General features: G+C 54.6%; 43 protein-coding genes and 1 other RNA gene (1 of these 44 running past the window's edge). 19 read left to right on the top strand and 25 right to left on the bottom strand.

Annotated features, from left to right (window positions below; translation table 11 throughout):
• Positions 1-165, top strand: a non-coding RNA gene (gene ssrS, locus ACKQAD_RS12425) — 6S RNA (it extends 19 nt beyond the left edge of the window).
• Positions 166-204: 39 nt separating this feature from the next.
• The gene (locus tag ACKQAD_RS12430) at positions 205-846 is read left to right on the top strand and encodes a 5-formyltetrahydrofolate cyclo-ligase (protein ID WP_409160437.1); all 642 of its coding nucleotides are present in this window, start codon (positions 205-207) and stop codon (positions 844-846) included.
• On the opposite strand, the gene nadR is transcribed toward ACKQAD_RS12430, so the two are convergent.
• Positions 843-2,096: a multifunctional transcriptional regulator/nicotinamide-nucleotide adenylyltransferase/ribosylnicotinamide kinase NadR gene (nadR, locus tag ACKQAD_RS12435; RefSeq protein WP_409160438.1), complete on the bottom strand. Its 1,254-nt coding sequence runs from the start codon at positions 2,094-2,096 to the stop codon at positions 843-845. The two genes, ACKQAD_RS12430 and nadR, sit on opposite strands and share 4 nt — an antisense overlap.
• Positions 2,097-2,197: 101 nt before the next feature.
• Entirely contained in the window at positions 2,198-3,097 is a 900-nt protein-coding gene (locus ACKQAD_RS12440) for a LysR substrate-binding domain-containing protein (protein WP_409160439.1), read from the bottom strand.
• A 118-nt stretch (positions 3,098-3,215) separates the two neighbouring features.
• Between ACKQAD_RS12440 and ACKQAD_RS12445 the strand changes: the two genes are divergently transcribed.
• Positions 3,216-3,611, top strand: coding sequence for a VOC family protein (locus tag ACKQAD_RS12445; protein ID WP_409160440.1), 396 nt, complete (start codon positions 3,216-3,218; stop codon positions 3,609-3,611).
• Between the two features lie 64 nt (positions 3,612-3,675).
• On the opposite strand, the gene radA is transcribed toward ACKQAD_RS12445, so the two are convergent.
• Both radA and serB read right to left on the bottom strand, forming a co-directional pair.
• Positions 3,676-5,058, bottom strand: coding sequence for a DNA repair protein RadA (gene radA / locus ACKQAD_RS12450; RefSeq protein ID WP_409160441.1), 1,383 nt, complete (start codon positions 5,056-5,058; stop codon positions 3,676-3,678).
• 17 nt (positions 5,059-5,075) lie between these two features.
• Entirely contained in the window at positions 5,076-6,053 is a 978-nt protein-coding gene (gene serB, locus ACKQAD_RS12455) for a phosphoserine phosphatase (RefSeq protein WP_409160442.1), read from the bottom strand.
• A 157-nt stretch (positions 6,054-6,210) separates the two neighbouring features.
• Between serB and ACKQAD_RS12460 the strand changes: the two genes are divergently transcribed.
• Positions 6,211-6,906, top strand: coding sequence for a YtjB family periplasmic protein (locus tag ACKQAD_RS12460; protein ID WP_409160443.1), 696 nt, complete (start codon positions 6,211-6,213; stop codon positions 6,904-6,906).
• 39 nt (positions 6,907-6,945) lie between these two features.
• On the opposite strand, the gene ACKQAD_RS12465 is transcribed toward ACKQAD_RS12460, so the two are convergent.
• Both ACKQAD_RS12465 and ACKQAD_RS12470 read right to left on the bottom strand, forming a co-directional pair.
• Positions 6,946-7,392 (bottom strand): hypothetical protein, encoded by a 447-nt coding sequence (locus ACKQAD_RS12465; protein ID WP_409160444.1) that lies wholly within the window; start codon positions 7,390-7,392, stop codon positions 6,946-6,948.
• A complete protein-coding gene (locus ACKQAD_RS12470) occupies positions 7,356-7,865 on the bottom strand; it encodes a hypothetical protein (protein ID WP_409160445.1) in 510 nt (169 codons plus the stop codon). The genes ACKQAD_RS12465 and ACKQAD_RS12470 overlap by 37 nt, the downstream gene beginning before the upstream one ends.
• Positions 7,866-8,157: 292 nt before the next feature.
• On the opposite strand from ACKQAD_RS12470, the gene prfC reads away from it, so the two are divergent.
• The 7 genes from prfC to ACKQAD_RS12505 all read left to right on the top strand — a co-directional run bounded on the left by prfC (position 8,158) and on the right by ACKQAD_RS12505 (position 14,999).
• Positions 8,158-9,747, top strand: a complete 1,590-nt coding sequence (gene prfC, locus ACKQAD_RS12475) for a peptide chain release factor 3 (protein WP_409160446.1) — start codon at positions 8,158-8,160, stop codon at positions 9,745-9,747.
• A 550-nt stretch (positions 9,748-10,297) separates the two neighbouring features.
• The gene (gene osmY, locus ACKQAD_RS12480; RefSeq protein WP_409160447.1) at positions 10,298-10,906 is read left to right on the top strand and encodes a molecular chaperone OsmY; all 609 of its coding nucleotides are present in this window, start codon (positions 10,298-10,300) and stop codon (positions 10,904-10,906) included.
• 184 nt (positions 10,907-11,090) lie between these two features.
• The gene (locus tag ACKQAD_RS12485; RefSeq protein ID WP_012773166.1) at positions 11,091-11,252 is read left to right on the top strand and encodes a DUF1328 domain-containing protein; all 162 of its coding nucleotides are present in this window, start codon (positions 11,091-11,093) and stop codon (positions 11,250-11,252) included.
• Positions 11,253-11,414: 162 nt separating this feature from the next.
• Complete coding sequence (locus ACKQAD_RS12490) at positions 11,415-11,603, top strand: CsbD family protein (RefSeq protein WP_409160478.1); 189 nt, start codon at positions 11,415-11,417, stop codon at positions 11,601-11,603.
• 99 nt (positions 11,604-11,702) lie between these two features.
• Entirely contained in the window at positions 11,703-12,500 is a 798-nt protein-coding gene (locus tag ACKQAD_RS12495) for a TatD family hydrolase (RefSeq protein ID WP_409160448.1), read from the top strand.
• A 322-nt stretch (positions 12,501-12,822) separates the two neighbouring features.
• On the top strand, positions 12,823-14,100 hold the full coding sequence (locus ACKQAD_RS12500) for a NupC/NupG family nucleoside CNT transporter (RefSeq protein WP_409160449.1): 1,278 nt from the start codon (positions 12,823-12,825) through the stop codon (positions 14,098-14,100).
• 182 nt (positions 14,101-14,282) lie between these two features.
• Positions 14,283-14,999: a 4'-phosphopantetheinyl transferase family protein gene (locus ACKQAD_RS12505; protein WP_409160450.1), complete on the top strand. Its 717-nt coding sequence runs from the start codon at positions 14,283-14,285 to the stop codon at positions 14,997-14,999.
• A gap of 52 nt (positions 15,000-15,051) precedes the next feature.
• Here ACKQAD_RS12505 and ACKQAD_RS12510 read toward each other — a convergent pair whose 3' ends face one another.
• Both ACKQAD_RS12510 and ACKQAD_RS12515 read right to left on the bottom strand, forming a co-directional pair.
• Positions 15,052-17,013, bottom strand: a complete 1,962-nt coding sequence (locus tag ACKQAD_RS12510) for a TonB-dependent receptor domain-containing protein (RefSeq protein WP_409160451.1) — start codon at positions 17,011-17,013, stop codon at positions 15,052-15,054.
• A gap of 98 nt (positions 17,014-17,111) precedes the next feature.
• Positions 17,112-18,353 carry an MFS transporter gene (locus tag ACKQAD_RS12515; RefSeq protein WP_409160452.1) on the bottom strand — a complete coding sequence of 414 codons (1,242 nt, stop codon included), beginning with the start codon at positions 18,351-18,353 and terminating at the stop codon, positions 17,112-17,114.
• Positions 18,354-18,684: 331 nt separating this feature from the next.
• On the opposite strand from ACKQAD_RS12515, the gene ACKQAD_RS12520 reads away from it, so the two are divergent.
• From ACKQAD_RS12520 to ACKQAD_RS12550, 7 genes are read left to right on the top strand one after another with little or no spacing between them, the layout of a single operon-like run.
• Positions 18,685-19,881 (top strand): isochorismate synthase, encoded by a 1,197-nt coding sequence (locus ACKQAD_RS12520; RefSeq protein ID WP_409160453.1) that lies wholly within the window; start codon positions 18,685-18,687, stop codon positions 19,879-19,881.
• Positions 19,878-21,503 carry a (2,3-dihydroxybenzoyl)adenylate synthase gene (locus ACKQAD_RS12525; RefSeq protein ID WP_409160454.1) on the top strand — a complete coding sequence of 542 codons (1,626 nt, stop codon included), beginning with the start codon at positions 19,878-19,880 and terminating at the stop codon, positions 21,501-21,503. Before ACKQAD_RS12520 ends, ACKQAD_RS12525 begins: the two co-directional genes overlap by 4 nt.
• A gap of 10 nt (positions 21,504-21,513) precedes the next feature.
• A complete protein-coding gene (locus ACKQAD_RS12530) occupies positions 21,514-22,389 on the top strand; it encodes an isochorismatase (protein ID WP_409160455.1) in 876 nt (291 codons plus the stop codon).
• A complete protein-coding gene (locus ACKQAD_RS12535; protein WP_409160456.1) occupies positions 22,386-25,529 on the top strand; it encodes a non-ribosomal peptide synthetase in 3,144 nt (1,047 codons plus the stop codon). The genes ACKQAD_RS12530 and ACKQAD_RS12535 overlap by 4 nt, the downstream gene beginning before the upstream one ends.
• Before the next feature lie 5 nt (positions 25,530-25,534).
• Positions 25,535-26,305: a 2,3-dihydro-2,3-dihydroxybenzoate dehydrogenase gene (gene dhbA, locus ACKQAD_RS12540; protein ID WP_039355131.1), complete on the top strand. Its 771-nt coding sequence runs from the start codon at positions 25,535-25,537 to the stop codon at positions 26,303-26,305.
• Positions 26,306-26,327: 22 nt separating this feature from the next.
• Entirely contained in the window at positions 26,328-32,657 is a 6,330-nt protein-coding gene (locus tag ACKQAD_RS12545) for a non-ribosomal peptide synthetase (protein WP_409160457.1), read from the top strand.
• The gene (locus ACKQAD_RS12550) at positions 32,654-34,768 is read left to right on the top strand and encodes an amino acid adenylation domain-containing protein (protein WP_409160458.1); all 2,115 of its coding nucleotides are present in this window, start codon (positions 32,654-32,656) and stop codon (positions 34,766-34,768) included. The genes ACKQAD_RS12545 and ACKQAD_RS12550 overlap by 4 nt, the downstream gene beginning before the upstream one ends.
• A gap of 240 nt (positions 34,769-35,008) precedes the next feature.
• On the opposite strand, the gene ACKQAD_RS12555 is transcribed toward ACKQAD_RS12550, so the two are convergent.
• From ACKQAD_RS12555 to ACKQAD_RS12635, 17 genes are all read right to left on the bottom strand, one after another.
• Positions 35,009-35,404, bottom strand: a complete 396-nt coding sequence (locus ACKQAD_RS12555) for a nitrile hydratase accessory protein (protein WP_409160459.1) — start codon at positions 35,402-35,404, stop codon at positions 35,009-35,011.
• 18 nt (positions 35,405-35,422) lie between these two features.
• A complete protein-coding gene (gene nthA, locus ACKQAD_RS12560; protein WP_409160460.1) occupies positions 35,423-36,034 on the bottom strand; it encodes a nitrile hydratase subunit alpha in 612 nt (203 codons plus the stop codon).
• 11 nt (positions 36,035-36,045) lie between these two features.
• Positions 36,046-36,729, bottom strand: a complete 684-nt coding sequence (gene nthB / locus ACKQAD_RS12565) for a nitrile hydratase subunit beta (RefSeq protein WP_409160461.1) — start codon at positions 36,727-36,729, stop codon at positions 36,046-36,048.
• A gap of 141 nt (positions 36,730-36,870) precedes the next feature.
• A complete protein-coding gene (locus tag ACKQAD_RS12570; RefSeq protein ID WP_409160462.1) occupies positions 36,871-37,773 on the bottom strand; it encodes a transporter in 903 nt (300 codons plus the stop codon).
• 34 nt (positions 37,774-37,807) lie between these two features.
• Positions 37,808-38,764, bottom strand: coding sequence for a phenylacetaldoxime dehydratase family protein (locus tag ACKQAD_RS12575; protein ID WP_409160463.1), 957 nt, complete (start codon positions 38,762-38,764; stop codon positions 37,808-37,810).
• A gap of 347 nt (positions 38,765-39,111) precedes the next feature.
• On the bottom strand, positions 39,112-39,876 hold the full coding sequence (locus ACKQAD_RS12580; protein WP_409160464.1) for an ABC transporter ATP-binding protein: 765 nt from the start codon (positions 39,874-39,876) through the stop codon (positions 39,112-39,114).
• The gene (locus ACKQAD_RS12585; protein WP_409160479.1) at positions 39,873-40,913 is read right to left on the bottom strand and encodes a FecCD family ABC transporter permease; all 1,041 of its coding nucleotides are present in this window, start codon (positions 40,911-40,913) and stop codon (positions 39,873-39,875) included. Before ACKQAD_RS12585 ends, ACKQAD_RS12580 begins: the two co-directional genes overlap by 4 nt.
• Positions 40,914-40,915: 2 nt before the next feature.
• Positions 40,916-41,932 (bottom strand): ABC transporter substrate-binding protein, encoded by a 1,017-nt coding sequence (locus ACKQAD_RS12590; protein ID WP_409160465.1) that lies wholly within the window; start codon positions 41,930-41,932, stop codon positions 40,916-40,918.
• Positions 41,933-42,176: 244 nt separating this feature from the next.
• A complete protein-coding gene (locus tag ACKQAD_RS12595; protein ID WP_409160466.1) occupies positions 42,177-43,127 on the bottom strand; it encodes a helix-turn-helix domain-containing protein in 951 nt (316 codons plus the stop codon).
• A 313-nt stretch (positions 43,128-43,440) separates the two neighbouring features.
• Positions 43,441-44,955 carry an amidase gene (locus tag ACKQAD_RS12600; protein WP_409160467.1) on the bottom strand — a complete coding sequence of 505 codons (1,515 nt, stop codon included), beginning with the start codon at positions 44,953-44,955 and terminating at the stop codon, positions 43,441-43,443.
• A 230-nt stretch (positions 44,956-45,185) separates the two neighbouring features.
• Positions 45,186-45,278, bottom strand: coding sequence for a hypothetical protein (locus tag ACKQAD_RS12605; protein WP_409160480.1), 93 nt, complete (start codon positions 45,276-45,278; stop codon positions 45,186-45,188).
• 151 nt (positions 45,279-45,429) lie between these two features.
• Positions 45,430-46,767 (bottom strand): purine-cytosine permease family protein, encoded by a 1,338-nt coding sequence (locus ACKQAD_RS12610; RefSeq protein WP_409160468.1) that lies wholly within the window; start codon positions 46,765-46,767, stop codon positions 45,430-45,432.
• Between the two features lie 63 nt (positions 46,768-46,830).
• Positions 46,831-47,811, bottom strand: a complete 981-nt coding sequence (locus tag ACKQAD_RS12615; protein ID WP_409160469.1) for a 5-oxoprolinase subunit C family protein — start codon at positions 47,809-47,811, stop codon at positions 46,831-46,833.
• Entirely contained in the window at positions 47,792-48,682 is an 891-nt protein-coding gene (locus ACKQAD_RS12620) for a 5-oxoprolinase subunit B family protein (RefSeq protein ID WP_409160470.1), read from the bottom strand. The genes ACKQAD_RS12615 and ACKQAD_RS12620 overlap by 20 nt, the downstream gene beginning before the upstream one ends.
• Positions 48,672-50,072, bottom strand: a complete 1,401-nt coding sequence (locus ACKQAD_RS12625; protein ID WP_409160471.1) for an acetyl-CoA carboxylase biotin carboxylase subunit — start codon at positions 50,070-50,072, stop codon at positions 48,672-48,674. The genes ACKQAD_RS12620 and ACKQAD_RS12625 overlap by 11 nt, the downstream gene beginning before the upstream one ends.
• 16 nt (positions 50,073-50,088) lie before the next feature.
• Positions 50,089-50,340 (bottom strand): acetyl-CoA carboxylase, encoded by a 252-nt coding sequence (locus tag ACKQAD_RS12630; RefSeq protein ID WP_409160472.1) that lies wholly within the window; start codon positions 50,338-50,340, stop codon positions 50,089-50,091.
• Positions 50,341-50,367: 27 nt separating this feature from the next.
• Positions 50,368-51,138 (bottom strand): 5-oxoprolinase subunit PxpA, encoded by a 771-nt coding sequence (locus ACKQAD_RS12635; RefSeq protein WP_409160473.1) that lies wholly within the window; start codon positions 51,136-51,138, stop codon positions 50,368-50,370.
• 149 nt (positions 51,139-51,287) lie between these two features.
• On the opposite strand from ACKQAD_RS12635, the gene ACKQAD_RS12640 reads away from it, so the two are divergent.
• Complete coding sequence (locus ACKQAD_RS12640; protein ID WP_409160474.1) at positions 51,288-52,205, top strand: LysR family transcriptional regulator; 918 nt, start codon at positions 51,288-51,290, stop codon at positions 52,203-52,205.
• Positions 52,206-52,390: the final 185 nt, after the last annotated feature.

Raw genomic sequence — 52,390 nt, forward strand, 5'->3', positions numbered from 1 at the left:
CAGCGGGCCAGTCCCCTGAGCCGATATTTCATACCAACAGAATATAATGCTCTGCGGTTGGTGAGCACGCTCGGTTCGTCCGAGAAGCCTTAAAACTGCGACGTTATGTTCACCTTGAACCAAGGGTTCAAGGGTTACAGCCTGCGGCGGCATCTCGGAGATTCCCTTTCTTTTATCATTCCTGACCCGTGGCGAATGCAGCCCATGTCATCTTCTGATTCATCGACACTTCCCGATACGACACCTTCTTCTACGGCATCATCACGTCAGCAGATTCGTCAGGCTGTGCGGCAAAATCGGCGTTTACTGACGTCAGAGCAGCAGGCGTTATTTGCACAACAAGCGTGTAAACGGGTCATCGCGCACCCAAAAATTATCGAAGCAGAGAGCGTAGCGGTATTTCTGTCGTTTGATGGCGAGCTGGATACACAGCCGTTGATTCAGCAGCTATGGCGGCAGGGGAAGCGCGTTTATTTGCCCGTTCTGCATCCGTTTTGCGTCGGGCATCTGCTGTTCCTGCGCTATGCGCCGGACACCGAGCTGGTACGTAATCGTCTGAAGATTATGGAACCGCGTCTCGACGTGCGCCAGGTGTTACCGTTACCGCAGTTGGATATTCTGCTGACGCCGCTGGTGGCGTTTGATCAGCAGGGGCAGCGGCTTGGCATGGGCGGTGGTTTTTACGATAGGACGTTGCAGTATCGCAACCAGATGTCTCGTGGGCCTTACCCAATTGGTCTGGCCCACGATTGTCAGCAGGTTGACGCTCTGCCGGTGGAAAGCTGGGATATTCCGCTGCCAGAAATGATTACTCCCTCCCGCCATTGGCAGTGGAACACGCGCTAGCTTTTTATCTGTTCAGGCGAACGATCGTGACCCAGCATCTGCTGCACCAGTTCCACACAGTGCAGGAAACGCGCATCGTAATCCGACTCTTTGATATAAACGTACGGGATATTATTGTCAGCCAGCATCGTTTTCAGCAGATTCTGGAACTCCGAACGTGCAGTGGTACTGCCTAAGCTGCGCAGTCCATCAGCCACCCATGGCGTATTATTTTCCAGCAAAATCACCAAATCGAAGCGGTATTCGTCAACTAACGCCTGAACGAACGGGTGTTCACGACCTTCATATTTCTTGCAGAACGCCTGCGTGGTGACGAAATCGGTGTCGATAAAGGCCACTTTATTGGCGTATTTGACGGCAAAATCGATGTACTGTGCCTGACCTAGTGCGATCTTGTCGTAGTCGGAATATTGCAGTGCCATCTCGTCGCCACCCAGATGGGAGAACACATAATCACGGCCATATTCCCAGGCGCTGGTGGTGTTGAAGATATTGGCCAGTTTATTCACCAGTGTGGATTTACCGCTGGATTCACCACCAAGAATGGCTACCGTGCGCACAAAGAACGGCTTAACCTCGGTCGGGATATAGTCCCAATAGCGGAAGGGATCGTGGCGAATCTGCGAACCGCTGATGTTCATAAAGGAGCGCTGCGGGTCGATCAGGACGGCCTCAATGCCCAGATGTTCGCGGTATTGCGGGGCATCCTGCTCTTCGCTGGTGTAGACAAAATTGGGTGTGATGCTTTTTTCCTGCATGAACGCCTTAATGCCTTTACTCCATACATCCCAGCCGTGCGGATACGGTTCCATTCCTTGCTCATTAAAAGCATGAATATGAATATTTTTCTGATACTTAAAGGTCTGCAAGAGCCAGCGCAAGCGGTCGCTGACGGTGGGCTGCTGCGACATCGAGCTGTTCTCAAACAGCAAACGATCACGTGGTTCGTCATAGCCCAAAATCACATGCAGTTCATCGACCTGACTACAAGCGCGTTGAATCAGATAAATATGGCCAGTGTGTAGCGGATAGAACTTGCCGAAGACGACGCCAATACTCTTTTCGTAACGCGGGAATTCCAGTTCAAGAAAGCGATGCAGCGCTTCCAGCTTCTGCGCGCTAGGGCTTTTGATCTTGGCATTAAGTAACTGACTGAGATAGCCTTTGGTCATATCGGTTGCGTCGGCAACCTGCTGTAGGGTGCAACCCTTCTGCCGGATGGCGGATTTCAGGTAATCAAATGATGACATGGTGCAGCACTCTTGTTTAGCTTACTAAACAAAATACCACAAGATAAGGCAATATCTGCTTTTTTTAGGACGGTTATTGGCGTCACTCAACCTCTACGCTGTCATTGTGTCCGTCTACTCTCTGCCATTTCTGCCGTTAACCAGTCGCGAAACTGTGCGATAAGCCGGTGTTTCTTACTGTGTGGGCTCTCAACGAAATAGTAGCAACCTCCATCAAGCGCTGTCGTAAACGGCGCGTAAAGCAGATGGCTGCGCAATGCGTTCTGCACGATTAGGCTGCTAGCGATCACGGCACCTTGCCCAGCGATAGCGGCCTGAATGGCGTGTGTTTCATCGTTGAAATGTGAGCCATGCGTAATATCTAACGCCTGCGGCCCATGTTGATCTCTCCACCGGCTCCAGTCGGGCGTTGATGATGGGATGCGCCTGCCATCAACGTGGATAAGTGGGATCGTTAGCAAATCTTTTGGACGTGTTATCGTGAATTTTGGGCTCACCGCGAGAAGAAATTTATCTTCGAACAGGCAGGGTGACGCCAATGTTCCATCAGGCGTGTTGCCATAGCGAATCGCGATATCAATTGCCGCAGTTTGCATATCGACGATGTGATCGTCAGCATGCAGGCGTAGATCGAGATCCGGGTAAGCATGACGTAACTGCGCCAGACGAGGCATGAGCCAGTGGGAGATAAATGCTGTTGTGGCGGTCAGTGTCAGCACGTGATTCACCGGGGTTTCGGTGACCCTTTCTACTGTATCCTGAAGTAACGTAAATGCCTGACGAGTGCCAGCGTAGAGCAATTCACCTTTATCCGTTAATGCCACGTGGCGTGGATTACGCTCTAGCACGCGCTGGCCGAGATGTGCTTCCAGCAGGCGAATCTGGTGGCTAACTGCCGTTGCGGAAACGCCGAGCGCATCGGCGGCATGTTTAAAGCTGCGTAGCTCAGCCACTTTATCAAAAGCTAGTAGCGAACCTAGCGGAGGAAGTCTTTTTTTCATGCTGATTTTTATTCATCTTATGCTGAAAAGGATGACTTTGAATGCACCATTCTAACGAGAATATTCTGTTTCAGGCAGCTAACGATGTGAAAATTAATTCATCAATGAGGAGTGCTTTATGTCTGAACAGAAGGTAAAAGAGTTAAGGCTAGTGGTCACTACGGAGGATTTCGATAACGCACTGGCATTCTATCGCGATCGATTGGGGTTACGGCAGCAGGATGCGGTACCGCCGGATAGCGGTCGTGTCGCCATTCTGGAAGCGGGAAGGGCGACGCTAGAGCTGGTTGAACCGGAAACTGCGGCGTTTATTGACCGTGTTGAAGTCGGTGAACGGGTGTCTGGTTGGATTCGCGTTGCCTTTGAGGTTGATGATGTGGTGCAGACGACGGATACGCTGACCGCGTCGGGAGCAACGTTGCTGGGTGCACCGAAAGAAACGCCTTTCCGCTCTGTAAATAGCCGACTGGATGCGCCGGCGGGATTACAGTTAACGCTTTTTCAACGGCAGTAATGAAAGAAAACGGCCTGCTAGCGGGCAGGCCGTTGCTTGGATTGGAGTGTTAGTGTGAGCGCGGCTATAGATCGTCGAGGATCGCCAGCGCATCGGCCAGCTTTTTCACGCCGAACACCTGCATACTGGCAGGGGTTTTCTTCGGCATATTGGCATGAGGAACGATGGCGCGTTTGAAGCCGTGCTTGGCGGCTTCGGTGATCCGCTCTTGTCCGCTGGGAACCGGGCGAATTTCACCTGCCAGACCGACTTCACCGAAGATGACGAGATCCTGTGGCAGCGGACGGTCGCGGAAACTGGAGACTAGCGACAGCAGCAGCGCCAGGTCGGCACTGGTTTCGGTGACCTTGACGCCGCCGACGACATTCACGAACACATCCTGATCCGACATCTGTAAGCCGCCATGGCGATGCAGCACTGCCAACAGGATGGCTAAGCGGTTTTGCTCCAGCCCGACCGCCACGCGGCGCGGGTTGGACATCATCGATTGATCCACCAGCGCCTGAATTTCGACCAGCAGCGGGCGCGTGCCTTCCCACACCACCATAACGGAACTGCCGGACGTCACTTCGTCCCCGCGGCTGAGGAAAATCGCCGATGGATTGCTGACCTCGCGTAGCCCTTGTTCCGTCATGGCGAACACACCCAGTTCATTGACGGCACCAAAACGGTTTTTATGGCTACGCAGGGTGCGGAAGCGGGAATCGGCATCACCATCCAGAAGCACGGAGCAGTCGATGCAGTGTTCCAATACTTTCGGCCCGGCGAGCGAGCCGTCTTTAGTGACGTGGCCGACCATCACGATAGCGACGCCGCGCGTTTTGGCGAAGCGCGTCAAGTAGGCTGCGGTTTCACGCACCTGCGCGACGCTGCCGGGGGACGATTGAATATCAGCGAGATGCATGACCTGAATGGAATCGATCACCATCAGCTTCGGCTGTTCCTGCTCGGCAATCAGGCAAATCTGTTCGATGCTGGTTTCCGACAGCATATTGAGATTCTGGGTCGGCAGGTTGAGACGGTGTGCTCGCATCGCCACCTGCTGCAATGACTCTTCCCCGGTGACGTACAGGGTTTTCATATTTTCTGACAGTTTGCACAGCGTTTGCAGTAGTAGGGTACTTTTACCCGCACCGGGGTTACCGCCGATCAGAATCGCGCTGCCGGGAACGACGCCGCCGCCCAGAACGCGGTCAAACTCCTGAAAACCGGTAGAAAAACGGGGCAGGGCTTCAAGGCTGATTTCCGAAAGTTTTTGTACCCGACTGACGCCTGCACTCTCACCCGCATAGCCGGTGAGACGGTCGGAACGTGATACGGACGCCGATGCCAGACGGACTTCGGTAATGGTGTTCCAGGCATGACAGGCGCTGCACTGCCCTTGCCAACGCGGGTAGTCAGATCCGCATTCATTACATACAAACGCCCGTTTGACGGCTTTTGCCATGGTTCACCTCCCGCTAGTTAACGTTTTTCGTGTCTCATACTACCGCTGAGAATGCACAGCACGCCGGTCAAGTCGGCATGACGGATGGTGACTGTAGACTGCTCATTGACCTTCGGTTTGGCGTGATAGGCAATGCCTAAGCTGGCAGCCTTGATCATCGGCAAATCGTTCGCGCCGTCACCAATTGCAACGGTCTGATGCAGAGGGATTTCCAGCTTTTCCGCCAACTGTTGCAGCGTGGTCGCTTTGTATTTTGCATCGACAATCTGACCTATGACGTCGCCAGTCAGTTTGCCGTCTTGCATGCCTAATTCGTTGGCAACGGCGGCCACCAGGCCTAGATCATCACGCAAATAATCGGCAAAGTAGGTAAACCCACCCGACGCAATGGCAACGTGCCAGCCTGCTTCCTGAAGCTGGCTAACCATATTACGCAGGCCCGGCATCAGTGGCAGCGTCTTAAGTACCGTTTTTAAAATGTTGGCATCGGCACCTTTTAATGTCCCCACGCGCTGGCGCAGGCTGGCAGCGAAATCCAACTCGCCGCGCATCGCGCGTTCGGTGACTTCAGCGACTAACTCGCCTGTGCCTGCCAGCTTGGCGATTTCATCTATACATTCGATCTGAATCGCAGTGGAATCCATGTCCATCACTAGCAAACCCGGAGAACGCAGCGTCGGCGCATTACGCATGGCCGCGACATCAATACCCAGTTCGTGAGCCAGTTTGGTGGCGCGTGGCGTCAGCGTGCCAGCTAAACGTACAACCTGATAATCGCCCACGTTCCAGGCGCTCACGATAACCATCGCGCAGCCCAGTTTACGCTGATAGCGGGAAATCAGATTTTTATCGAGGACATCGCTATAAATAAGCCAGCCAGTGTCGCCAGCGCGGTAGTCAAGCGGCATCACTTCGTCACCACTCAGTGATAATGGCAGTCCCGGCCAACAGTTGATCTCATCAGGGAGATCACGATAGGTCAGACTATTCGACATGGGGTAAATCCTCTGCTGGCAGTAGTGCAATAAAGTCGTGCGATAAATAAGGGATGTGGCGTCGACCAAACATATCCCTCCAAAAACAGGGCAACAAGCTATCCTATCGTCGGCGCTTCTGGCAACATGAAAGTATCCAAAACGTGTAAGGATTATCATGGTTCGCGCCCGGGTGAAATTTCGTCTACACCGCACGGCAATTGTGCTGATTTGCCTTGCCCTGCTGGTGATATTAATGCAAGGGGCGTCCTATTTCAGTTTGAGCCACCAGATGGCGCGATCTGAGCAGGTTGAAGATCTGGCGCGTACGCTCTCCAGACAGGTGGCTTACAGCCTTTCTCCGCTGATGGGCAGCGTGGATGATAATAGCCAAAAGATTACTACCATCCTCAAGCAGCTTACCGATCACAGCCGCATTCTGGATGCCGGCGTATATCAGCAGGACGGCTCGCTGGTGGCGCATGTCGGTGAACAGGTGCAATTGCGAGACCGACTGGCGCTGGACGGCAATCGGGTTGGCAGCTACTTTAACCATCAACTGGTGCAGCCGATTGAGGGGAAAGAGGGGCCGATTGGCTTCCTGCGTATCACCTTAGATACCCATGTGCTGGCAACCGAAGCCAGACAGGTGGATAACACGACCAATATTCTGCGTCTGATGATTTTGCTTTCGCTGGCTATCGGCATCATTCTGACCCGCACGCTGTTGCAGAATCGTCGGACTCGCTGGCAACAGTCGCCTTACTTTCTTACGGCAAGTACGCCTGTGAAAGAGGAAGGGGACGAAGCAGAGAGCGACACGCGGCCGAATGACAGCACGGCAGTGAAAAAGGACGAGGAAGAAAAAGCCTGACGACCTTCCGTACAAACGTCGTGTTTGTACGGGGGGTGGCTATTTCAATGCCTGCTGAAACGTTAGCCAGTGATTATAGAATTGATTGACGATTGAGTTGTATTCGCTCTTGGTATAGCGATCGAAATCAGAGGCAGCGATATAGTCGCGGAAGCTACCGAACCAGGCAGAAACATCGGTTGAGGCCGCACGCGAGAAAATTTGCTGGCGCTGAAGTTGGGTTGCTGACGTGCCTTCTGCGTTCTTTTGCAGTTCCAGAAATGTCGTGTTCGCCTTATCGGTGTCTCCTGCGTCGACGCTGCGCTGGTACTCATCTTGCAGAATGTTTTTTTCCAGATTACTCAAGGCGTCAGACTGGGACTGGATGAAATTTTGAATGTCACGATCGGCGTTTTGATGATAGTCGTTGTTTACATAGCGGTGTTTGAGTTCTTCCAGTTTTGCGGCTTTTAGCGTGATTTCGATACTCTCGGTGGGTAGCTCCACAATGTCACGCTGGATGGCTTAGATAGCGCCTGATGAACCAGACCGATAAAGTCTTCTTTACTGGTGCCACTGTCCTCTCTGAGGTGATTTGACCAGAGTTCAAGGGCCATTTCGTTCGTGCCGATGTTATCAATAGATAGCCTGATGTCTGAGTTAGATGGCGTATTGGCATTGCTTTGTAGTATCAGATTTCGATTTTCAAGTATCTCAGCCTGAAGTGCATTCTGCTCTATTTCACTGAGATTTGAGCGAGGAGCGATTACCACATTTTCTTTCAAGCGTGTCATCGCTTCCGCAGAAATTTTTATATTCTTGGGAAAAGTGAGCGTCTTTCCGGTCATCGGTTCAATGATTTGTATGCTATTGGCCGTGGTGGGCTCTGTCGTTGCTGTGTACTGTGTGGATGATAAGGGGGGCGCGGTGCTTTGGGCCTGAGAATTGCTATAACCCGTATTATTTACAGACAAGCTCATACTCTCTCCTTAAGGGCGATTAAGTGGTTAAATATTGACCTGAGCATTATCGGCAAAGAGGGATGGTAACTTTATAAATGATTTATTCCGTTATTATTGCCTGTGGAAGGCTGAGGTTTGTCGGGTAAAGACAGCTGCTTTGCTGTTTATGCCATCACCGATTGTGTCTGCACGTTAAATCAGGGAAAATGCGCGGCTACCGTTTATTTCCGCTTTGCCTGACGATCTGACATCGGTGTGTTGTTGACCTTGATGCTGACGCCGGGTGGCTAACAAAAGAAACCTGAAAATCATGTCTCCAAGTGAATACGCCCGCGAAGTCTCTAAAAGAAGAACGTTCGCTATCATTTCTCACCCCGATGCCGGTAAAACTACGATTACCGAAAAGGTCCTACTGTTCGGACAGGCGATTCAGACTGCCGGTACGGTAAAAGGGCGTGGTTCGAATCAGCATGCAAAATCCGACTGGATGGAGATGGAAAAGCAGCGTGGTATCTCTATCACCACGTCCGTGATGCAGTTTCCTTACCGTGATTGTCTGGTTAACCTGCTTGATACGCCGGGACACGAAGACTTCTCCGAAGATACCTATCGTACGCTGACGGCGGTGGACTGCTGCCTGATGGTGATCGATGCCGCAAAAGGGGTCGAGGATCGTACGCGTAAGCTGATGGAAGTGACACGCCTGCGTGACACGCCTATCCTGACGTTCATGAACAAACTCGACCGTGACATCCGCGATCCGATGGAAGTGCTGGATGAAGTCGAGAGCGAGCTTAAAATTGCCTGCGCGCCGATTACCTGGCCGATTGGCTGCGGTAAATTGTTCAAAGGCGTATACCACCTTTATAAAGACGAAACCTACCTGTACCAGAGTGGTAAAGGCCACACGATTCAGGAAGTGCGTATCGTTAAAGGGCTGGATAACCCGGAACTGGATACTGCCGTTGGCGAAGAGCTGGCCACGCAGTTGCGTGAAGAGCTGGAGTTGGTGAAAGGGGCATCGCACGAATTTGAGCTGGACGCGTTTCTGGCAGGTGAACTGACGCCAGTCTTCTTTGGTACGGCGCTGGGTAACTTTGGCGTTGACCACATGCTGGACGGCTTGGTCGCCTGGGCGCCCGCACCGATGCCACGTAAAACGGATACCCGTGAAGTCACAGCGGCGGAAGAGAAATTCACCGGCTTTGTGTTCAAGATTCAGGCGAATATGGACCCGAAACACCGTGACCGCGTGGCGTTTATGCGCGTGGTGTCCGGGAAATATGAAAAAAGCATGAAGCTGCGTCAGGTTCGTACCGGTAAAGACGTGGTGATTTCAGACGCGTTGACCTTTATGGCGGGTGACCGTTCCCACATTGAAGAAGCCTATCCGGGCGATATCATCGGGTTACACAACCACGGTACTATCCAGATTGGCGATACATTTACGCAGGGTGAAGACATGAAATTCACCGGTATCCCCAACTTTGCGCCGGAACTGTTCCGTCGTATTCGCCTGCGCGATCCGCTCAAGCAGAAACAGCTGCTGAAAGGGCTGGTACAGCTGTCCGAGGAAGGTGCGGTGCAGGTCTTCCGTCCATTGACCAACAATGATCTTATCGTGGGCGCTGTTGGTGTGCTGCAATTCGATGTGGTGGTTGCCCGTCTGAAAACGGAATACAACGTTGAGGCGATTTACGAGTCGGTTAACGTTTCTACCGCGCGCTGGGTTGAATGCAGCGATGTGAAGAAATTTGAAGAGTTTAAGCGTAAGAATGAACTGCATCTGGCGCTGGATGGCGGGGATAATCTGGCCTATGTGGCGCCGACGATGGTGAACCTTAATCTGACGCGGGAGCGCTACCCGGAAGTGACGTTCCACCAAACGCGCGAGCATTAATTTTTATAACGACACTCATTTTATAATGGCATCGGTTCACAACGAAATGGATTAATATGCTGCGGTTTCACGAAAATAATCGTGGTTGTCGAGCTTAAATCGTGACCATGTTATTAAAATAATCATTACCCGGTTATGTTTGGTTTCAGAACCAAAATAGCCGGTTTTTTTATTTTTAAATGCATTAAAAAACAGTGTATTACATGTTTCTTCTGCAAATTTCACCTTTTCATTCTGGTGCCACAGACAAATCTGAATTGCTGTGCATATTCCCTTGTTCCCCTGTGAATTTTCATTCTGTGGGCTATAGTTAACAGCGTGTTAACTGGTTTAGCTTGTTCAACTGTTAACGTAATTTAAGTTGGTTCATTGTTTTGATTTGTTTCGCCTTTGCAATTCAATACTCTGATTTTTTTATGCAAGAAGAGGGAATCATCGGAGTATTGGGAATGCCATTATCACCCTGATTTGTTGATGGTAGTGCAGGCGTTAACGTGACCCAAAATAGGTTATTTCGGGTTTATAGAAAAGCATAAGAAGGAAGACATCGATGAAAAAGACCAAATTGGCACAATCGCTGATCGTAGTGGCTTTGGGTTCTATTCTGGCTGGCGGTGCTATGGCTGAAGAAACGTTAGGGCAGAAAGTTGATCGTATTGCGGATACAACTGGTGCAAAAATCGATAGCTCCGCTAATAAAGCGTCTGACTACATGAGCGACAGCGCTGTCACAGCAAAAGTGAAGAGTGCGTTGCTGGAAGACAAATCGATTACCAGCAGCGACATTTCCGTTGAAACATCCAAAGGTGTCGTCACACTGAGCGGCTTTGTCGGTAGTCAGGCGCTCAGCACCCGAGCGGTAGAAATTGCTACGCAGGTTGAGGGCGTTCAATCCGTCAGCGACAAACTGCAGGTGAAAGATAATCAATCACAATCGGTTGGCGCTTATGCCGATGATGCTGTGGTGACCAGCACAATTAAGGCCAAATTGCTGGCGGATGACATCGTTCCATCCCGTAAAGTGAAAGTCGAAACGCAGGACGGCGTTGTGCTATTGAGCGGTGCAGTGGACAACAAAGCGCAGTCTGACCGTGCAGAAAGCGTTGCCAAAGCCGTTGAGGGCGTGAAAAGCGTCAAGAACGATCTAACCTTTAAATAACCATCGTTATTTCAAACATAGCTATTATTAAAAGTAGCTATTTCACACAAGGTTATCCGTGATAGCGGATAACCTTACCTAATCCGCATAATAAAACACCATCTGTGGATACGCAGTCAGGACGCAGTACCGCGTCAGGATGACCACCATGATTATTTTTCATTTTGTCTGGTAAGGAGAGCGTATGTTTCGTTGGGGCATTATATTTTTAGTGATCGCACTCATCGCGGCAGCACTGGGTTTCGGTGGACTGGCTGGTACCGCAGCTGGCGCGGCGAAAATTGTCTTTGTGGTCGGTATTATTCTGTTTCTGCTTAGCTTGTTCACCGGTCGAAAACGGCCGTAGCACAGCACATTCTTTCGTTCTTTCTTTATAGATAGATAGAAAGAAACATAGATAGAAAGACATGTCATACAGAGCACACAGCCGCGCCACGCGGCTGTCATATTTTACCGGCACACTGTCCGTGTATTTGCTGCATTTCGACAGTTTATCAGGAGGTTTATGATGAATAGCGATATCGTTGTTGGCAAATGGAAACAGTGGAAAGGGAATTTTCTGGCGCTGTGGGCCGATTGGTTTGACAGCGATTGCGCCTGGCTGGAAGGGAGTAACGATTACTTGTCCGGCGTAGTGCAAGAGGGTTACGGAAAAGCGCACGAAGAGGTATCCTCAGGGAAAACCACGTTACACTGAGGCTTTACCGCAGCGACAAGTTCTATTCTGCCATGAGGTTTTGGCAGGATATCACTTGGCCGTAGATTAGGTCGCCTCATCTTGACGGAGAGAAGCGACGTGCCTTCTGAACGATACCGTTTTATCGACACCCATTGCCATTTCGATTTTCCCCTCTTTTACGATGCCGCACCGGAAAGCTTACGTCTGGCGCAAGACGCGGGGGTTGAGCGCATCATTATTCCGGCTGTGGCTTCTCAGCATTTTGAGCGTGTGTTGACGCTCGCTCGCACTTACTCACCGCTTTACACTGCGCTGGGTCTGCATCCGCTTTATATCGCCGAACATCAGGAGAGCGACCTGCTTTGTCTGGAAGACCAACTGCGTCAGCAGTCTGCTAGATTGGTAGCCGTGGGTGAGATTGGGTTGGATCTCTATATGCCGGACCCGCAGTTCGAGCGACAGTTTACCTTCCTTGAGGCTCAGCTTCGTCTGGCGAAAAAATACGATCTCCCGACTATCCTGCATTCGCGGCGCAGCCACGACAGACTGGCGCAGTTGCTCCGCCGGATTGACGTGCCACGCACCGGGGTGGTTCACGGGTTTGCCGGGAGCCTGGCGCAGGCGCAATCCTTCATCCGGCTGGGTTATTACATTGGCGTAGGGGGAACCATCACCTATGACAGAGCGAATAAAACGCGTCAGGCGATTGCACAACTGCCGTTAAATCGGCTTCTGCTGGAAACTGATGCACCCGATATGCCGATGAGTGGCTATCAAGGGCAGCCAAACCGACCCGAACGCATTTCGTGTGCGTTTCACGCGCTGTGTGAGATACGCGCGGAACCGCCTGAGGAGATTGCTGAGGCGCTCTGGCAGAATTCGCATCGGCTGTTTGGGCGACTCACTCAGGCATAATATGGCTATCGTTATGGTACTCGCTGTTACGCAACGATGATTCCTTTAAGTGGAAGTCAGTTTGCTTCTTCTTTTCTCTTATTTCTGTGTAACAACTGGCAAAACAGTCATTCTTATTTCATATATCAACCATAAATTTGTGATGCAGATCACCTTTTGGTCTTTTCTACTGTTCGATGTTGTGTGTATTTGTGACATAAATTAGCGACCTTCACGAGCCTGTCTTTATAATCAGTTCGCCAGATAGTTATTTTGCCCTGATGGCTGATTTTTATTTTTGCTCTCACTTTTTCACGCGTTATCGCGTTATAGGGAACTACACATGCAACTCGTTATGAGTCTCGTCGGCGTGCTTGTTCTGATGTTATTCGCGGTTATGTTATCCACTAACCGTAAAGCGATCAGATTGCGCACCGTAGCCGGTGCTTTCATTATTCAGGTTGGTATCGGCGCGCTGGTGCTATATGTACCAGTAGGACGCAAGATTCTGGAGGGCATGACTGGCGGTGTAGCAAACGTTATCGCCTACGGAAATCAAGGCGTTTCCTTCATGTTTGGCGGTCTGGTCTCCGACAAAATGTTCGAAGTATTTGGCGGCGGTGGGTTTGTTTTCGCACTGCGCGTATTGCCGATTATCGTCTTTTTCTCTTCCCTTATCGCCGTGCTCTACTACATGGGCATCATGCAGTTGGTCATCAAGGTACTCGGTGGCGGATTGCAGAAGCTGTTAGGAACCTCCCGTACTGAATCGCTCTCGGCAACGGCCAACATCTTTGTCGGCCAAACGGAAGCGCCTCTGGTGGTGCGTCCCTATATCGCCAACATGACGCAGTCAGAGCTGTTTGCCGTGATGTGTGGTGGGTTGGCCTCGATTGCGGGTGCCGTGATGGCGGGCTATGCCCAGATGGGTGTACCACTGGAATACCTGATTGCTGCATCCTTCATGGCTGCGCCTGGCGGGTTGCTGTTTGCCAAACTGATGGTGCCGGAAACGGAAAAAACGCACGACCATGACAAGATGGTTGGGTTTGTTAATGAAGACGATCGCCCGGCTAACGTTATTGATGCGGCGGCAAGCGGTGCGGCTTCTGGTATGCAGTTGGCGCTGAATGTGGGGGCGATGTTGCTGGCATTTATCGCCTTGATCGCCGTGCTGAACGGTATTCTTGGCGGTATCGGCGGCTGGTTTGACTACCCGCAGCTGTCGCTGGAACTGATTCTCGGCTGGTGTTTTGCACCCGTTGCGTTCCTGATTGGGATTCCGTGGAATGAAGCCACCGTTGCGGGTTCGTTCATTGGGCAAAAGCTGATTGTTAACGAATTCGTGGCTTACCTGAATTTCAGTCAGTATCTGAAAGCGGATGACGTGGTTGCTACTGCCGGTTTGCAGGTTCTGTCAGATCATACCAAAGCTGTGATTTCGTTCGCGTTGTGCGGCTTTGCTAACCTTTCGTCTATTGCTATCCTTATCGGAGGTTTGGGCAGTATGGCACCGACTCGGCGTCAGGATATTGCCCGCTTTGGTTTGAAAGCGGTCACGGCAGGTACGCTTTCTAACCTGATGAGCGCCTGCATCGCAGGGTTCTTTTTGGCTCTGTAGTCCTTGCTGACTACGTCGTTTGCGGGCCCTGTAATGTAACCAGGTATTCTTGCAGTAGCGAGATAATGGGCGGCGAAAGTCGCCCATTGTTCGTTTATATCCCTACATTAATCAGGGATCAAGCGTGGTCTACGCCGCGTTTACTGAATGCGGGTGCGATATGCTTGCCTGAGTGGAGTGACATGCTTTCTGCTTTTATTGACGATGTTGAATGGATTACTTTTCCACGGGCAACGGATGGTGCCACCTACCCAGGTATGACTGCTCGCTGCCATTTCCATTTGTCTGCCTATGGCGACGCGCTGTTTGCCGCGGCGAATATCCCTTTTCCTGATGCGCTAGCGCGCGCCGTGCCGAAACGGCGCGCCGAGTTTCTGGCTGGGCGCTATCTTGCCAGACACGTATTGAATAAACTGGGTCACCCCGAGTTTGTGCTATGCAGTGGGGAAGATCGTTCACCGCAGTGGCCTGAAAATATTGCCGGTTCGCTGAGCCATAACAAAGACAGTGTACTCTGTGCTGCGCATGTGCGCAGTGATGAAGCATCGTGTGTGGGCGTTGATATCGAAGGATTTATCTCCGACGAGCGCGCGCAGTCGTTGTGGCCTGGTATCATCGGTGATGAGGAATACCAGTGGTTTCAGGAACGTGATGAATCGTTCTGCTGCTTGCTGACGGTAAGCTTCTCGGCGAAAGAAAGTCTGTTCAAGGCACTTTACCCGCAGGTGCGGCACTACTTTGACTTTCTTGATGCCAGACTGGTGGCGCTGGATATCACCAAACGTGAGTTTGAGCTGGAATTGTTAACCGATCTGACGCCGACGTTTTATGCCGGGCGCCGTTTTAAAGGGGCGTATCTGCTGAGGGAGTACGACGTCACCACCTTTATCTGTTGCTAAAAAAGCCCGCGAATTCGCGGGCTCAGAGTCATTCATTAGGGCTTAATTGGCATCAGAATTTATAGCTCACGCCGCCGTACACTGTGCGTCCAGACAGGAAATAGTCGTTGTTGGTGGCAACGTAGTCCCGTTTTTCGTTGGTTAGGTTCGTGACGCCCAGTTTCAGATCCACGTTTTTAACCGGCGTATAGGTGGCACCGATATCCACGGTATTGAAGCCACGAGTTTTGCTGACTTCGTTATCAAACAGATACTGATTACCTGTGTATTGGTAAGCAATATAAGTCGATAGGTTATCAAGCGTCTGCCAGTTCAACTGCGTGTTAACCGTATTTTTCGGTGTTTGCTTCAGGCGTTTTCTGGTGGTGCGGTCTTCGGCATCAACCACGGTCCAGTTGGTGGTCCAGTTCAGGGAATCTGTCACATCGACCCAGAATGAGGTTTCAATTCCCTGAATGCGCGCTTTATCCACGTTTTCATAGGTGAGGCGCGTCGCGACTCTGTCCCAGGTTTGGACCTGAATCATGTCTTTAATATCGTTATTAAATAGCGTAACGCCTGCGCCAAATCGTTCAGCTTCATAGGCGGTGCCGAGCTCATAGCTGATTGATGTTTCTGGTTTCAAGTCTGGGTTACCGACCGTCTGGCAACGGCCACGGCAGGCGGCGATGGCATACGATTCAGATGATTGCGCAATGGAAGGGGCTTTAAACGCTTTGCTGACGCCGCCTTTTACCACCCAGTTATCAGTGAGGTTATAGGTGGCATAAGCGCGCGGGCTGAATTCTGTACCGTATGTCTCATGCTTATCGACACGTCCGCCAAAGGTTAATGACACATCGGCCAGTTTGAATTCGTCTTGCAGGAAGAGCGCGCCTTGGCTCACGTCAATGGTGCCGTTGGGCAGATTCATGCTGTGTTTAAGTGAGGTTAAGCGGTATTCTCCGCCACCGGTCAGAAGATGATCGCCCACATAGCCAGAAACCTGGCCGTCAACGGTATGGTTATCCTGAGTAATGTCTGCTTTGCCATTATTAAGTTGAGAATTATCCATCAATTCTACATTTTCGTAGTAGTAGCGCAGACGCGTATCGACGTTATCCCAACTGCCGTTGTGCGTTAACCCCAGCCCCAATCGATCCATTTTTTGAATGTTACGCACTGCTGTACCGTAGTTATTCCAATGTACGTCACGGTCATCTTTGGTGTAGGTGGCATCAAAATCCAGACTCTGCTTGTCATCAATCAACCACGTTAAATTTCCTATCACGCTGTAATTATCACGTTTTTCTAGTGCATCAGTATTCTGATTCACCGACTGTTCCGTTTTCCATGCGTCACGTTTTCCACCATCGACTAACAGGCTCCCCAGAAGTGTGTTTTCTATGAGTGGTCCACTGATATAACCGTTCAGACGGTTGTGGTCGCCGCCCGATCCTTCTGTTGGTGCTTCAAAGTTATAGCCAATTTCGCCTTTAAGATCGTTAGTCGGTTGGTTCAGGATGACATTAATGACGCCGCCTAGTGCATCGGCACCGTACAAGGAGGACATGGGCCCACGGATCACTTCGACACGATCGATAGCTGAGATGGGAATCGCACTCAGATCGAAATCATTTCCCATGTTACCAGCAAGCGCATCGCGGGAATTGACCCGACGTCCATTGATCAGCAGCAAGGTGTAGTCCGCTTTCATCCCACGGATCTTGATTTCGTTGCGGCCATAGCTGGTCGATGGGTTGATGTTAATTCCCGGCAGCTTTTTCACCGCATCTGACACGTTATTCACCGACATTTTTTCCAGCTCGCCGCGAGTGATGACAGAGACACTCGCGGGGGCGCTCAGCGTCGTGTGTTTTGTCTGTGTTGCCGTCACGACGATTTTTTCATCTGTCGCGTTTTCTGCCTGTGCGAACGCAGGCTGTGCCAGTAACCCGGTCACCAACAGGGCGCGATACACCTTGCTGTGTGGGAAATGATGATGTGAAAAACGGTTTTCCGATTTTAGCTGCATGTCAAAGACCCCATCAAAGAGTGGAAAAACATCCCCATAAATAAATTGCGTGCTGTGTTGCGTGTATTGCCGGTCCACTCATTCGTGAATCGATCGGCTTATTGCCGTATAGCCTGTGCCGGTTGGCGTGCAGCCAACTGCGGAATCAGGCGCATGGTCAGCAGCATGGCGGCCAGCGCAAATACGGTGCTGGCGACGGCGAGCTGCGAGAATCCGTCAATTTTCCCCTCTGCGGAGGTACTCAGATAAGCCGCAGAAGCGACGCTGGCAAGCCCTGACGCTACGTTGGCTGCGGTGCCCTGATAGGACATAAACGCGGCGCGCTGATGCGGTAACGGAATGCCTGCGGTAATCGCCAGCGTGCTGCTGGAACGAGCTGCGCTGAGCGCCATGAACAGAGTGAACACCAGATACAGGGAAAGCGAAAAAGACAAAACGAAACCAAAGAGGATCACAATGGCCAGTAGCAGCGTCGTTATCACGATTGTCCGGCTGGCATATCCTCGATCCAGCAGATTGCCGCACAGTTGCATGGTCACCATGCTGGCCAGCCCACCGCAGAGATAAAGCAGGGAAATATCGTCCCGTGGGAACGCTAAATTGAACTGAAAGTAGTTGGAAAAATGGGGAATCAACAGGAAATGACCGAACATTTGTAGCGAAACCACCGTTAGTCCCAACAGGAAAAGCGGGGATGCCAGCAGATCGTGTAATACGGAAGTGGGCCTTTTACTGGGAGAAGCGTTTTGTTGATACCGGTGCGTCGGCGGCATGGAAGGAAAGAGCCACAGCACTAACAGCGCCAGCAACAGGCCGCCGAGGCCGAAAATATAAAACGGTGCTTGCCAGTTAATACGGTGAGCCAGCTCCAGCGACAGCGGCATGATGATGATGGCCGCGAGTGAAAAACTCATACCGACATAAGCCAACTGCTTCCCGCGCTCATTGGCTGGCACGATATCGACTACCGCCGCCATCAACACGCCAGAGGCTGGCCCGGCCACGCAGCCCGCCAGAATAAACAGCACTAAAAGATGGGCTTGGCTGGAGGCAAACATGCAGGCTGCTGTCAGGCCAAAGCGCAGCGTCAGCAGAACGATCAGGGCATGTTTACGGTTAAATCTGTCCAGATAAGGGGCCGCGAGGAAGCCGACGATGGCAGAGGCAAACGTTGCGCCGCCGCTAATGTAGCCGATGTTCTTGGCATCCATCGATAGCGCGCTGATAAAATCGGGGCCTAACGGCATCACCATCATCAGGCTACCGAGGGAAAGCATGTTGATGAGCAACGCCAGATGCACAACGGATCGGGTGTGCTGGCGGTACATGCTTTCATCCATGATGGGCTCACATTTAGACACAGTTAGTAAAATATTCGCGCAGTCTAGCGCAGCTTAATTGCCATGACAATAAATGATAAGTATTTTCATTATCATTTGTGATGTGCGTTTTATAATCAACACATTCCTATTGCTAATCATTAACTGTTATGAATGATGATCAAAAAAATTGATTAATATCAATATAACCCTAATAAATTGGTGTGAATAACCACTTCTGTGGAAAGATTGACCGAACACATTACTTCAGTGTAATTTAACTGCGCTTGATATAAATGATAATGATTTTAATAATCATTGATATTTAATTTACGAGCGCAGGAGCTGCCTTGTGGATACACTGATTACAGAAGCTGAAACATTTAGCGGGGTAAGTTATTCGGAACAAACCGCTTTTTTATATGCATCGGAACACCGTAGCCTTTCTACTTCCGGCTTATTTGAACGTATTTCGTCCCCTGTTTGTGCTCCAGATTCGCACGATGACAGACTGAGCGCTGCAATCGCGCAGGCGTTCCAGCGGGCGTGTCAGGCAGGGCAGTCGCTGCCTATTGTGGTGGGAGCGATCCCTTTTGATACCACGCAACCCTCTAGTCTCTATATCCCTGATAGTTATACCGTTACGACGAAATCTGAACTCGTCAGCCGTGTCTGTCAGCAGACGGCAGCAGCACCCAGCGCGTTAACACTGAACAGTGTCCCGGACGAACGTCAGTTCAAGTCCATCGTGGCGGAGGCCGTTGAGCGTTTCCGTCGCGGTGATCTGAGCAAAGCGGTCCTGTCACGCATTTTGGACATTGAGCTGGCGGGCCCTGTTAAGGCGCAAACGATCCTTAACAACCTGATGGTGCAGAACGCGGGCGGCTATCACTTCTCGCTGCCGCTGCCGGATGGTTCCATATTGCTGGGTGCCAGCCCGGAACTGCTGCTGCGTAAGCAGGGAAACGTCATTGTCTCCAACCCACTGGCAGGCTCGGCACGACGGATGAACGATGAACATCTGGATTACCTGAATAGCCAGCGCTTGCTGAATTCCAGCAAAGATAAGCACGAGCATAAGCTGGTGGTGGACGACATTCGTCAACGCCTGATGCCGCTGTGCTCGTCATTAGCGGTTCCATCGGCACCTACGCTGATGCATACCGCCTCCATGTGGCACTTGTCTACCGCCATTAGTGGCGAACTGGTGAATCCAGAGATGACGGCGCTTCAGATCGCCTGCCAACTGCATCCCACCCCCGCGTTGTGCGGCTTCCCCACGCAGGAAGCCCGCCAACTGATCGCTGAACTGGAACCGCACGATCGCGGCGTATTCAGCGGCATTGTCGGCTGGTGTGATGCCAACGGCGATGGCGAATGGGCGATAGCGATTCGCTGTGGCACCATCAAAAACAATAAAGTCCGCCTGTTTGCCGGGGCGGGCATTGTTGAGGCGTCAGTCCCCGAGGATGAATGGGCTGAAACCGCCGCCAAATTAAACACGATGTTGAATGCGTTTGGGCTTAACTCAGGTGTGGATGGACTATGAGCATTGAATTTACGCCCTGGCCGGAGGAACTGGCACAGCGTTATCGCGACAAGGGGTACTGGGTTGGCCTGCCGCTCACGGATGCCTGGGAACGTCACCTGTCGACGCAACCTGACGCCGTTGCGGTCGTGTGTGGCGAGCGTCAGTGGAGCTATCGGGAGCTGGATCGACAGTCTTCCGCGCTGGCATCGCGCCTGACGGAAAGCGGCCTACGCTGCGGCGACACGGCGCTAGTGCAGTTACCGAACGTGGCAGAGTTCTATCTGACCTTTTTTGCCTTGCTAAAAATAGGCGTCGCGCCGGTTAACGCCTTGTTCAGCCATAACAAGCTGGAGCTGCTGTCGTATGCTACGCAGATCGAACCACGTTTGCTGATCGCCTCGGCTGAACACCCGCTGTTTGGCAACGGTGAGTTTCTGGATCGGCTACAAACGCAGGTTCCTCGTCTGCAAACGGTGGTGATGCTCGGCGACAGTTCGCTGGGGCACAGTCTGACAGACTGGCTACAACCGCACACGTCAATCCGCCAGTATCAGCCTTCCGCGTCAGGGCAGGTTGCCTTCTTCCAGCTTTCTGGCGGCAGTACCGGTACGCCGAAGCTGATTCCCCGCACTCATGATGATTATTACTACAGCGTACGCCGCAGCGTGGAAATTTGTGAGCTGACGCCACACACCCGCTATCTATGCGCGTTGCCTGCTCCACATAACTTCCCGTTAAGCTCGCCTGGTTCGCTTGGCGTGTTCTACGCCGGCGGACGTGTTGTGCTGGCACCGGATCCGGGGGCGATGACCTGTTTCCCGCTGATCGAACGCCATCAGATCGATATTACCTCGCTGGTGCCGCCCGCTGCCGCGCTGTGGATTCAGGCCGCCGAACAGTTTGGTGGCGCGCTGCGTAGCCTGAAGATCTTGCAGGTGGGCGGCGCGAAGCTGAGTGAAACGGTTGCTCGTCGTATTCCGGCGGTGCTGGGCTGTCAGCTACAGCAGGTGCTTGGGATGGCGGAAGGGTTGGTGAACTACACCCGACTGGACGACAGCGATGAGCACACTTTCACCACGCAGGGCTATCCGATGAGCCCGGACGATGAAGTGAAGGTGTTGGACATCGACGGCAATCCGGTGCCGAGAGGCGAAGCGGGTCTGTTGGCGACACGCGGCCCGTATACCTTCCGTGGCTATTACCGCAGCCCGGAGCACAACGCGCGCGCTTTCGATAGCGAAGGTTTTTACCATTCTGGCGATGTGGTGCAGATGACCGAGGACGGCTATTTACGCGTAGTCGGGCGGGAAAAAGATCAGATTAACCGCGGCGGTGAAAAGATTGCCGCCGAGGAGATCGAAAACCTGCTGCTCAAGCATGACGGCATTCTCCATGCCGCGCTGGTGTCCATGCCCGATCCCATTATGGGCGAAAAGAGCTGTGCTTTTCTGGTGGTCAGCGATCCCTCGCTGAAAGCCATTACGTTAAGAAAATATCTCCGTAATCAGGGTATTGCTGAATTCAAACTGCCGGACCGTTTCGAAATGATCGACACCTTGCCCGTCACACCGGTCGGCAAGATTGATAAGCAATCACTCCGTCAGCGCATCCAGACCCAACTTAGCACTCGAAACAAATAAGGATTTTGTGATGGCAATCCCTTCTATTGCGTCTTATCCCCTGCCATGTGCGCAGGATTTCCCGGACAACAACGTTTCCTGGGCGTTTGAGCCTGAACGTGCGGTGCTGCTGATTCACGACATGCAGGACTACTTCGTGAATTTTTATGGTGCGGACAGCCCGCTGGTGCAGCAACTGATTGAGAACATTGCGGCGTTACGAACCTACTGTAAAGCGCAAGGGATTCCGGTGGTGTATACCGCGCAACCGAACGCACAAAGCTCGGCCGACCGGGCGCTGCTGAACGACATGTGGGGCGCAGGGCTGAATAATCACCCTGAAAAGCAGCGTGTCGTGAGTGCGCTGGCTCCGGATGAGCACGACACGGTGCTGGTGAAGTGGCGCTACAGCGCCTTTCACCGTTCGCCGCTGGAGCCGATGATGAAGGAGATGGGTAAAGATCAACTGATTATCTGCGGCGTTTACGGACATATCGGCTGCATGATTACCGCGACGGATGCCTTCATGCGCGACATCAAGCCATTTATGGTCGGGGATGCGGTAGCGGATTTCTCACTTCAGGAACACCAGATGGCGCTGAAATATGTGGCGACGCGCGCCGGACGGGTGGTTAGCACGGCAGAACTCACAGGAGCAAAAATGGCACAGGCACTGACGAAACAAGGATTGAGAGCGCACCTGCTGACCTTGATCGATGAAGACGAAGATCAGTTCGATGAAGATGAAAACCTGATCGACTATGGTTTGGATTCGGTGCGCATGATGGCGCTGCTGACCGAATGGCGCAATCAGGGCGTCACGCTGAGCTTTGTCGATCTGGCACGTAACCCCAGTCTGAATGCCTGGTGGGCGTTGATCGAAAAGCAGCAGGGAGCCGCATTATGAAGCCGTTGAGCGTTGCGCAGCGTGGGTTATGGTTAGGCCACGCCCTGAACGATGATAAGGCGACGTTCAACACGGCGGAGTGCATCGCGTTCGATGGCAAGGTTGATATTGAAGCCATGCTAAGCGCGATCCGTCAGGCAGTCATGGAGTGCGAGTGCCTGTACTGCCAGTTTGTCGAAGTCGAGGGGAAAGAGGCCGACCAGCCGGAGATCGGCTTTGTGGCTTCAGCGTTACCGGTGCCGGTCGGCGTGCTGTCGATTACAGAACTGCTACCCGCGCCGATGACGGATGAAGAGCAAACCATACGCCAGTGGGCGCGCGAGGAAATCGCCCAGCCGTTGGATTTGCTGAACGGACTACCCTGTCGCTTTGCGCTGCTGTGCGGTGAAAAACGTGATTTTCTCTACAGCTGCGTTCACCACATTGCGCTGGATGGTTTTGGCACCACCATGCTGTTTCAGCGAATCGCCCAGATTTATACCGCACTGACGGCGGGGCAACCCGTGGCGGTGGCGGAGTTCGGCCCGTTTAGCGCGGTGCTGGAAGAAGAACAGCAGCGTGATGCCAGCGGGCAGACGGCGCAGGCGCGTGATTTCTGGCTGGAAACGCTGAACACAATGCCGGAGCCGGCCAGTTTCAGCGAGAAAAAAGCCCCGATCGCGGCACGTTTTTTGCGCCAGAGCAGCGTGTTGCCAGCAGATATCTGGCAGCCGCTGACGGCGCTGTGTGAAGGCAATAAAATCAGCTGGCCGGATCTGTTTCTGGCGATGCTGGCGACGCACCTCAAGCTGGTGTCCGGCAGCGACAGGCTGACGTTCGGCATGATGGTGATGAACCGTATCGGCTCCGCTTCGCTGACGGTGCCGAGCATGCAGATGAATATCGTGCCGCTGTGCATTCAGGTGGATGAACAATCTGACTTTGTCACACTGGCGCAGCAGGTGGCTCGCACCAAACGTACGCTGCGTCGTCATCAGCATTATCGCTATGAGCATTTACGACGCGATCTGAATCGCGTCGGCGGCGAACAGCGCCTCTTCGGTCCGCTGATCAATATCATGCCGTTCGATCATCCGCTCAATTACGGATCGCTGTCGTCCAGCACGCTGAATCTTAGCGCCGGGCCAGTAGAAGATCTGACGATCGAGATTCATTTCAAACCGGATGGCACACCCGTGCTAGATTTTGATGCTAACCCAGCCTGTTACAGTGCGGAAGCGCTTGCCAGCCTGCAAGAAACCCTGTTCACGCTGCTTCAACGCTGGTTAGCACAGCCGCAGCAGACTAGCGGCGAGCTGCTGGGTCGCTGGCTGCGTGAAGAACGCGAACTGGCGCTGATTACCAGCCGCGAGCCTGAACCGTTCGTTGAGCCGGTTCTGACGGCGATCGCCAAGCAGGCGCGTAAAAACCCGAATCATCTGGCGCTGACGCAGCGCGATCGGCAGTACAGCTATCAGCAGTTGCTGGATCTGAGCGGCCAGGCTGCCGCGGCGCTGCATGAACGCGGCATTCAGCCCGGCGAACGAATCGGCATCATGCTGAACCGTAGCCCTGAAACCATCATTTGCCTGCTGGCCGTGATGCAGTGCGGTGCGGTGTATGTGCCGCTCGATCCTGAACAGCCGCGTGAACGTCAGCAGCACATCATCCAGATTGCCGATCTGCATACGATCGTCACGCAGGCGGACTACCAGCATCGTCTGGCGTCGGTCTTTTCCGGCGAGATCGTGCTGGCGGGGCATCTTCTGTCATCCAACGCACAGGCTGCCTTGCTGCCGCCTGTGGAAGCGAGAGACGGACAGATTGCCTATGTCATGTTCACATCGGGATCGACCGGGTTGCCGAAAGGTGTGGAGATCGGTGCCAGTGCGCTGGATCACTTCACGGCGGCGGCACGTCAGCGCTATGGCCTGCGTGCGGCGGATCGCGTGCTGCAATTTGCCCCGTTTAACTTTGATGCCAGCATCGAAGAGATCTTTGCCACGCTGACCAGCGGTGCGACGCTGGTGCTGCGCACCGACGAGATGCTGGAATCGATACCGACCTTTGTCGAACAGGTCGAAGAGCAGGCGATTACGCTGCTCGATCTGCCCACTGCATTCTGGAATGAATGGGTGGTAGGGCTGAAAACCGGCACGCTAGCCATGCCTTCCGCACTGCGTGCCATCATCATCGGCGGTGAAGCGGTGTACCCCGAACAGCTGGCGCAGTGGCAACGTCATGCACCGGATACGCTGCGCTTAATCAATACCTATGGCCCAACCGAAACCACGGTAGTCGCGACCAGTTGCGATCTGCAAACGCAGTCTGCCGACGTGGCGCAGCTTCCTATCGGTCTACCGTTGGCGGGCGTCAACGCGCTGATTTTGGCGGCGGGCGATCGCCCAACGGCGGAAGGGGAACTGGTGCTACTGGGGCCAACGCTGGCGGCAGGTTACATCGGCACAGAACACGCGGCGTTTACTCATCTTGCCGTAGGCGATCAAGATCTTCCGGCTTATCGCACGGGTGACAGAGTTCGGCGGGAAAAAGGACAGCTGTTGTACCTTGGCCGTATGGATAACGAATTTAAAATCAGCGGCTACCGGATCCAGCCGGGGGAAGTCGAAGCCCATCTGCTGGCGCAGCCGGACGTTGATGAAGCCTGCGTACAGGGCATTGTTTACCCGAACGGCGTGCGGCGTCTGGTGGCGTTTGTCGCCACAAAAGCGGGCGAGATCGACGCTCGTGCGCTGAAGCAACGCCTGAGTAGCGTACTGCCACCTGCGATGATCCCGACCGATTACCGCGCCTTCCGCCAGTTGCCGAAAACCGGTTCTAACAAAGTCGATCGCAAACGGCTATTGGCGGAATACCGCGATGAGGCACCTGCGCAGGCGTTAGCCAGCGAAACCGAGAACCGGGTTAGCGCAATCTGGCAACAGATCCTCGGCGTGTCGGGGATCCAATCGCGGGATAATTTCTTCGAACTGGGCGGGCAGTCATTGCAGACCATCCAGATCGTCAATCGCCTGGCCGCAGAATTTTCCGTCAGCATCAAAGTATCTGATGTGTTCGATCATCCCCAGCTCAGCGACTTCTGCCGCTATCTGGACGACAGGCTGTCACAGGATGAAAACAGCGTGGAAATGGTGTGGTAGGGAAAATGATGAACAAGGCACAACCTCTTCAGTTTGATTTCAGCGGCAAGACTGTCTGGGTCACCGGTGCAGCGAGCGGTATTGGCGAAAGCATTGCCTGCCAGTTTGTCGCGCTGGGCGCGAACGTGATCGGCTTTGATCGCGCATTCCGACATAACGATTATCCGTTCCGCGGCGTGACGCTGGATATCAGTGAGCCGGATAGCGTGGCGGCGGTGTGTCGCCAGCAGTTGGCGGAAACCGGGCTTGACGTTCTGGTCAATGCCGCCGGGATTCTGCGCCTGGGTGACATCGATGCGCTGAGCGTGGACGACTGGCACCAGTGCATCAACGTCAATGCCTCTGGCGCGTTTTATCTGCTGAACGCGCTGGTGCCGCATTTTAAACAGCAGCGCCGTGGCGCGATTGTCTGCGTCGGCTCCAATGCTGCACATGTGCCCCGCCTGCAAATGGCGGCGTACTGCGCGTCGAAAGCGGCGCTCGCCAGCCTGTCCCACTGTGCCGGTCTGGAGCTGGCACCTTACGGCGTGCGTTGCAATCTGGTGTCGCCGGGCTCGACGGACACGCCGATGCAGCGCGGCATGTGGCACAGCGCCGGTGCCGAGCAGCGCACTATCGCGGGCTTTCCTGACCAGTACAAACTGGGGATTCCGCTGGGCAAGATCGCTCAGCCGGAAGAGATTGCCAATACCGTGGTTTTTCTGGCTTCCGATCTGGCCAGCCACATCACCATGCAGGACGTGGTGGTGGATGGCGGGGCAACGCTGACGGCCTGATTTGCTGAGAGAGTGACAAGTCATGAAAGATATCGTAACGCTGTTAAAGCAGTTGGAACGGCAGGGTGTTCGTCTGGCGTTGAATGCACAGGGGCAACTGATTTCGCAGTCCAATAAAGACGCGATCACGGCAGAGATTGGACGCACGATTAAGGAAAACAAAGACGCCATCGTGCGCTGCCTGACGGCGCAGCAGGCGTTTGAGCATCCCATCACGCCGCAGAATGCCACGTCTGGTCCGCTGTCGTCATCGCAAAGCGGACTATGGTTTATCGAGCAGTACGAAGAGCAATCACACCTCTATAATATGCCGGTCTATTTTCGCCTGACCGGCCCGTTGGATGTGGCCGCGCTGGAATTTGCCTTCGACGCGCTGGCGCAGCGCCATGCCAGCCTGCGCACCCGTTTTGTGGTCAATGAACAAGGCAAGGGTGAACAGCGTATCGATGCGTATCAGCCATTTGTGATACAGCATGATGACTTCTCACCGTTGCCGGAAGCCGAGCGGGAAGGGCGCTTACAGCAGCAGGTGAAAGCAGAAATCAGCCGTCCGTTCGATCTCACGGCGGGCGATCTCACCCGCGTGCGGCTGGTGAAGATGAGTGAACGGGTGCACGTTCTGATGATCACCCAGCACCATATTATTTCCGACGGCTGGTCGGTGAAGAATATGTTCGCGGACTTCAAACCGGCTTTTCTGGCTTGCCAAAATCGCCAACCTTATCCCGTCGAGCCGACCCAGCTTAACTATATCGATTACGCCCACTGGTTTAATTCCGCCTCGTTTCTGGATTACCACAACGAATTCAAACCGTTCTGGGTTGAGCGGCTGACGGGGATCCCCGAAGTGCACAGTCTGCCGCTGGATAAACCGCGTCCGGCGCATCAGAACAGCGGTGGTGAGGTGATCTTCTCCGCGATCAACAACGATCTGTGGGATAAATTCAAACGCCTGTGCCAGCGCTATAACACGTCTAATTTCATTGGCCTGCATGCGGTATTCTCCCTGATGCTGGCGCGTATCAGCGGCGAGAAAGATATCGTGATTGGCTCGCCGCTGGCTTATCGCGAGCGGCCGGATATCGAAGATGTTATTGGATTTTTCGTTAATACCATCGTGTTGCGCACCCAGTTGCAGGACAGCCAGAGCTTCGTGGATTACCTGCAATATTGTCGTGAACAGGATCTGTCAGCTTTCGATCATCAGCTCTATCGTTTTGAAGCGTTGAGCGAGGCGATCGGCTCCGATCGCACCACCGCGATCAACCCGATCTTCCAGGTGATGCTGGTGTATCAGGCCAAGGTAGATTTCAACGATCTGATCCCCGGTTGTGATGCGGCGGAAGAAACCTCGCCCGTGCTGCCTGCCAAGACCGATATTTCGGTCAAGGTGACGGAGCTGATGGGCGAGGTGCGGCTGGACTGGCTGTTTGCTACCGCGCTGTTTGAGCGCCAGACGATCCAGTATTACGCCGACCGCTTTATCCGGCTGATTGAGGCCGTGGTTGAGGCACCAGAAACCGATGTCTGGCACCTGCCGCTGATGGAAGCGGAGCGGTTTGCTGCTGTGCTGGCGGAAAGTCAGCAACTGCCGCGTAGCTATCCGCAGCCACAGCTGACCGTAACTGACGTGATTGAAGCGATGGCGCTGCGCGATCCCCAAAAACTGGCAATTGCCTTTGATGGTGAACAGCGCACGGACACATTGACGTATGCCGAACTGAACAGGCAGGCGAATCAGCTGGCGCACTGGCTGCACCGTCAGGGGCTGGGTGAGCAGTCGCTGGTTGGCGTGCTGGCGAAACGCGATCGCTATTTTGTCGTTGCGCTGCTGGCCGTCTGGAAAGCGGGGGCGGCCTATGTGCCGCTGGATCCTGACTATCCGCCGGAGCGGCTGCGCCACATCATTACCGATGCGAATCTTTCCGTCATTCTCGGCGGCGATGGGCAGCAGCTGGCGCAGTGGTCAGCCGAACAGCGCATCGATCTGACCGATCCTACGGTTGTCGCGCAGTGGCACGATCTGCCGGGTGATGAAGCGCCAGCCATTCCGCGCCATGCACAGCAACTGGCACAGGTGATCTACACCTCGGGATCGACTGGTGTGCCGAAGGGCGTCATGATCGAACACGGTTCGCTGATCAATCTGCTGGACGATCATCGCGATCGCATCGCGTTCACGCCGCAAAGCACGATGTTCAACTGCATGTCGCTCTCGTTTGACGCCGGTAACATGACGACGCTGCTGCCGCTGAGCAGCGGTGGCACGCTGGCGTTTGGCGAACCCAACGATCGGGCGATTGTGCAGGCCGAACAGGCGGGCGCGACGCATCTGATCCTGCCGACGGCGCTGATGTCGATTCTCGATCCACAGCAGGTTAATGGTATTCAGGCGATTGGCATGGGCGGTGAAGCCTGCCCGAATGCCGTAGTGGAAAACTGGGCCGATAAGGTGGCGCTGTACAACATGTACGGGCCGACGGAGTGTACCGTCACCGCGTTGAGCACTCGTTTGCGCAAAGGCCAGCCTGTCACTATCGGTAAACCGCTTACTCATATTCAGGCGCTGATTCTGGATGCGGCCGGGCAACTGTGTCCAGCGGGCGTGCCTGGTGAACTGTGTCTTGCGGGACTTGGGCTGGCGCGTGGCTACCTAAACCAACCGCAGATGACCGCCAGCCGCTTCGAGCACATCACGCTGAATGACGTGAATAATGTCGAACACGGCACGGCGACGCTGCGCATTTATCGCACAGGTGATAAAGCCAGACTGCTGAATAACGGTGACTATGAATACTGTGGCCGTATTGATGAGCAGATCAAGCTGCGTGGCTATCGCATTGAACCGGGTGAAATCGAGGCACAGTTGGCGGCGGTCTGTCCGCCCCTGAAACAGGTTAAAGTCATCGTGGCGCAAGTGGGGAATCGTCCGGCGCTGGTCGCCTACGGCACGGTGAAAGCAGGTTGCACGACACCTGAGCCTGCCGCTGTGCTGATTGATGTCGCGAAGCACCTGCCTGAATACATGGTGCCTTTCCGCTTGATTCTGCTGGAAGATATGCCGCTGACGCCGAACGGTAAGCTCGATGCGAAACAGTTGCCGCCGGTGATAGAAGCCAGCGAGGGTGACGGCGAAGCCGATAATCCGCTGGAAGCGGACGTGCTGGCGATTTGGCGCAGCGTGCTGAATACGCCGCTGGGCGTTGAAGATGATTTCTTCCGCTTAGGCGGCGATTCCATTCTCAGTATTCAGCTGACTACCCGCCTGCGCAGCGCGGGTTATGTCTGCACGGTGAAAGACGTTTTCGAAGCGAAGAGCGTGCGGCGTTTATGTCGCGTGCTGGCACAGAATAACCGTGACACCGGCATTGTCGCTGAGCAGGGTACGCTGGAAGGTGAATTCGCGCTGCTGCCGATTCAGCGCTGGTTTATGGAACAACCGCTGGTACGCCCAGAGCACTGGAATCAGGCGGCGATGATCCACCTGCCTGACGTGGATACCGAACGCCTGACCACGATGTTGCAGGCGTTGATGGCGCAGCATGACGCGCTGCGTCTGGTCTGTGATGCCGATGGGCAACGCTATCTGACGGATGTGCCTTGCCCTGTGGTGTCGACGCTGGATTATCGCCAGCTTGGTGATGACGGCCTGCAACAGGCGTTTACCGCGTTGCAGAGTGAATTCGATCCCGCGCAGGGAAGAACGATGGCCTGCGCGCTGGTGCGGCATCATCCGCAGGCGGACACGGCGGTGTTCCTCGCTTTCCACCATTTGGTGATTGATGCCGTGTCCTGGCGCATTCTGGTTGACGATCTGGAACGGCTGTACCTCGGTGAAGCGCTGGCGCCGAAAACGTCGAGCTACCGCCAGTGGGGCACGGCGCTGTATAACTACGCCACACAGCATGCGGAACAGTTGGCGTACTGGCAGACGCAGGAAGACGGCGTGGATCAGACGGCGCTGCTGGCGGCGAAAGATCCGCAAGGCTATGCCAGCGACGCGATTCTGACGCTGGATGCGGAAACCACGGGTCAACTGGTGAGTGAGGCCAATCGAGCCTTTAATACCGAAGTGAGCGATTTGCTCCTGGCTGCACTGACCCGCACCTTAAACGATCTCGGCTGGGGCGAGAAAGCGCGCATCATGCTGGAAGGGCACGGCCGCGAGGCGATTGATCCGACGCTGGATGTCAGCCGTACGGTGGGATGGTTTACCAGCACCTATCCGGTGTGCCTGCAAGATAAGCCTGACTGGGCTTCCCTGATTAAATCCAGCAAGGAACAGCTGCGTCAGGTGCCGGATAAAGGTGTTGGGTTTAACCCGCTGCGCTACCTTCATCCGCAGGGCAGTGCGCTCACGCTGTCGCCGATTGTGTTCAACTATCTCGGGCTGTCGGTTCAGGCTGCTGGCACGTGGCGTCCGGTAGACGTCGCACCGGGCTGCTGTGTCTCGCCGGAGAATAAACCGGCGGAGATTATTAGTCTCCACGGCGGCATTACGGGCGGGCAGTTAACGCTGCGTCAGGTCGGCTGCCTCAACCAGCGTGACAGTGAACGCCTGATGGTGCGACTGACGGAGAATCTGCGGGCGATGACGGCAGCCTGTCTGGCACAGCGACGTCACGGCACCGTTTTTACCCCCAGCGATTTCCCGGCGGTCAATCTGAGCCAGACGCAGCTCGACAGCCTGTCACAGCGTTATGATATCGACACGCTGTTGCCGCTGTCCTCGCTCCAACAGTCGATGTTGTATCACCGTCTGCGCTGTCCGCAGGACGATGCCTATCATCTGCAAACGCCGATTCGCTATGCGCAGGCGCTGGATGTGGAAGGTTATTGTCAGGCCTGGCAGCGCCAGATTCAGCGGTTCCCGGCGCTGCGTGCCGCGCTGGAAAGTGAATGTGCCAGCGTACAGGTGCTTGTGAAGCAGGCAGAGCTGCCTTTCTACTATCAGGATGTGGCGCAGGAGGCCGATCCGCACGCGGTCATCGAGCGCTATCGCCAGCAGGATTTACGCACCGGATTTGATTTATCGCAGCCGCCGCTGTTGCGCATCGCCTGTTTCCGTGTGGACGAGCAGGACTATCGGGTGCTCCTGAGCTGTCACCATAGCGTGATTGATGGCTGGAGCGGGCCACAGCTGCTGGGTGCGGTGCACCGAGATTATCTGCTGCTGATGCGCGATGAAACACCTGCGATTCAGGTAGATCGTGCCTATGTGGACTATGCCCTGCACGCCGTGGCGCAGCAGCCTGCCGTCGAGGCTTTCTGGCAGCAGCGGCAGCCGCTGCTGACGCACACGCACGATGTCGCCATGCTGTTTGCGGCGGTGGGGAAACGCGCCGATCTCAGCCAGCATCTGACGCAGGTTGAACCGCAGGTCACTGGTGTGAGCCTGAACGAACAGGAGCAGGCGATGTTAACCGCCTTTGCCCGTGAAGTCGGCGTTACGCACAGTATTATCGCGCAATATGCCTGGCACCGGCTGTTGGCGCGCTCGACCGGCGATGCGGTCAGTATTGTCGGGAACGTGCTGTCAGGTCGGGAAAGTCCGGTGGAGGACGTGGCGAGCAGCGTGGGTCTGTATATCAACAGCCTGCCGCTGGCGCTGAGCTGGCAGCAGCCGATGTCGCTGCAACAGCATTTGGTGCAGTTGCAGAATGAGCTGATGGCGATGAATCAGCATGCCACGCAGTCGCTGATTGCCCTGACAGCCGGACGTCCGCGTCTGTTCAATAGCCTGTTCGTTTATGAAAACTATCCCGGCGCGAAAGCTGAGCGGGACGAACGCGCTGACGATCCGCATCGGCTCTATCCCGAGTTTTCAGCCGCCTATGAAAAAGTCGAGATGCCGCTAAATCTGGTGGTGCGTGAGCAGGCGGGCTGCATGATGCTACGCTTTGAGTTTGATGCCGATGTGCTGGACAGCGCGCAGGCGCGGCGGGTGCTAATGCGCTGGCATGATGAGGTGGTGGCGCTGGTGAACAGCGCGCCGCAGCAGCCAGCCGAGATCGTCGGACATGATAAGGTCGCAGGCACGATGGTGATGCAGGAAGCGGCGCTGAAAGCTGAATCGGACAACCGCGCTCGCTCGCCTGATTCTCCGCGCGCCCAATCGCTGCTGCGTGTGTGGGCGCAAACGCTGAGACGCAGTGAATCCGGCCTCTGGTCGCAGACGCTGTGTGAATGTGGTGTCGATTCGCTCCAGCGTATGGCGCTGGCACAGGCATTGAGCCGCGAACTGGGGCAGTCAGTGAGCGTGGCGCTCTTGCAACGCTACCCGTCGCCGCAGGCGCTGAATGGGTATCTGGCACAGTCGAAGGTTATCGCCAATGAGGAAACGCTGTCATGACAGGGAGCAATGAAGCGGTCGAGAGCCCACTGGCTGACATTCAGCAGCCCACGGCCTTCGGGCAGCGTGTTGGCGCTGCACAAGGTGAACAGCGCCACAGCTGCGAGCTGCCCCGGCCGTACCCCACATCGCTGGTGAGCGCGGCGTGGAGCTGGCTGCTGTACAAATACAGTGGTGAAGAGCAGGTGTGTGCGGCGCTCGTCACCGCCGCGCTTCCTGACAACGTAAGGCCATTGATCGCGCACTTTCACCAGCGCGATCGTCTTGTCAGCGCGTGGATTGCTGAGGTGGGATTGTCGTGCGAGCTGCAGTCTGCGCCAGAGCGTCAGAGAGCAGAAACCCTGCATGCGCTGTTTAGCAGCCTGTTGATCGTGGGGGAAATCGCCTCGTTCCCTGATTCGTTAAAAAAAGCCGTGCAAAATGTGGCGCTGATCGTGCAGGTTCAGAACGATCGATTAATTCTGACGGCCCCTGATGGACAGTTCGATAATCAGCAGCTACAGCGCATGGCCCGCCATCTCACTCAGCTACTTGATGGGCTGCTGGCACAGCGTTGGGAGCATCTGACGCAGATTCGCCTCAGTCCGCGAGTGGCACCGCTACCGCATCGGGCGACGACGCCTGCCCTGCACGACGAACTGCTGGCGCATCTTGCTCAGGGAGAACATCAGGATCGCGTGGCCATTCGCTTTCAGGAACGTGAAATCAGCTATCGGGAACTGTTGCAACGCGTAGCGCTGATTCAACAGGTTCTGGCTGGTCAGGGCATCACGGCTGGTCAGCGTGTGGGGTTGCACTTGAGTCGTCAGCCTGACACCGTGGCGGCGCTGCTGGCCTGCCTGTTTTCTCAGGTGGCGTTTGTGCCGCTGGAGCCGGATTTTCCAGGGGAACGTCTACAGGCGATTCAGCAGGAAGCGGCGTTAGCTGCGGTCTTGCAGGACAGCTATACCGGCGGTTCTCTGGCGTTTGGCTGCCCGATCCTGAACCTCGGCGATTTACCGTATGCAGCCAGCGATGCCACCGCGAGCGTACAGCTGGCACGGACGTGCGGAACGGAAACGGCGGCCTACATGATGTTTACGTCCGGTTCGACGGGGAAACCAAAAGGCGTCGTGATTGGTCAGCGGGCGCTGCAAACCTTTATTCATGCCAGCACAGCGCGGCTGGCTTTAACGGATCAAGCCAACTGGCTGCTGATTACCACGCTGGCGTTCGATATCTCCATGCTGGAAGTGTTTGCACCGCTGTGGGTCGGCGGCGTGTTGCACCTGACCACGCATGAGGAATACAAAGATCCGCTGGCAGTCGCGGCGTATTTGCAGGCTCAGCCGGATATCAATGTCTTGCAGGCCACGCCCGCGTTTTGGCGCATGATGTTCAAAGCCGGTTGGCAGGGTAAACCCGATCTGGTGGCGCTGTGCGGTGGTGAGGCGTTGGATTTGCGACTGGCGCAACGTCTGGTCAGCCGTTGCAGGACGCTATGGAATTGCTATGGGCCAACCGAAGCGACGATCTGGTCGCAGATGGCGCAGATCGATGGTACAGCGTTAGAGAATCAGCATACGGTTGCGTTGGGTAACACGCTGGCTGGCTATCAGCATCTGGTGATCGATGACGATCGCCATCCGCTGACGGAAGGGATGGTCGGCGAACTGTGCATTCTCGGCGAGGCGTTGAGCAGCGGGTACTGGCAGCGTGATGATCTGACGCTGGATCGTTTTATTCAGCAGGTGGAGTCTGGTCAGCGAATGTATCGCACCGGCGACAAAGTCCGGCTGCTGGCGGACGATCGTTATCAGTATCTTGGTCGCTTCGACGATCAGGTGAAATTACGGGGATTTCGTATCGAGTTAGGGGAGATTGAGGCGCAATTGAAGCGGATCGAACAGGTACAGGATGCGGCTGTGAAACTTCAAGGGGAAGGGGATGACGCGGTGCTGGTCGGCTACGTGGAATATAAACCCGGCTCGGAGATGACCAAACTGGCGCTGCGTAAACAGCTGCATCAGTTTTTACCAGTGTACATGGTGCCGGGGCGTATTGTTGTGCTCGACAAGCTGCCGAAAACCGGCAGTGGTAAGGTCGATCGTAAACGCCTGACGGAAGTTTGACAGTAAGAGGGCGGCGGTGCTGAGGTTTCCTCCACGATAAACGTTTTCTTAATACACAAATAATATAGAGAGTGGCGTTGGGGCTGGCTGTTATCCGGCGTTAATAGGTATTTTCCTTGACGTGTCGGCTATTGCCACGCTGCTGCCTGTTCTGAAAAATAACCATTACGATCGGCCTGTCGTGAATCCTCAGGGAAATCTCTGGCATAACACTCATACGGGGCCAGTGGCCCCGCAGAGTCAAATGTGGGCGGGATCGATGGTGATAGGATCGTATTTCGCGACATGATGCTTGTGCGGGGGATGGGACAAAATATCGCGGGTACGTTCATCCAGCCCCTCGCCAGACAGTTGGTTGCGGCGCGCCAGCACCACTTCAAGCGCGGTGACAAAATGCTCATAATAGCGCCACTGCGCCTGAGTATAACCAGGATGACTCGCTTCCCAGCTTTTGATGGCATCGGTCAGCGCTTCCTGAAATTCCGACCACTGAAACTCTCCCGCTTCGCAAGCGGCCACCGCGACGGCGAATGCCCGCAGTTCCCAGGGCTTACTGAACGGTGCCTGACCGTCGGCGCGGTTTAGCGCCTGTTTCAGTTCAGGATGATTGATATCGATACTATTGGCGGTGCTCATGAGGTTCTCCTTTAACGATTATACCGCCCGTGCCGGGCCAGTACCGATCATCGAGTCACGCGTTACCAGCGCAGCCAGTTGTTCTTCGCTCATGCCCTCTGTGCCGGCAGGGCGTTTCGGCACCACCCAGTAGCGAATTTCAGAGTTGGAATCCCAAACCCGGATTTCTGTGTGGTTCGGTATGTCGAAGTGGAAGTCTTCTTTCAACATCTTGCGCGGTTCGCGCACCACTTTCGCCCGGTACGGCATCGATTTATACCAGTTGGGCGGCAGTCCCAGAACCGGCCACGGATAGCAGGAGCACAACGTGCAGACAATCACATGCTGAACCTCATCGGTACACTCCAGGGCGATCATATGTTCCCCTTGCAAACCGCCGATGCCCATCTCTTTACACGCCGCGGTGGCATCCGCCAGCAGCCGTTGTTTGAAAGCAGGATCGGTCCAGGCGCGCGCAACCACTTTTGCACCGAGCTGTGGACCGATGTCGTTCTCGTACAGGTCGGCGAATTTATTCACGCCCTCTTCGGACATCAATCCCTTTTCGATCAGAATGGCCTCAATCGCCTTGACGCGAGCGGCGATCTCTTCCTCGCTCTTCTGCTGGTGGGAAAAACTGACTCTGGTCATAACAACTCCTATTATTTCGCAAGGGTAATGTAGGGCTCCCACACATCCGCGTGGATAACACTGTTCGGTTCCGCTGCTTCCGCGCCGAACAACTCCTCGCCGGAGAAGCGCACGGTGTACAAATGCTCGGCGGTTTCCGGCAACCCGTTGCCGGTGGTGTCTGGATAGACGTGCCCGCCATGCAGCGAAACGATCTCGCCAGTGCGTCCGTGGATGTAGCCTGGGCGTCGGGTATGCAGCCGCGGCACGCTGGCATCCACCGTGACCCTATCGCCGACCTTGAATTTAGGTCCGTCAAGTAACTCACGGGCGGTGGAGAAACCATTCGCCACCGCCCATTCGGCGAATTCGACCAGTGCCGGATCGTTGTTAGGTGGCAGCGGCGCCTGAGGATAGTGCAGGTAATACGCCGTTCGTTTCTCCAGTTCCTCTTCCGTCCAAAACCCTTTTTTCTTGCCGATATGTTCCGTTGCTTCAATCCAGTGCTCGTAGTAGTACGCGGTCAGGTAATGGAGCGGATGAAGCTGCTCCAGATGGCAACGGAACTCATCTAGCCCAAATATGCCGGCCCGCGCCGAGAAGGGAAAAAACGCCCATGCTCTTTTTTCCCATTCCGCGTGATACTTGGGTTCCCACTGCGTCGGGCCTACCGGCCCCATGCCATCCATTCCACCCACGTCGTGAATGCCTTTCATGTCGTTTATCCTCGCTTCATGGTTGTGTGTCGCGGTTATCCCGTGCGTCTTGGCGGGCTCATCCGCCAGTGGCGGTCAACGCGGCTTGCGGATGAAAATCGATCCCAGTGAAAGCCGGTATTACCCGAGCCGACACTGGGATTAAAACAGTTTCATCAAACGCACTGTGGTGCTGAAATCACTTTTGTAGCTACCGTCAACAGAGGTCTCTTTTTGCACCAGCCATTGAATTTGCAGCGTGGGCTGAACGAATTTCGATATCTCCAGACGCACCTGATTCGAACGAGTTGCCGCACCGTTCGCGACACCATCCTGATACTGTGTTCCTCCCCAGTTTTTGGCGTAACCGACGGCGAAGTTCCAGGTTTTATCTTCCGGCGGAATATAGGACAGCCATAATTGCGCCTGATAGCTATTGTCCTGCGACAACGTGCCCTGTCCGCGACTGATGGCATCATTATTATCGCCGTACCAGATGGTATCGAACGATGCCTGAAGGACGACGTTATCGGCAATGCGCTGCGTGCCACCGACCTGAAAATCGAATTTCCAACGGTTTTCCCCCATATTTAACGTTTCACCAGCATCATAATTACCAAAGGGGATATAGAGATAAGGCACAAGCGCAAATGTGGTGCCGGCATCCTTGTTATTCACCAGCCATACCGGTAAGGCCACTATCGGATCACTGAGTCCAGATGTGGATTTCAGCTTCGCGCCGGCGAGTTTGCCGTCATATAACCCACCGAAGGGTAATAATATCTGCGGCGCGACGGTATAACCGCCGATATCCATATAATGGACGTAACGGAAAGTACCCACTATCGAATTCAGCCCGGTGTCGTTTTTAACATAATCGCTGCCAACTGGCTTATAGCTACCGCGCGTATTAAACGTTAAGTAATTTACAATTGCGGTGGTACCATCCGGTGCAGGAATTAAATCCAGTGCATCCAGATCCATGGCCTGAGCCGATTGAAAGAACAGCATCCCCGCCCCGGCCAACGGAATATAACGACGCCAAAGAAATACACGAGTAGTCATAACATTCCCTCTGGTCATGAATTATAAAAAATAATCAGGATGCAGTTACGGCATCGCGTAACATCCCCGTTTCACTGTGACAGTCATAATATTCGTACAGTTGTGTTTGCCGATCGGAAACCGATACTTCGTGATACAGCCTTAATTTTTCAAAGCCCGCCGCGACCCGTACAAAGGTCGAAAAAATACGCAGATGAGTGGGGTGAGATGCCGCCCATTCTTCCAAATGACGCAGCGATCGCCAGTGGCCGATATTGTAACTTTTTTCCTGTAAATTACCTTGTAAGTCAATGTATTGAACATATCTGTTAGTGTAGCAACCCACTTCCGCGCCCTGGTCGCGCAGGAAATCCATTCCGGCCCGCAGCGTGGGTTCGATTTCATCCAGATAGAGCGAACGCTCCTTTTCTTCGGTGCCTTCCCAATCCTGACCGGAACGGATCAGGGCGATATTGTTGTGTCCACGAACCACCACATGCCCACCCGCCTGCGGATCGCCGGAAATAATCGTCAACTCGCCGTCGGATGCCATGTTGTCGGTCTGGGAAATCGGAAAACGATCGCGCATTGACCCCCAATAACCGTGTTCCTGAATATCGCCGCTGATCGCATTCATCAACGCGCCAACGCCGGGTAATTGCTCCTTAAAGGCATATAAGGTTTCAAACTGTTCGGCACGCGGGGAAATAATCTCGCGGAAAAATCCCAAACCACGACCGAGCAGTGATTCCGGCTGCCAAAATTGTTTTACGCGTGTCGCATTCAGCCAGGCGCAGAAATCTTTCGGATCGTTCCAATAACCCACCACGATAAAATTATGGTAACCCTGCGCATCCTGGTGCCAGGTAGCGTCATAATCCTGCGGCCCCTGCCTTTCGGCAAATAGTTCGACGATATCTTGCAACGCTGCAAGCGCCTGAGGCTTTAATTTCTCGTCAGCGTACTGAACGCCGAAATATCCCATCACGACTTGGGTGATATTTGCATCCATACGCCCCACCCACATTGGATAGGGTGGTTCATAATCATCTTTACTCTGTCGCGGACAGGTTCTCGGACACTGCAGGTGTTTATCAATTGCCGACTCCATCATAGACTCCCAATATTTCTGAACGGGTCAGTAAAAAACAGCCGGATATTTTTTCGCAATGGCAACTGTGACGATGTTTATTATTCCCGACTGCTCAGGGTATCGCTTTTCAAAAACCGCGAGCGGAAATATGATTCCGTCACTCATGCAAATTTATAACCCGACAGGCCACCATCGGCATGATTAGGATGGACAATTAATGTACTCAAATGGACAGTTTTCCACCGGAAATCGCCAGCAAGAATTTCTCATGACAGCAAATACTGAATATGCACGCGACCATGAACGGCCGATTTGCCGATATGCGCCCGCACGCCAAAGACGCGCCATAGCAGACTCTCGGTCAAGACCTCCTCGGGTGTGCCGGTAGCGACAATTTCGCCCTGCTGCAAAATCGCAAGACGATCGCAGAACATCGCGGCCAGATTGAGGTCGTGAAGCGCAACGATGCAGGTGAGGCGAAGTTTTACGGTCAGCGCCAGTATGTCGAGCTGATGCTGGATATCGAGATGATTGGTCGGCTCATCAAGCAGCAGTTCGCTCGGGCTTTGCGCCAGCGCTCTGGCGAGATGGACACGCTGGCGTTCGCCGCCCGATAACGTCTGCCAAAGCTGATCGGCGCGCTGGCTCATATTCACGCGTTCAAGCGCGTGCTCAACGGCAGCATCGTCATCGACGCACCAGACCGACAGCAGACCACGATGCGGCGTGCGGCCAAGCCGCACGACATCGCGCACGGTGAGCGGCGTATCCGTCACCGACTGCTGTTCCACGAAAGCAATACGCTTCGCCAGGGTTGCCCGCGAGAACGTGGAGACATCGTTCTCTCCCAAGCGGATAACGCCGCTCTTGACCTGTCGCAGCCGACAGATTAGCCGCAACAAACTCGATTTTCCGGAGCCGTTCGGCCCCAACAGGCCAAGCACCTTCCCCTGTTCCACCATGATGCTCACGCCATTAATGATCAGGTTATTGCCCGCAGCATAGGCTACGTTATCGACGGTAATACTCATGCGTTTCTCCGTACCCGATAAAGAATGATGGCGAAAGCTGGCGCGCCAAAAAGTGCGGTGACCACACCGATCGGCAGAATTTGTTGTGGAATGATGATGCGTGAAACGATATCCGCACCGACCATGAAAAGCGCCCCGCCAAGGGCGGTCGCCGGCAACAGGCGCCCATGGGCCGGACCGACGAGAAATCGCGCGGCATGTGGGATCACCAGGCCGATAAAACCAATCGCGCCGACGATACTGACGACGCTGGCCGTCATCGCTGCCGCGATCCCAATCAGAATGATCCGCACGCGACATACCGCAATGCCAAGGGAAGCTGCCGCGTCGGCACCGAAGGCGAAGGCGTCGAGGGCACGCACGTAAAAAAGGCAGAAGAGAAAACCGCACACCGCCACAGGCACAGCAAGGTAGACATCAGCCCAACGCACGCTGGCAAGCGACCCCAGCAGCCAAAACAACACCCCGCGGGCCTGTTCGGCATTGGCCGATGTCGTGACAATGTATGAGGTGAGCGCAGTGAAGAGTTGGGAACCCGCTACGCCGCAGAGGATGATACGCTCACTGGTGCCGCCAACGCCCGCCGCGAGCAGCCCAATCAGTAGGAACGCCAGGGCCGCGCCGATAAAGGCGCCGCCAGAAAGCGTCAACGCCCCATAGCCGAACCCAAGTATCATGACGCACACGGCACCTGTCGAGGCGCCTGCGGAAATACCCAGAACGTAGGGTTCGGCCAGCGGATTTCTCAGCAATGCCTGCAATATCGTGCCGCACATCGCCAGCGACGCGCCCGCGCTGATGGCCACCAGCGCGCGGCTGAGACGGTAATCCCAAACGATGCCTTCATGAATGCGGTTAAGCGCGAACGTCGTGCCGAACAACCGGTTGGCAATCACCTTTGCCGTGGTGTCGAATGGGATGGTAATTTCGCCGATCGACACCGCGAGACTCACCATCAGGCCTAGTAAGAGGAGTGACGCGAGGATGAGCGCGCCAAAAGTCCACTCGCGTTTTTGCGCCGCCCTCCCGACCTTCAGGTTCACGGCGTCAAACCAAACGATTTGATGCCATTGGCCAGCACTTCGATGCCGTCTATCGTGCGAATCGTCGGATTCATCGACTGCGCATCCATCATCACGAAACGCTTGTTCTTCACGGCATCCAGTTGTTTTGTCACAGGATCCTGTTCAAGGAAATCCACTTTCACGTTGGGTTCGTCGGCGGCGAAGCGGCGGCGATCCATGGTGGCGATCACGATGATGGCAGGGTTGGCCTCGGAAATGGTTTCCCAACCGACAAGCGGCCACTCTTCTTCTGTCGTCACCACGTTTCTGGCACCGAGCGTTTTCAGGATATACGCGGGCGCGCTGTTCTTACCGGCGATGAAGGCATCCCCCTTCACCTCCTTGCTGGAAAACCAAAAGACAATCGGGAGTTGTTTTCCGGCAACGCCCGCGACGGAGGCAATGGCATCCGCTTCTCGCCGCTTAAGTTCGGCAATCAACGCATCGCCGCGCGCCTTGACGTCAAAAATCTCCGACAGCTCAGCGATTTCCTGATAGACCAGATCCATCGTGAACAGGGCGTTACGCACGCCGTCGCCGCCATTGGCGTTGATTTTGGCCACGCAATCGGCGGGAGACAGATAGGTGTTAATGCCGAGATCCTTGAATTGCTCGCGTTTGCCGACCGAACCCTGTGCCCCGACATGCCATGCGAATTCAACGGCCACCAGATCCGGCTCCGCGCCGACCACGGATTCGAAACTGGGATCGTTATCCGACAGGCGCTTGATTTTGCCATTGACCTCGGCATATGGTGGCAGCACGGGGCCGACCCAAACGGCCGTGCCGACCACCTTGTCGGCCAGCCCCAGAGAGAACAGGACCTCCGTCATCCCCTGCCCGATAGACACAACGCGGGTCGGCGCCTTGTCAAAGGTGACGTGTTGGCCACAGTTGTTGACTGTCAGCGGATAGTGTGTGGCTGCAATGGCGGACACGGTGATGCTCATCAAGCCACACACCAGGGAAACGCACTTCAGAAACTGCTGCATAGAGAATCCTTGCTAAACCCAGATAGGATAAAAATAACGCGGTGACCTACCGTTGACATGATTCAGATGGACAGCCAATGTGCTTAAAAAGACAGTTTGCAACGGCGTGTTGGCAACCGGGGAGGCCGTTATAAAAAACAGCGCCCCGCAGGACGCTGATGGTGAGAGGAATGATCGGGAGAGAAAGGCGCGCTTATGCTTCTTGTCTATCCGGTGAAACATACCCGGTCTGAAACACAACGATTCATGACGCCACAGGCAGCGTTTCCGCCTTTAACAGCGTACTGGGCGCATAACCAAAAGCACGGCGAAATGCGCGGCTGAAGTGGGAGAAATCTTTAAAACCGAGGTCCATAGCCACTTGGGAAACGCTGTGGGTGCGCTTATCCAGCAGCGCATGCCGACTGGCCAGCAATCGTTCTTGCCACACCACCGCCATTGGCGTTTTCTGCCGGGCGGCAAAGGCGCGAATGACGGTGCGCGGCGAAACGTAGTGCGCTTTAGCAATCGTCTCCAGCGATAATCCCTCATCCTGCAAATGGTGGCGAATGTACTGCATCACCCGCTCATATAGACCATCGTGACGAGAACTCGGTCCATTGTGATCGGTAAGCTCCAGACTGAACACCAGCAAATCCAGCATCATGTCGAAGTACCGGGTCGACATGTCATCGTGGGCGTGGATCAACGGATCGGCACTGGCCTGCATCAACATCTCCCGCAGAGGTACCATCCCCGGTCGGCTCGCGTCTAAGGTTATCGCCGTGAATTTTCCCACCTGAGGCAGACGCCTGGCCAGCAGGGGGCGCGGAATACGGACAATATGCAGCGCCCGCGAATCTAACTCGAAATTGAACTCCCGCGCCGAGTCATACAACACCATGCTGCCCGCAGGCAGCACCGCCTGACGACCATTCTGCTCGAACCCGCCTTGCCCTTGTTCCACCAGCCCGAGCCAGAAGTCCTCATCCGGCCCGCAACGTAAATCCTGCGTTCCTCGCGTCCAACTGTGCGCGGGCGCGTTGAGCGTACTGAGCGACAGCGAGTGCGATTTGTGAAACCGCATCGATGCGACAAAATCTCCACTCTCGACCGATCGACTCGACGCCCGCAGGCAATGGCGACAAACCACCTCAGTCCAGTATTCAAATCGCTGTTTACCGGTAATGTTTTCAGTTGAATACAGGATGGACATAACATTATCCTCAACGCGAATTTAACGACAATGGTTAATTAACCGCAATGCGATACATTTATTTAGTAGGCAATAAATATGCCAATTGAATCTCAGAGTAATTGCTATAAAATCATATAAATAACTGTTGTAAAAAACAGCGTATCGCGGGCACGCTGTTTATTTCGGTGCATTTGCACCATATTGGCGAGTTCCGATATGTTTTTATATTTTCGCCAAAAAAAACGCCGCCGGAATATTCCCGACGGCGTATAATAGACAAAAAACGAACAACACAGACATACAACAAACAATAAGTAGTCATTCAATAACGTCAGGCGTTCCGCCAATCCATGGCCGCTTCCAACGCCGCCGCCGTCTGATAAATCGTGCTTTCGGCGAAATGTTTGCCGATCAACATCATCCCCACTGGCAGTTGATCAACCTTGCCGCAGGGAATCGACATCGCCGGATGACCGGTGATGTCGAATGCCGCAGTATTGGCGATCATCTCAAAGGCTTTGCCGATATATTCGCTCAGCGGCGCCCCTTGCTCCGGTAACGTAGGCGCCACCATCGGCACGGTAGGCATTACCAGCACATCGTAACTGCCCAGCGCAGCATCGTAGGCGGCGGTGAGTCGACGTGCGATATTCTGCGCCTTGGCGTAAAAGCGTCCGCGATAGTTTTCGATACCGTATTGTCCCACCAGCATACAAATTTTCAGTGTCGCAGACAGATCGCCCGCGCGCTGACGCCAGTTGGCATGCGCATCCAGCAACCCGACGTCGTACAATCCTTTCCAGTTGAAGCCCATACCATTGCCGGTCATCATCTGCGCCATCAATCCTTCGCAACCGATAGGCTGCCAGATGGCTGGCCCCAGCGCGTGCTCCGGAATAGACACCTCTTCGACGCTGGCACCCAGCGCTTCCAGACGAGCCGCCGCCGCGCGCACGGCGTCGCTCACCTGCGCATCGCCGTTCGGCAGGGCGAAGCCTTCTGTTACCAGCCCGATGCGTAGCCCCTTAACGCCTTTGTTCAACGCCGCCGTGTACTCCGCCACCTCTGGTGCATATTGGCGCGGGTCCAACCCGTCGCTGCCCGCCAGAACCTCCAGCAACAGCGCATTATCTTTTACGTTGGCGGTAATGGGCCCGGTATGATCCAACGTGGCCTCAATCGGCATAATGCCGGTGTAAGGCACTAATCCATGCGTTGGTTTCATGCCGTAAGTGCCGCAAAATGCGGAAGGGATGCGGATCGAACCGCCCTGATCGCCGCCAATCGCCATGTCGCACTCGCCCAACGCCACTAGCGTCGCGCTGCCGGAAGAGGAGCCGCCGGAGGTACACTCAAAGCGGTGCGGGTTGTGCACCGGTGCCGGATCGGACGTATGACTGCCACCCGACAGGCAGAAATGCTCGCAGGTGGCTTTACCCACGATGGTGCCGCCCGCATCCAGAATGCGCGTTACCACGGTAGCGTCAAAACGGGGAACGTAACCTTCCAATGTCGCCGAGCCATTCATCATGGGTACGCCGGCCAGCGCGATATTATCTTTTAGCGCCACGCGTTTGCCCGCTAATTTTCCCTGACTGACGCCGGGAATATGGGTTTTATAATACCAGGCATTGTGTGTATTCTCGTCAGCCGTTGGGCGATAGCCCGGCGTGCGAGGATATTCGCTGACCGGAATATTATCAGGCAGAGCGTCAATCAGATCGTAGGCGTCGAAACTGCCCTGCATCAGCGATAAATATTCCGCCGCCTGTTGCGGATTCAGTTGAATATTAATACTGCTGGCAAGCTCAATGAGTTGTTCGACCGACGGGCGTTGTATAGCCATATATCTTCCTCATGTTATCTGCATTTTCCACACTGAAAAATCAGCGCTAACGTATACAAATGAACATATGACAGCATAGGGAAGAATACTTGCTCAGGAACGACAGTTGCTGTTTTCTGAGTGACAGCGCTATCGGGGCTGGGATAGGCATAATCAGCGCTAACGCTATGAAGGCCATTGTAGGTCCTCATTAAGTGTTCACCCTCTGACCAGTGAAGTGGGTAAGTATGTTATTTCTCAACGTTTTCATTAAGGTTGTAATCTATCTGCATACTCACCGAAAGGAGATCATTTTTTAAATGATAAAGCTCTGTATAGCCAATCTCTCTTTTTAATCTTTTTCTCGGTTAGGCGTTAATACACTCTGTTCTTCATTCTGTTTATGCATTTTTTCTCTTGCCGACGCCAAGTGCATACGACATAAAAAATGGCTTCCTGACTGAAAGCCATTATTCATCACCGTTGATGCGTCTTTCACTCGCCCAGCGCCGTGGATTTTGGCAATTTCGTGCTGCCCACCACAGGCTTCCACAGGCTAAATAGCGTATACAGCCCGCTGGCGCTGATAAAGGTCACCACGGCTGAGAACGCGGTGAATGACGCTGGGCCATGCATCAACCCAATCCCCAGCGCCACGCTGATGAACCAGGCGCTCACACCCACCGGGTTGATCGCCGCACCATCCTGATCGGGCTGCACCTTGCGAGCTATCCCGGCCAGCGCCACCCCGACCCAGGCCACCACGAAGACTCCCTGATAGGCCAATGCCTGCAACAGCCAAGCGAACACATCCGCCAGCATCAGAATATACACCACCACGCCTACCAAACAGGCCCAGAGCAGTTTGGGCAGCTTCAGGTTAAACAGGCTCTGGAAGAAAACCTGCATATTGACGGTGGCAAGATAATAATTCGCGGTATTAATCCGCGTTTGCGTTACCCAGACAAAACCCAGTCCGGCGAGACCCAGCAGATTGAGGATCGCCACCACCACCGCCGTTTCGCTGAGCGCCCCTGTATCGGGAAGGCTGCTGGCAAGATAAATGCCCGCCACGCCATTGAGGAAAAACGTCACCAGATAAAACGGCATGCCGAAGTTAATGCGTGCATGGTACTGGCTATCTTCCTCACGACCAAAACGGGCGTAATCGAAGGTGTACATCATCAATACCCAGACGCCCATGTAATAGGTGAAACAGTTCCACCATCCCCAGGGCGAGGGATTGGCCGGGCCGTAGTCGAGCCAGTCTTGCTGATAGCCATCACGCATGACGGACATGACGATGGTTGCCAGCAACCCTAGCAGATAAAATGGCAGCAGCACGCCGTTAAATTTATCCAGCCAGTTCTGAACACTGCCGAAAATAAGCGGCACGCTGTACACCACCACCAGCGCCGCTGCCACCCAGTAGACGATGCCGGGGAAAAGGTGGTTGATGGCGAACGCGATGACGGAACCTTCAAACACCGCGTAATAAATCGCGGTAGAGAAGAAAATCAGGGTCGCCAGCGACGCACCAATGCGCCCAAACAGGCAGCGTGAAAACTGGGCGACAGACAACCCGGTGCGCATGGCGAACCGACTGATCACGCCGTTAATCAAGCCATAGGTGACCACCGATAGCGCCATGCCGATAATGGCGTTAACCGCCCCGTAAGCCAGTGCCAGAGAAGCGCCGACTACAATATAAAACACGGCACTGCACACGGCCCACCAGGCCATCGTGAGAGATAATTTCCCCATTCGCGCCGGTTCCGGCGGCGCTGACTGGCCAACCTTATCCGCCGTGCGAGATTGTGGAGCTGAAGCCATAGCAACCTCCTGAAACACGCAATAACCAGAGATATCTGCCACGGGGCAACGCCCCTGGCAGGGTTAACGCAACGCGTTCGCCAACTGCGCCAGCCGCTGCTGAAATTGGCAGCGGGCAACCAGCGCCTCTTCCAGCGTGACGGGCATAAAGCGAACATGTTGATTCGGCTGTAACTGGCCAAGAATGGCGAGATCGGGGCTGATAACCGTCCCCAGCGTCATATATCCGCCGCCCGACACCGCGTCACGCAGCAGAACAATCGGTTCAAGCCCGCCAGGGACCTGAACGGAGCCGATGGGGTAACAGGCATCGACAATGTTTGAGGGATCGGAACCGGCACCGAACGGCGGCGTGCGCAGTTTGAAATCCAGAGGCTGTCCGCCTTTGAGGCGATAACCGGTCCGGTCAGCTTCGGTACTGACATACCAGCTTGCAGCGAAGAAATTATCCACCGCCGACTCTGTCAGACGATGGATATAGAGGCCTGGCATCAATCGCAGGGTGACCGACTTTTCCAGCACCGGCAGCAACGCGTCAGGAACGCGCTTCCCTTCTCGACGGAACCGCGCGTTGTCGGCGGCACCCGTGCTTAACGTATCGCCCGCCGCCAGCCGACGCCCCTGAAAGCCGCCCAGCGCGCCGAGCGTATAGGTCGCGCGGCTGCCCAGTACGCACGGCACATCGACCCCGCCCGCCACTGCAAGATACGCGCGACAACCCTGACGCGCCGGAGAAAAGGTCAGTTGTTGTCCGGCGCGAACGAGCAATGCGGTGTGCGTCGCGGCAGGTTGATTATCGACGATCGGCGTCATGCCCGCGCCGCACACTGCCACCAGCGCCTCCGCAGAGAAACTCAGCGCCGGGCCGAGCAGCGTCATCTCGAGCACCGCCTCATTCGGATCATTGCCTACCAGCAGATTCGCCATCTGCATTGAGTAGGGGTCCAGCGCACCGGAAGGCGGAATACCCAGATGGTAATATCCTTCCCTTCCGGCATCCTGCACCGTAGTGGCAAGGCCGGGCTTAATCACATTGATGGTCATACAGCCCCCTTTTCAACTGCTGAGGATAGCCCTGCGGGTCACTGAGAAAGTCCGCAAGCACAAAAGTGACGTCGCGAATACGCGGAGAAAACACGCCGCTTTTCACCTGCTCGCTGATGTCGTCATAGGTCTGGCGATCGATCGCTCGAAACTGAACAATGTCGCCGGCGTTGAAAAACACCATCTTGCTTTGCAAATAGGGTAAGCGCTGCGCCGGGGCGTAAATCGGCATCGGGGTGATGCCGAATAACTGATATCCCCCGGCGCCGCGTACGGAGTAGATACAGCCAAAACAGCCGCCGTGCCCCAGCGATAATCCCGGGGTGTCGGTGCGTGGGCGCAGGTATTTCGGCACCTGTAGCTGTTTTTCCCGTTCAACCATCTGATACATAAAGGGCAGACCGGCGACGAACCCTACCATTGAAACGAACCAGGGCGTACCGCTGTGCGCAGCAATAAAATCGTTTTTATCCGCGAAACCGTTGATGTGTGCGGCGTAATCGAGGTCGCTCCCTTCCGGTGCCTGGTGACGATCGCGAAACCGCATTAGCGTCTCGTGCGTCCACGGATCGTTGTACAACACCGGCACTTCAATAATGCGCGTCGCCAGCGTGCTGTCGCCTTCACCGTCGGTTTCCAACGCCTGTAACGTAGTAAGCAAGGTTTGCGGTGCCAGCTCGTCTGGATTAAAGCGCACCTGAAAAGAGGCGTTGGCGAGGCAAATGTCCAGCACGCCATGCAACTGGCGCGCCTCCAGCGCCCGCGTCAGCGTCAAGCCGCGGAAAAACGCGTTTAGCGACATCGATTCATCGATTTCGGCGAAGAGATGCTCATCCCCGCCAAACGAGTAGCGGATCGGGTTATTGGCCATAGCGGCGGATCTCCTGTATCTGTGTCGACGATTTATCGTCGCGCTCCGCCAGCCACTGCTCCAGCGTGGTGGTGGTGAATTCAGCGCTCTGCAATTTCGGGTGTTGCAGCAGCCACTGATGAAGCGACGCAGTGGTTTTTATCCCGCGCAGTTCGAGGCCTGAGAGCGCTTGTCGGGCGCGGGCCAGCGCCTGGGGGCGATCGGCACCCCAGGCGATCACTTTGGCCAGCAAGGAGTCATACCAGGGGGGAACGCGGTAACCGCTGAAAACATGACTGTCGACGCGAATCCCTTCGCCGCCCGGCCACACTACGCCTTCAATCAGCCCCGGACAGGGAAAGAAATTCTTCTCAGGATCTTCCGCGTTGATGCGCATTTCGCAGGCGTTGCCGCTCAGTTGCACATCAGACTGCGCCAGCGTGAGCGGATCCCCGTTGGCGATGCGCAGCATCCACTGCACCAGATCGACGCCCGTCACCATTTCGGTCACCGGATGCTCAACCTGAATACGGGTGTTCATTTCGATAAACCAGAACTCGCCGCGCGTTTCATCGAACAGATATTCCAGCGTGCCTGCGCCACGGTAACGCAGGTGCCGCGCCAGCTGTACGGCGCTGTCACACAGCGCGGCGCGTTGAACCGCGCTTAGGGCGGGCGATGGGGCTTCTTCAAAGATTTTCTGCCGACGACGCTGTAGTGAGCATTCGCGATCGAACAGGTGGATCGCCCGTTCGCCATCGCCGAGAATCTGAACCTCGATATGGCGGGCGCGGGCGATAAAGCGCTCCAGATAGACTGCGCTGGAGCCGAATGCCGCTTTCGATTCACTCTGCGCGACAGGAAATTCACGTGCTAGCGCCTCATCGTTCTCCACCACGCGAATCCCTCTGCCGCCGCCCCCCGCTGCCGCCTTTATCAGGCAGGGATAGCCGATTTCTTCGGCACGGAGTTGCGCCGCCTGCACGGTTTCCAGCACCTGTGAACCCGGCACGACCGGTACGCCCGCGTCTGCCGCCGTACGGCGCGCGGCGGCTTTATCACCCATCACCCGGATGGTTTGCGCGTCCGGACCGACGAAAATATACCCGGCTTGTTCCACCCGTTCGGCAAACTGGGCGTTTTCCGACAAGAAGCCGTATCCGGGGTGAATGGCATTGGCACCGCTTTTCGCTGCCGCATCCAGTAAAGCATTGATATTCAGGTAGCTACGCGCGGCTTGCGCCGGACCGATAATGTACACCTCATCGGCCAGCCTGGCAGCGAGGCTGTCACTGTCCGCCTCGCTGCATGCCGCCACCGTAGTCATCCCCAGTGTTTGCGCCGCACGAATAATACGTACTGCTATCTCCCCACGATTTGCTACCAACAGCTTTTTTATTTTCCCGGCCATACGTCCTCCGCAGAGCTTATTTATTATCGGTTTTTATTATGGCTATAACCTGCCCTGGTTCGACGGCATCACCATTTTTCAGGGCGATCGTAGTTATTGTTCCGCTAGCTTCGGCGAATATTTCACTGAACTGCTTCATGACTTCAATTAAACCAATCACCGTCTCCGGACCGACTTTAGCGCCGACTTCAACAAAAGGCTCAGCGTCCGGAGAAGGCTGCCGATAAAACACACCCGGCAAGGGTGAAATAACTTCAACGTCAGACATTATATTTCTCTCCAAATAATTGAGATTTTATTTACCCACTCCCGGAGAACATATTTCAATACCCGCATCAATCAGCGCCGATTTAACCGAATGGATAATCGCCAGTGCGCCTGGCGTATCGCTATGGATACAAATTGAATCGAATTGGATGGGAATAATATTGCCCGTCACGGTTTTTACTTTCCCCTCCAGACAGGCTAGCAACACTTTGTTGGTGATCGCCTGTATGCTGAGATGCCCTGTCTTACGTGTAAAGACGATAAACCCTTGATCGTCATACTCTCTATCGGCATAAAACTCGGTGATCACCGGATGTTCCAGCCGTTGCGCCGCCCGCCATACCGCCGAGTCAGCCATGCAATAGAGATACAAACCGGCATCAAGTTGATGCAAAGCGGCGACAAATTGTTGCGCAGCGACTTCATCGCGCGCTAAGTGCATATATAAGGCGCCGTGCGGTTTAATATGTTGCAACGGCAGATCATATAAACGGGCAAATTCTCGCAGTGCTCCCTGCTGATAAATAATATCGTTAATCAATTCCTCTGCCGGAATCGATAAATGGCGGCGACCAAATCCCTGTAAATCATTAAATCCCGGATGCGCGCCAATTGCCACACCATTTTCCCTGGCCAGCTCCACAGTTCTGCGCATAATATTAGGATCGCCGGCATGAAAACCAGTAGCAATATTGGCAGAACTGATTACCGTCATTAATTCACTATCGACACCGTCACCGACCACCCAAGAGCCAAAACTTTCTCCTATATCGGAGTTGATATCTACCGTTCTCATCATAATAATTTCTTATTTCCTTGCGGGATCGTTAAATAAATATATTAGGATTTGTTTTCATTCGGGAAGTAGTATTTTTAGATAGGCAGACATCAGAAAAACAGAACGCTTATCAGCGAACATTTATTATTAATTTATCAGGAAAAAAGCCGATGCTGACGCTACGCCAAATCCGCTATTTTGTCGCGACTGCCGAAATGGGCCAGATCTCTCAGGCCGCCGTGCATCTTAATATTTCGCAATCAGCGGTGACTGGGGCCATTCAGGAGTTGGAGCAGTTGGTCGGCAAAAAGCTGTTCACCCGGTCGGTGCACGGTATGATGCTGACGGAAAACGGTAACCACTTCCTCAATCACGCCTACGCCATTCTGCAAACCGTCGATAATGCCGTGCGTAGCATTCCCGTAAACGACACCGCCGTGCGCGGCATGCTGCGCCTGGCGGCAAGCTACACGGTGCTGGGCTATTTTTTACCGTTTCACCTGCAGCGGCTGGCGCAGGATTATCCGCACATTGATATTCAACTGTTTGAATATGAGCGTCAGGATATCGAGCAAGGTTTGATCGACCAAACGCTGGATATGGCGTTGGTGCTGACGGGCAATTTACGCCATCAGTCGATTTATGCCGAAACCTTGTTCAATTCGACGCGCCGATTGTGGTTGCCATCACGCCACCCGTTATGTGAAAAATCTCAGGTGACGCTGGAGGATGTGGCCGGCGAGCCCTTTATTATGCTCACCGTGGATGAAGCCGCAGACAGCGCCATGCGCTACTGGGAAGAAGCGGGTTCCCGCCCCAATGTCATCTTGCGCACCAGCTCCGTCGAAGCGGTACGCAGTATGGTCGCCAATGGGTCGGGGATCGCCATTTTGTCCGATCTGGTTTATCGCCCGTGGTCGCTGGAAGGACGGCGGATCGAGACCCGCTCGCTGGTTAACAATGTGCATCCGATGAGCGTCGGCCTGGCGTGGCACAACGATGCTCGGTTCACACCGGCGATGGCGGCGCTGCGCGAATATTTCCGCAGTGCCTTCGTCACTCAACAAATCAATATGTTACGACGCTAAAGACGATATCGCTGGGGACGTATCGCCCTCCGACGGGATGGGGCGATAGGGCGCCGATTATCCCCCTCAGAGAAGGTCATCCGCTTAGCCGCTGGCATCGGTAATCACCGCCATCGCCTGTGTCACCCGTCCAGCGACGTCATGCACGCCTTTATCGTCAATCGCCTTAACCAACTGCGCCAGAT

The organism is Pectobacterium artocarpous (genome assembly GCF_046159765.1).
Taxonomy (GTDB): domain Bacteria; phylum Pseudomonadota; class Gammaproteobacteria; order Enterobacterales; family Enterobacteriaceae; genus Pectobacterium.

Bases quoted from the DNA above. Each gene is read 5' to 3' on its own strand.
- ACKQAD_RS12430 (WP_409160437.1), top strand. From the start codon at position 205: ATGTCATCTTCTGATTCATCGACACTTCCCGATACGACACCTTCTTCT.
- nadR (WP_409160438.1), bottom strand. From the start codon at position 2,096: ATGTCATCATTTGATTACCTGAAATCCGCCATCCGGCAGAAGGGTTGC.
- ACKQAD_RS12440 (WP_409160439.1), bottom strand. From the start codon at position 3,097: ATGAAAAAAAGACTTCCTCCGCTAGGTTCGCTACTAGCTTTTGATAAA.
- ACKQAD_RS12445 (WP_409160440.1), top strand. From the start codon at position 3,216: ATGTCTGAACAGAAGGTAAAAGAGTTAAGGCTAGTGGTCACTACGGAG.
- radA (WP_409160441.1), bottom strand. From the start codon at position 5,058: ATGGCAAAAGCCGTCAAACGGGCGTTTGTATGTAATGAATGCGGATCT.
- serB (WP_409160442.1), bottom strand. From the start codon at position 6,053: ATGTCGAATAGTCTGACCTATCGTGATCTCCCTGATGAGATCAACTGT.
- ACKQAD_RS12460 (WP_409160443.1), top strand. From the start codon at position 6,211: ATGGTTCGCGCCCGGGTGAAATTTCGTCTACACCGCACGGCAATTGTG.
- ACKQAD_RS12470 (WP_409160445.1), bottom strand. From the start codon at position 7,865: ATGAGCTTGTCTGTAAATAATACGGGTTATAGCAATTCTCAGGCCCAA.
- prfC (WP_409160446.1), top strand. From the start codon at position 8,158: ATGTCTCCAAGTGAATACGCCCGCGAAGTCTCTAAAAGAAGAACGTTC.
- osmY (WP_409160447.1), top strand. From the start codon at position 10,298: ATGAAAAAGACCAAATTGGCACAATCGCTGATCGTAGTGGCTTTGGGT.
- ACKQAD_RS12485 (WP_012773166.1), top strand. From the start codon at position 11,091: ATGTTTCGTTGGGGCATTATATTTTTAGTGATCGCACTCATCGCGGCA.
- ACKQAD_RS12490 (WP_409160478.1), top strand. From the start codon at position 11,415: ATGAATAGCGATATCGTTGTTGGCAAATGGAAACAGTGGAAAGGGAAT.
- ACKQAD_RS12500 (WP_409160449.1), top strand. From the start codon at position 12,823: ATGCAACTCGTTATGAGTCTCGTCGGCGTGCTTGTTCTGATGTTATTC.
- ACKQAD_RS12505 (WP_409160450.1), top strand. From the start codon at position 14,283: ATGCTTTCTGCTTTTATTGACGATGTTGAATGGATTACTTTTCCACGG.
- ACKQAD_RS12510 (WP_409160451.1), bottom strand. From the start codon at position 17,013: ATGCAGCTAAAATCGGAAAACCGTTTTTCACATCATCATTTCCCACAC.
- ACKQAD_RS12515 (WP_409160452.1), bottom strand. From the start codon at position 18,353: ATGGATGAAAGCATGTACCGCCAGCACACCCGATCCGTTGTGCATCTG.
- ACKQAD_RS12525 (WP_409160454.1), top strand. From the start codon at position 19,878: ATGAGCATTGAATTTACGCCCTGGCCGGAGGAACTGGCACAGCGTTAT.
- ACKQAD_RS12530 (WP_409160455.1), top strand. From the start codon at position 21,514: ATGGCAATCCCTTCTATTGCGTCTTATCCCCTGCCATGTGCGCAGGAT.
- ACKQAD_RS12535 (WP_409160456.1), top strand. From the start codon at position 22,386: ATGAAGCCGTTGAGCGTTGCGCAGCGTGGGTTATGGTTAGGCCACGCC.
- dhbA (WP_039355131.1), top strand. From the start codon at position 25,535: ATGATGAACAAGGCACAACCTCTTCAGTTTGATTTCAGCGGCAAGACT.
- ACKQAD_RS12545 (WP_409160457.1), top strand. From the start codon at position 26,328: ATGAAAGATATCGTAACGCTGTTAAAGCAGTTGGAACGGCAGGGTGTT.
- ACKQAD_RS12550 (WP_409160458.1), top strand. From the start codon at position 32,654: ATGACAGGGAGCAATGAAGCGGTCGAGAGCCCACTGGCTGACATTCAG.
- ACKQAD_RS12555 (WP_409160459.1), bottom strand. From the start codon at position 35,404: ATGAGCACCGCCAATAGTATCGATATCAATCATCCTGAACTGAAACAG.
- nthA (WP_409160460.1), bottom strand. From the start codon at position 36,034: ATGACCAGAGTCAGTTTTTCCCACCAGCAGAAGAGCGAGGAAGAGATC.
- nthB (WP_409160461.1), bottom strand. From the start codon at position 36,729: ATGAAAGGCATTCACGACGTGGGTGGAATGGATGGCATGGGGCCGGTA.
- ACKQAD_RS12570 (WP_409160462.1), bottom strand. From the start codon at position 37,773: ATGACTACTCGTGTATTTCTTTGGCGTCGTTATATTCCGTTGGCCGGG.
- ACKQAD_RS12575 (WP_409160463.1), bottom strand. From the start codon at position 38,764: ATGGATGCAAATATCACCCAAGTCGTGATGGGATATTTCGGCGTTCAG.
- ACKQAD_RS12580 (WP_409160464.1), bottom strand. From the start codon at position 39,876: ATGAGTATTACCGTCGATAACGTAGCCTATGCTGCGGGCAATAACCTG.
- ACKQAD_RS12590 (WP_409160465.1), bottom strand. From the start codon at position 41,932: ATGCAGCAGTTTCTGAAGTGCGTTTCCCTGGTGTGTGGCTTGATGAGC.
- ACKQAD_RS12595 (WP_409160466.1), bottom strand. From the start codon at position 43,127: ATGTCCATCCTGTATTCAACTGAAAACATTACCGGTAAACAGCGATTT.
- ACKQAD_RS12600 (WP_409160467.1), bottom strand. From the start codon at position 44,955: ATGGCTATACAACGCCCGTCGGTCGAACAACTCATTGAGCTTGCCAGC.
- ACKQAD_RS12610 (WP_409160468.1), bottom strand. From the start codon at position 46,767: ATGGCTTCAGCTCCACAATCTCGCACGGCGGATAAGGTTGGCCAGTCA.
- ACKQAD_RS12615 (WP_409160469.1), bottom strand. From the start codon at position 47,811: ATGACCATCAATGTGATTAAGCCCGGCCTTGCCACTACGGTGCAGGAT.
- ACKQAD_RS12620 (WP_409160470.1), bottom strand. From the start codon at position 48,682: ATGGCCAATAACCCGATCCGCTACTCGTTTGGCGGGGATGAGCATCTC.
- ACKQAD_RS12625 (WP_409160471.1), bottom strand. From the start codon at position 50,072: ATGGCCGGGAAAATAAAAAAGCTGTTGGTAGCAAATCGTGGGGAGATA.
- ACKQAD_RS12630 (WP_409160472.1), bottom strand. From the start codon at position 50,340: ATGTCTGACGTTGAAGTTATTTCACCCTTGCCGGGTGTGTTTTATCGG.
- ACKQAD_RS12635 (WP_409160473.1), bottom strand. From the start codon at position 51,138: ATGATGAGAACGGTAGATATCAACTCCGATATAGGAGAAAGTTTTGGC.
- ACKQAD_RS12640 (WP_409160474.1), top strand. From the start codon at position 51,288: ATGCTGACGCTACGCCAAATCCGCTATTTTGTCGCGACTGCCGAAATG.